Origin of the sequence: Nocardioides sp. GXQ0305, from assembly GCF_050880345.1 — a bacterium.
Classification (GTDB): Bacteria; Actinomycetota; Actinomycetes; order Propionibacteriales; family Nocardioidaceae; genus Nocardioides.
This window is the reverse complement of the sequence record NZ_JBNYXG010000006.1, coordinates 227182-282978: the sequence shown is the minus strand read 5'-3', so window position 1 is coordinate 282978 and position 55797 is coordinate 227182. Positions and strand designations below refer to the sequence as shown.

Here is a 55797-nt window from a genome sequence, read left to right as displayed (position 1 = left end):
CCCTGCGGCGTCCTGTCGGTTGCTGGCCTCGCCCAGCGCCGCGATGACGCCGCGGCGGACGTGGTCCAGCGTCGGGTGGGAGAGGGCGTCGAGGTCGAGCGGGGCGCCCCGTCGGGGAGCGGACTTGCCCTCGCTCGGAGGCAGCAGGATCAGCACGGGCGCAACGTTAGGGTGCACCCCATGGCGAGCAGTCGCGTGGTCAGGGTCCGGTCCCGGTCCGAGGCGGATGACGGCGTCGCCGCCGAGCTGCGTCGCGGGGTCGGGCGGATCCAGGCGGAGATGGAGGTCACGCCCGACTTCCCCGACGAGGTCGAGCAGGCGGCCCGAGCCGCCGCCGCGGCGCCCCGGTTGCCCGGCCTCGACCGCACCGACCTCGAGCTGGTCACCATCGACCCGCCGTCGGCCCGCGACCTCGACCAGGCGCTCCACCTGGAGCGCGACGGCGACGGATACGTCGTCCACTACGCGATCGCCGACGTCGCCGCGTTCGTGAGCCCCGGCGACCCCGTCGACGTCGAGGCGCACCTGCGGGGGGAGACGCTCTACGGCGCCGACGGGAAGGTGCCGCTGCACCCGACCGTGCTCTCCGAGGAGGCCGCCTCGCTGCTCCCCGACCAGGACCGGCCCGCACTGCTGTGGACGATCACCTGCGACGAGACCGGCGAGGGCATCGACGTCACCGTGGAGCGGGCACTGGTGCGCTCGCGCGCCCAGCTCGACTACGAGGGTGCCCAGCGGCAGATCGACGAGGGCTCGGCGCCCGAGACGCTCCAGCTCCTCCGGGAGCTCGGCGAGCTGCGCCTGCACCGCGAGGCGGCCCGGGGCGGGCTCTCGCTGCCGCTGCCCGAGCAGCGGGTCGAGGTCGACGGCGACAGGGTCGACCTCGAGTTCCGCTCCATGCTGCCGGTGGAGGAGTGGAACGCGCAGATCTCGCTGCTGACGGGCTTCGCGGCGGCGTCGCTGATGGTCTACGCGCGGGTGGGGCTGCTCCGGACCTTGCCACCGCCCGACCCCCGTGACGTGAAGCGGCTCCACCGCACGGCGCGGGCCCTCGGGATCGAGTGGCCGGCCGAGCAGCTGTATCCCGACTTCATCCGGGCCCTGGACACCGAGAAGCCGCAGCAGGCCGCGATGGTCGTGGCGTGCACCCGGCTGCTGCGGGGCAGCGGCTACGTGGCCTTCGACGGCGAGGTGCCGGGCGACCCCCAGCACGCCGCCCTGGCCTCGGAGTACGCCCACGTCACCGCTCCGCTCCGGCGGCTGGGCGACCGGTACGCCGGGGAGGTGTGCCTCGCCCTGTGCTCCGGTGACGACGTACCGGAGTGGGTGACCGGGCAGCTCCACGACCTGCCGAAGCTGCTCCAGCAGTCCGGCCAGCGGTCCCGGCGCTACGAGCGCGAGGTGCTCGACCTGGTCGAGGCGGCGCTGCTCCGGGGCAGGGTGGGAGACCGCTTCCCGGGCGTGGTCGTCGATGCCGACGACGACGACCCGAGGCGCGGCACCGTCACGATCGCCGACCCGGCGATCGAGGCCCCGGTCAGGAGCTCGGGGGACCTCCCGGTCGGCGAGGACGTCACCGTGGAGCTGGTGGCCGCGGACGTCGCGGAGCGGCGGATCGCGTTCCAGCTGGTCTGAGGGGCGGCCGAGGGTGGATCTCGCGAACCGCGGACACCGGCGAGTGGGGTGACCTACGCTGCCCGCGTCCCCCCGACGACGGACGGAACGCCCCATGCCGCAGCCCCGCGCCCTCGCTGCCCTGCTCCTGTCCGCGGGCCTTCTGATCCCCGTGCTCGGGGCCCCGGTGGCCTCGACGGCCGCCGACCCCGGACACCGGGAGGTTGCCCGCGCCACCGGCGAACGTCGGGCCGCCTCACTGGACTACGCGCCGAAGAGCTTCGTCGGCGGGCAGCAGCTCACCTTCACCGGCCACATCGGGGCGACGGGCCGCCGGGTGATCCGGCTGCAGATGCACCTCGACCGCCCCGGCGACGAGTGGATCACCATCGACGGCTTCCGACGCCGTACCCAGCGCGACGGCAGCTTCCGCTTCGACTACGTCGCTCCCTCGATGCGCGACAAGAAGATGCGGGTGCGTGGCGCCGGCGGCCTGGTCACGCCGGCGCTGACCTTCAACGCGAAGTCGCAGGACCTGGTGCTGCTGGAGGCCGGGACGCGTGAGCCGCTCACGACGGCCGTGGCCGGCACGCCGTTCGACATCTCGGTCGACACGACGCCGGACGACGACGTCGTGGAGGGACGCGACGACCTTCCGGGGCCCACCTTCGAGGGCCGCGCGCTCACCCTGCAGCAGCGGGTGCTCGACCCCACGCAGCCATCCGGCTACCGCAGCCCCTGGATCACCCTCTCGAAGGGTGAGGTCGTGACCGACCCCCGAGGCCTCGGCACGTTCCGCGACGTGCCCGCCCCGGGCGCCACCGGGGCGGTGGTCTACCGGGTCCGGCAGGAGAACTGGACGGCCGACGGCGACAGGGTGGGCTGGTTCCCCTCCTTCCCCACGTGTGTCGACGTGCTCGCTCAGCAGGGGGACTACCCGGGGCACTGCCCCCGCGCGGTGCGGACCGACCCTCTCACCACGCCGGACTCCAGCGACCGTTCCCTGCTCCGCGGCGGCGGCTCCACGACGGCCGGCGTGAAGTACGGCTGGGCGCCTGCGCTCTGGGACTTCGGCTGGTCCGCGGGCGAGTCGCTCTCGACCCCGCCCCACCGCGGCAGCGACCCGGAGGGCTGGTGGCTCGACTGGTCCGAGGGGACCGGCCGGGCGGTCCCGCACAACGGGCAGCTCAAGCTCGACAGCCAGCGCGAGCTGAAGCGGTTCGCCGCCAGCAGCGGCACCACGATGGTCACGATGAAGGGCAACCCGATGCGGCTCGGGCGCTGGGAGGTCCGACTGCGGGCCGAGGCCGACGTCCAGGGCCAGGCGCGCAGCCGCACCCGGATCGAGCTGGTGCCCGCCGACCCGGCCGACTACGCCTGCGGGGCCCGCAACCTCACCCTCGCCGACCTCTCCCCGGAGACCGACCACGTCCGCTTCGGCGTCCGCGCACCCGGGGGCACCGAGTGGACCCGGAACGTCGGGGGACTGGACCTCGACGGCCAGAACCACGCCTGGGGCGTCGAGGTGGCGCGCGACCACATCACGTGGTTCCGCGAGGGCCACCCGATCGGCACCCTGAAGAGCAAGGCGGCCATCCCCGACGTCCCGATGACGCTGCGGCTGAGCATCGTCGGCGAGGGCGACCGGCTGTTCAACCGCACCCAGACCTACTACGACTGGATGCGCGGCTACCCACTGACCCGCGGACGCGAGGTGAGGTCCGGCGGCGGCCTCCAGCGCGGGACCTTCACCGACGACTGCTGACCGGAGGGCCCGGCTCCCGGAGTAACGTCCGGGGCATGTCGGACGCCGATGACCAGCAGGTGGCTGCCACCGTCCAGGACGCCCTCGACGCGGCCGGCCGGCGGCACGACGCCGAGCCGGAGGCCGACATGGTCGGCCTGCTGCGCGAGGAGCTCGCCCGGCGCGGCGTCGACGTCGACGACGAGGCGTGGCTCGCCGAGGCCGCCGGGCACCTCGCCCAGGGGCGCCCGGTCGTCGTCGACCCGGATGCCGACACCACGGCGTGACCACGTAACCGGTTCCGGGGCCCGGACTACGCCACTTGGCGGATGCGCGCCGACCACCGCGCTCCTACGCTCGTGCGTGGGGAGGGACCAGGGGAGCTGCGGCGTTGTCGTTTCCCCCGTTCGAGGCGCTGCGTGTCTGGACCCGTCTCCGCCCTCGCCGTTCGCCCTTCGGAGCGGCGGCGAGGGCCCGGGGGAGCTCGGGTGGGCGAACGGGCCGGCCTGTAGGCCGGGTCCTGTCCCGCCTGACGGCGGGGGCGACCATCCATCTAGGACGACCGTTGCCGGCCGCCTCCAGCGGTCCACCCGCGTGCTCGGGCGGGCAGCCCTCGAGCGCACGCGCGCCCGGTGCTTCCCAGAACTTCGGGAGGCGCCGGACTTCTCGACCTTGCTCCAGGTGGGGTTTGCCGAGCCGGTCCGGTCACCCGGACCGCTGGTGGTCTCTTGCACCACCGTTTCACCCTTACCGTCCCGTCTGACCAGCCTTCGACCAGCACGGTGCGGCGGTCTGTTCTCTGTGGCACTGTCCCGCGGGTTGCCCCGGGTGGCTGTTGGCCACCACCTCGCCCTGTGGAGCCCGGACCTTCCTCGGCACCCTCCCGGAGGAGGGCGACGCGGTCGCCCGGCCGGCCCGTTCGCGGGTCCAGCCTAGTGGCTGTGCGGGCGGACGGTCCGGTCAGGCCAGGGTGAGGACCTCGGCACCGGTCGGCGTGACGAGCAGCGTGTGCTCGAACTGCGCACTCCGCCGCCGGTCGCGGGTCACGACGGTCCAGTCGTCGTCCCACATGTCCCACTCGTGGGTGCCGAGGTTGAGCATCGGCTCGATGGTGAAGGTCATGCCGACCTCGATCATGTCGTCGAAGCGGGGCTCGTCGTAGTGGGGGATGATCAGCCCGGAGTGGAAGGCGGTGCCGATCCCGTGCCCGGTGAACTCGCGGACGACGCCGTAGCCGAACCGACGGGCGTAGCTCTCGATGACTCGGCCGATGACGTTGACCTGGCGTCCGGGGCGAACCGTCTTGATGCCGCGCTCGAGGGCCTCGCGGGTCCGCTCCACCAGCAGCCGGGACTCCTCGTCGACGTCGCCGGCCAGGAACGTGGCGTTGGTGTCACCGTGGACGCCGTCGAGGTAGGCCGTGATGTCGATGTTGACGATGTCGCCGTCCTCGACGACGCGGTCGTCGGGGATGCCGTGGCAGATCACCTCGTTGACGCTCGAGCACAGGCTCTTGGGGAAGCCCTTGTATCCCAGCGTGGAGGGGTAGGCGCCGTGGTCGCAGAGGAACTCGTGGCCGATCCGGTCCAGCTCGTCGGTCGTGACGCCCGGCGCGACGTGGGACCCGACCAGCTCGCGGGCCTGCGCCGCCAGCCGTCCGGCCACCCGCATCTTCGCGATGGTCTCGGCGTCCTTGACCTCGCTGCCGGAGAACCGCTCGGGTGCGGCCCGGTCGACGTACTCGGGGCGCGCGATGCGGTCCGGCACGGCTCGGCGGGGAGACACGGTTCCGGGGGCCACGGGGGCTGCGACAGGCATGGAGCGAGTGTAGTTTCCGGAGCATGAGTGATTCGGCGTCGGAGTACTGGTTCTGCGTCAAGCACCACGCCGTCGAGGCCCCGCCGGACATGTGTCCGCCGATCGACCGGCTGGGGCCCTACCCGACGCACGCCGAGGCGGAGCGGGCGCTCGAGCGGGTCGAGGAGCGCAACGAGGAGTGGGACAACGACCCCAGGTGGAACGACGACCTCGAGGACTGAGGGCCCGACCACGTGAGCGAGATCCCCTCGCGGCCCGAGCGACCGCGGGCCTCCCCCTGGCCGTTCGCGGGGATGGTCGGGATGGCGTGCGTGTTCTTCCTGATCGCGGCCAGCGTGCTGACGACCCCCTGGTGGGTGGTCGGCGGCCTGCTCGTGGTGTGGGGGCTGGGCCTCTTCGTCGCCACCGCGTGGTGGTCGCTGCACCCCACGTGGGTGCCGTGGGTGCCGGTGGCCGTGGCCGTCCTCTGGTTCGCGCTCGTCGCGGGAGGCGCGGCCGCGTTCGGCTGGGGGGCCTGACCCGGCGCCTCAGCCCCGGCGGCGGGGGGTGATCCTCAGCACCCGGTCGTTGCCGCCGCCGTCACTCGTGGTCACCAGCAGCGCGTTCTGCGGCGTCAGGGTGACCGAGCGCAGCCGCTCGCCGCGCAGGGCCTGCGGCGCCCGGCTCCAGCGGTGCTTGCCCTTCGGGGAGAACTTCATGAAGATCATCCGCTGCGACCCGAGCGCCGCCACGGCGAGCGTGCCGTTGAGACGGCCCCAGCGCTTGCCCCTGACCCACGCGGCCCCGGAGGTCGCCAGCGTCGGGTTCCCCGAGCGCCACTTCGCTCCTCGCTGCGGTCCGGGCAGCGAGCGGTCGGTCATGGGGACCGACTCGTTGTAGCCGGGGACGGGGTGCCAGCCGTAGTCGCCTCCGCCGCGCAGCAGGTTGACCTCGTCGTCGCGGTAGGAGCCGTGCTCGACCGACCAGAGGGTGCCGTTCCGGCGCTGAGCGAGCCCCTGCACGTTGCGGTGGCCGTAGGTGAACACGTAGCGCTTGCGACGGTTGTCGGCGTTGCGGAACGGGTTGCCCCGCCACGGACGACCCGTGAACCGGTTGAGCCGCAGCGTCTTCCCGCCGAGGGACTTCAGGTTGCGCGGGTTGCGGCCCTGCGCGGCGTCACCGGTGCCGACCACCAGCGCGCCGTTCCTCGCGATCAGGAGCCGGCAGCCGCCGTGCCGTCCCGACGAGGTCGGGAACCCCTTCACGAGCGTCTCCTGGAACGTCGCGTCGTCCTCGTCGGCGCTGAGCCTCCAGGCGTTGACCCGGACGTCGTGCCCACCACCGCTCTTCACCCACCCCGTGCAGGTGTAGAAGCGGCGGTTGTTGCGGAAGCCCGGGTCGACGGCCAGCGACATCAGGCCGGTCTCGCCCGCCGCCCAGACCCGGTTCTCGGGGAAGTCCACCGTCGAGCGGGTGCCGTCGTGGGTCGACAACCGTCCGCCGCGCTCGGTGAGCAGCTTGGTGCCGCCCGGGAGCACCTGGACGTCCCACGGGATGTCGAGGTCGCCGACCACGGTCCTCACCCGCAAGCGGGGGAGGCGTGCCTGGGCCCGTTCGGTGCCCGCAGCGGCCGCCGCAGCCGGAGCCGAAGGGGGGGACGCCTGGGTCGCGGGGAGCGCCGCGAGGAGGGCGACCGGCAGGGTCAGCGCGAGCGGACGGACCAGCGCACGGCGAAGGGCTGCGTGGGGGAGGCGCATGCCTCACGTTAACCCGAGGCGCGGGTCAGAAGGTGTGCTCAGGGCCGGGGAAGCCGCCCGACCGGACGTCGTCGGCGTAGGCCCGGGCGGCGTCCAGCAGGACGCCGTGGACGTCGGCGTACTGCTTGACGAAGCGGGCCATCCGGCCGGTCCGGAGGCCGAAGGCGTCCTGCCAGACCAGCACCTGCCCGTCGCAGTCGGGTCCCGCGCCGATGCCGATCGTCGGGATCACCAGCTCGCGGGTGACCTCCCCGGCGAGGTCGCCGGGGACCATCTCCATCACCACGGCGAAGGCACCGGCGGCCTGCACGGCCCGGGCGTCGTGGAGGAGCCGGTCGGCGGCGTCGCCTCGTCCCTGGACCCGGTAGCCGCCGAGCGCGTGCTCGCTCTGCGGCGTGAACCCGATGTGGGCCATCACGGGGATCCCGCCCCGGACCATGTGCTCGATCTGGGGAACCAGGTCGGCGCCACCCTCGAGCTTGACGCAGTGGGCCCCGCCCTCCTTCAGGAACCGGACGGCGGTGAGGTAGGCCTGCTCGGGGGAGGCCTGGTAGGAGCCGAACGGCAGGTCGCCGACCACCAGGGCCCGCCGCACCGAGCGTGCCACGGCCCGGGTGAGGGGGAGCAGCTCGTCGACGGTCACCGGCACCGTGGTCTCGTTGGCGTAGACGTTGTTGCTCGCGCTGTCGCCGACCAGCAGCACCTCGATGCCGGCCTCGTCGAAGACCGACGCGGCGTACTGCTCGTAGGCGGTGAGCATCGTGAACTTCTCGCCGCGTTCCTTGAGCTCGCGCAGGTGGTGGGTGCGGACCCGTCGCACGGCGGGTTGCTGGGGGCCGGAGCCGTACGTCGCCGGCTGCTCCTCGCTCATCCGCTCAGGCTAGCGGCGCCGGGGACCGTTCAGGTGCGGCAGCGGTGGTCGCGTGGCTCACGCGTCAGCTCGTGGGTGAGGCCGGCCAGGGCGATCTCGTCGCTGTCGCCGCCGGTGTGCTCGGCCTCGAACCAGGTCGCGTACTGCGAGATCTCGTCGAGCCGCCACTCGAGGTCGAACATCTCCAGCAGCGTGGTGTCCGCCTGGACCAGGTGGCCCCAGCCGTGCTCCACGAGGGTGGCCAGGTCGCGTTCCCGGGGCGCGAGCCTGGCGGACTCCCAGTCGACGAGGTAGGTCCCCGTCTGCGTGGCCAGCTGGTTGCGCGTGTGCGGCTCGCCGTGGGTCGGCACCCAGGTGGTGTCGTCGGTGTCCGCGCCGAGCGCGAGGTAGCGCGAGGTCCACTCCCGGACCAGGGGGAGCCGCTCGCGGATCGCGCGGCGGGCCCGCTCTCCGAACGGGCCGCTCTCCCAGGGTCGGGCGGTCCGGGTCTCGAGGCGGAACGCGAACGCCGGGTGGACCAGCGGTCGCCAGCGGGGGAGCGACGGCGGTGCCGGCTCCGCGTGCAGCTCCGCCAGCATCGCGAGCGTCGCCTCGGCCTGCGCCTGGTCGACGAACGGACCGTCTCCGCTGCGGCCCTCCACCCACGGCGTCACGCTGAGCCGGTGGTCGCCGAGCGGGACGGTGCAGCTGCCGAGCAGGGTCCTCCGGCTGGGCAGCACGAAGGGGAGCCCGCGGGCGGCCAGCGTCGCGGCGGCGACGTACGCGCCCTCGAGGGACTTCCCGGTGTGCCGGTCGCCGAGCCGGTCGAGGGTGACGAACAGGACGGGCCGCTCGCCGACGAAGGCCTGCCAGTGCCACGCGCCGAACCCGACCGGCAGGTGCGAGACGCGCTCGACCTCCGGGAGCCAATGGGCCCAGAGGAGGCGGTGCACGTCGTCGTCGGAGACGTGCAGGGGTCGCTCGCGCACGGGAACTGCCTTCCGAGACGGTGGATGGTTTGGAGGGGGGTCACCGTCGCACCCCCAGATGTATCAGGTCGTGGCTCCCGGCGTCGGCGTTCGGCCCGTCCCTGCACCGTGGCGCCACCAACCGTGGCCGGACGCCGGACCTGCCCCACCCACCTGGGCCATGCCCACGCACCCGACTGGTCACGGTCAGCCGGCGACCACCGCGTCGGCCGCCGCCTCGAGGTCGGCGACGACCAGCCGGCGCATCGTGAACATCGCCCCCGCCGCGGCGCGGGCACGGCCCGGGTCGGGGTCGGTCAGCAGCTCGTAGAGCCGCACCGGCACCACCTGCCAGCACAGCCCGAACCGGTCCCGCAGCCAGCCGCACATCGACTCCTCGCCGCCGTCGGCCGTCAGCGCCGCCCAGTAGCGGTCGACCTCGGCCTGGTCGGCGCAGTCGACGGCGAACGAGATCGTCTCGCTGAAGCCGGCGTGGTCCGGGCCGCCGTTGACGCCCTTGAACCGGAGCGCGTTGACCGTCCACTCGGCGGCCATCATCGAGCCCGGCTCGCCGGGACCGGAGTCTCCGTAGCGGGTGACGTGGTGCACCTCCCCGTCGGGGAAGACCGAGGTGTAAAAGTCGACTGCCTCGCCCAGGTCGTCGTCGAACCAGAGGCACGGCGTGATCGAGGACATGGCGGCTCCTTCGTCGCGGTCGCGGCGTACGACGGTGTCGACCGGCCCGGGCTCCGAGACTCATCGCCCTAGACTCGCCACGTGGACTTCTACTCGGCCTACGACCAGGGGTTCGCGCGCGTGGCGGCGTGCACCGTCCCGGTGGCGGTCGCCGACCCGGCGACCAACGCGCGGACCGTCCTGGAGCAGGTCCGTGCCTGCCACGACGACGGGGTGGCGGTCGCGGTGTTCCCCGAGCTCGCGCTGTGCGGGTACGCCGTCGACGACCTGCTGCTCCAGGACACGCTGCTCGACGCCGTGCTGGCCGCGCTCGACGAGCTCGTCGCGGCGACGGCCGAGCTGACGCCGGTCGTCGTGGTCGGCGCGCCGCTGGTGCACGGCAACCGGCTGCTCAACTGCGCGGTGGTGATCCACCGCGGGCAGGTCCTCGGGGTCGCGCCCAAGTCCTACCTGCCGACCTACCGCGAGTTCTACGAGCGGCGCTGGTTCGCTCCGGGCGACGACCGGCGCGGCGCCACGATCACCCTCGGCGGGCGCGAGGTGCCGCTGGGTCCGGACCTGTTGTTCCGGGCGACCGACGTCCCGGGCCTGGTGCTCCACGTCGAGGTCTGCGAGGACATGTGGGTGCCCGTGCCGCCGAGCGCCGAGGCGGCGCTGGCCGGCGCCACCGTCGTGGCCAACCTCTCCGGCAGCCCGATCACGGTGGCCCGCGCCGAGGACCGCCGGCTGCTGGTCCGGTCCGCCAGCGCCCGTTGCCAGTCGGCGTACGTGTTCGCGGCCGCCGGGCAGGGGGAGTCGACCACCGACCTGTCGTGGGACGGGCAGACGATGGTCTACGAGTGCGGCGACCTGCTGGCGGAGGGGGAGCGGTTCCCGGACGGTGCCCGCCGCACCGTCGTCGACGTCGACCTCGACCGGATCCGGCAGGAGCGGCTGCGTCAGGGGACCTTCGACGACAACCGGCGCACCCACGCCGAGCGCGCCGCCGGCCTCCGCTCCGTCGAGCTGGCCCTCGACCCGCCCACGGGCGACGTCGGGCTGCGGCGCAAGGTCGACCGGTTCCCCTTCGTCCCCGACGACCCCGAGCGGCTCGCCCTCGACTGCTACGAGGCCTACCACATCCAGGTCGCGGGCCTCGAGCAGCGCTTGCACGCCATCGCCCATCCCGATCGGCCGAGTCCGAAGGTGGTGATCGGCGTCAGCGGCGGGCTCGACTCCACCCACGCCCTGCTCGTGGCCGCGCGGGCGATGGACCGGCTCGGCCGCCCGCGGGAGGACGTCCACGCGTTCACGATGCCCGGGTTCGCGACGGGCGAGGAGACCAGGTCGCTGGCCACCCGCCTCGCCAAGAGCCTCGGCGTGACCTTCGAGGAGCTCGACATCACCGCCGCAGCGCGGCAGATGCTGGCCGACATCGACCACCCCTTCGCGGACGGCGAGGAGGTCTACGACGTCACGTTCGAGAACGTCCAGGCCGGGCTGCGCACCGACTACCTGTTCCGGCTGGCCAACCACCGGGGCGGGATCGTCCTCGGCACCGGCGACCTGTCGGAGCTGGCGCTCGGCTGGTGCACCTACGGCGTGGGCGACCAGATGTCCCACTACGGCGTCAACGCCGGCGTCCCGAAGACGCTGGTCCAGCACCTCATCCGCTGGGTCGCCGACTCCGGCGAGGTCGGGCCCGACACCGGTGAGGTGCTGCGCGAGATCCTCGACCAGGAGATCACCCCCGAGCTGGTCCCCGGCGGCAGCCAGGCGACCGAGGAGTCGGTCGGCCCCTACGCCCTCCAGGACTTCACGCTCCACGCGGTGCTGCGCCACGGCCACCGACCGCGCCGGATCGCGTTCCTCGCCCACCACGCGTGGCGAGACGCCGAGGAGGGGGAGTGGCCGCCGGGCTTCCCGGCCGACGCCCGGCCGGCGTACGACCTGGCCACGATCCGCCGCTGGCTCGTGGTGTTCGTGCAGCGGTTCTTCGCCAGCCAGTTCAAGCGCTCGGCGCTGCCCAACGGGCCCAAGGTGAGCCCCGGAGGCACGATGAGCCCGCGCGGCGACTGGCGGATGCCCTCCGACGCGAGCGCCGCGGCCTGGCTGGCCGAGATCGAGCGCGACGTCCCGTGACCCAGGACTGGCAGCAGCGCGCCGACGAGCTCGCCGCCGAGTCGATCGGTGCCGGGCGGCCGACCGCGTGGTTCGACCGCCTGTACGCCGCCGGGGTCGCCGGCGAGGTCGGCATGCCGTGGTCGCGCGACGGCGCCCACCCGGCCCTGGAGGAGTGGGCGAACGGGCTCGACGGCGCCGGACGTCGCGCCGTGGTCGTGGGCAGTGGGCTGGGAGCCGATGCCGCCCACCTCGCGCGGCTCGGCTTCGCCACGACCGGCTTCGACGTGGCGCCGACCGCGGTCGACGAGGCGCGGCGCCGTCACGGCGGCTCGGGTGCCGACTTCGTCGTGGCCGACCTGCTCGCCCTGCCCGCCGAGTGGCGCGAGGCGTTCGACCTGGTCGTCGAGGTGTTCACGCTGCAGGCGTTGCCCGACCCACCCCGCTCCGAGGCTGCCGCGGCGGTCACCGACCTGGTCGCACCGGGCGGCACCCTGCTCGCGGTGCAGTTCCGCGCCGACGGCACCGTGGCCCCGGACGACGGCCCGCCGTTCCCGCTCGACCGCGCCTTCATGACCGGCCTCGCTCACGGCGGGCTCGACCTGGTGCGGCTGGAGGAGCTCGAGGGCCCGCTCTGGCGGGCCGAGTACCGCCGTCTGCCCGCACACTCCGTCGACGACCCGGCTTGACGTCGACTTGAGGGAGTCATCTCCCGTCCTTAGCGGTCCTCCCGGCAGGTTGTGCCCAGACCACTTACCCAGGAGGAACCATGAAGAAGCACCTGCTGCCCCTCGCCGTCTCGGCCGCCACCGTCGCGTCCGCCCTCACCCTGGCCCCCTCGCCCGCCCTCGCGGGCGACGGCGACGTCGAGAAGGCGCGCGGCTGCGGCGGGTTCCGGATCGAGCTCAAGGTCGGCCCCGAGGACGGCGGCTGGGAGGTCGAGTCGGACGTCGACGACGCCAGCGCCGGCAGCGACTGGCGGATCAGGATCCGGCACGACGGCCGCACGGTCTTCAACCGGGTCCGCACCGCCGGTCCGGGGGGAGACGTCGAGGTCGACCTGCGCCGCCCGGACACCCGCGGCGCCGACCGGTTCCGGTTCCGGGCGCACCCGGTCGGGAACCCGGACCGGGCCTGCGCGCTCCGGATCACCCGACGCTGAGCCCCGCGGGCGGGCCCGGGCGTCCTCAGGGGATCCGGATGCCGACTCCGGGGCCGACGTCGAGGCCACCGAAGTAGAACACCGAGAGCACGGCCACCCAGGCCACCCAGAACGGCACCACGAACGGCAGCATCCGGGCGATCACCGTGCCGAGCCCGGCGTCCGGCTCGTAGCGCTTGAGCATCACCAGGAAGATCCAGATGTACGGGTTCATGGGCGTGATGACCTGGGTCGCGGAGTCGCCGATGCGGAAGGCCGCCTGGACGAAGCCGGGCTCGTATCCGAGCAGGGCGAAGAGGGGGACGAAGACCGCCCCCATCAGCGTCCACATCGAGGACCCGCTGACGATGAACAGGTTGAGCAGCGACGCCAGCACGATGAACCCGAGGATCGCGGGATAGCCGGTGAGGCCGATGGACTCCAGGCCGTTGGCCCCGGACACGGCGAGCGCGGAGCCGATGTTGGTCCAGTTGAACAGGGCGATGAACTGGCCGAGCATGAACGCCAGCACGATGAACGCGGCCATGTCCTTGACGCCGAGGGCCATCACCTTCGGTACGTCGGCCGACTCCCTCATCGACCCGCTGACGTAGCCGTAGACCAGCGCCGGCCCGAGGAACAGCACGAACACGATGAACACGGTCGAGTCGAGCAGCGGCGACTCCGGCAGGAAGCCGCCCTCGTCGTTGCGCCAGGGCGACCCGCCGGGGAGGACCGCGACCAGGATCACGGCGGAGAGCAGCAGGAACGCCAGCCCCGCCATCCGCAGGCCACGCCGCTCGGCCGCGTCGAGCTCGGGCGCGAGGTCGTCGGGTCCGCTGCGCAGGGCCGGAGCGACGTCGTCGGCGTCCTGACCTCCCGCGACGGCGGCGGGCTCCACGTCGTCGCTGGTCACCATGTCGCGGGGGGCGTCCTCCCGGACCAGCCGCGGCTCCACGACGCGGTCGATGATCAGCCCGGCCACCAGCGCGAGCACGATCGAGGCGGCGACGTTGTAGTAGTAGTTCGAGATCGGCGTCACCGTGGCCCCGGCGTTCGGGAGGGTCTCGGTGACCGCGTTGGTGATGCCGGCGAACAGCGCGTCCAGGCTGGTGACGACCAGCGAGGTGGAGTAGCCGGCGCCGACCGCGGCGAAGCCGCCGACCAGCCCGGCGATCGGGTGGCGTCCGGCCGCCTTGAAGACCATCGCCGCCAGTGGCGGCACCACGATGAACGAGGCGTCGGCCATCACCGACGCGGTGACGCCGACCAGCCCCACGGCGTACGGGAGCAGCCAGCGCGGCGCCGAGCCGAGGCTGACCCGGATCGCGGCGCCGAGCAGGCCGGTCCGCTCCGCGACGGTCACCGCGAGCAGGATCGTCACGACCGTCACCAGGGGCGGGAAGCCGATGAAGTTGGCCCCGAGGTTGACGGTCAGCCAGGCGAGACCCTCACCGGTGAAGAGCCCGCGGACCGCCGTGGGCTCGTCGGTCCCGGGGATCGTGACGCTGGTGCCGGCGAGCTCGAGGACGGTCGAGATCACGCCCACCAGCAGGAAGAGCCCGAGGAAGAGCAGGAACGGGTCGGGCAGCTTGTTGCCGATGCGCTCCACCCCGGTGAGGAAACGGTCGGTGCGGGTCCGGAACTCGGCTGTCTGGCTCATGGTCGGGTCACCTGCCGTCGAAGTAGGTCGGGACGTCGACGGCACCACCGGCCGCCTCGAAGTCGGCTGCCACGGCGGCGCGCAGGTCGGCGTCGGACAGGTAGTCGGCGGTGACCGCGGCGAGTGCGTACGCCGCGTCGAGCACCACGCGGTCGGCCTCCGGCGCCACCGCCGCCTCCGCGAACTCGCGGGTGTGCAGGGAGGTGTCCTGGTCGGTGATCGCGACCATGGCGTGCACGCCGGGCACCCGGTAGGACAGGTTCCCGAAGTCGGTGGAGCCGGCGAACATGCGGGGCACCACGTCGGGGGCGAGCACGGTCCGCCCCCGTTCGGCGTACCTGCCGGTCCACGCGGTCGCGAGGGGACCGTTGCCCCGGACCGGGAGGTACGGCGGCGCCTCGTCCCACGACAGCTCGACCCCGCACCCGGTCATCAGCGCGGCCCCGTGGGCGATGTCGGCGAGGCGTCCGCTGAGCACGGAGAGGCTCTCGGGGTACTCGCTGCGCAGGTAGAACAGCATCTCGGCGTGCTCGGGGACCACGTTGGGGCGTTCCCCGCCCGACGTCACGATCCCGTGCACCCGGTCGGTCGGTGGCATCTGCTGCCGGTGGAGCCCGACTCCGGTGTACATCAGGTTGACCGCGTCCAGGGCATTGCGCCCCATGAAGGGCTGGGCCGAGGCGTGGGAGGTGATGCCGGTGAACGTCGCGCGCAGCTGGCGGCGGCCGAGGAACACCGGTTCGGCGATGTCGTAGGTGAAGGGGTGGACCATCAGCGCCGCGTCGACGCCCTCGAGGGCTCCCTCCCGGGCCATCAGCTCCTTGCCGCCGCCACCCTCCTCGGCCGGGGTCCCGAGCCAGACCACCCGGCCCGGGAGCCGGTCGCCGACGGCCGCCAGCGCCAGGAACGCACCGAGGCCGGCGGTGGCGATCACGTTGTGGCCGCACCCGTGGCCGATGCCGGGCAGGGCGTCGTACTCGGAGAGCACGGCGACCGTCGGTCCCGTCGGGTCGCCGGTCTCCGCGCGCAGTGCGGTGTCGAGCCCGTGGGCGCCCCGGACCACCTCGACGCCGTGGGACTCGACGAGGTCGGCCAGGGAGGCGGCGGACCGGTGCTCCTCGAACGCGACCTCGGGATGGGCCGCGAGGTCGTGGCTGGCGGCCACCAGCGAGGGCTCGAGGCCGGCGACCGCGTCGCGCAGGGCCTCGAGCAGGTCGCTCCGGGCGCCGGCCGACGTCGACGTCGGTGCCGGGGCGTTCCGGGCCCGTTCGCGGGTCTCGTGGGCGAGGCGGCGCACGAGGAAGTCGTCCGGTGGCTGCGGGTCGGCCACCCCGTACGGGTCGGCCGGACCCTTCGAGGCGCGGTCGTGCATGGTCAGCATCCCTCCCGTGTGAGCGGGCCCGAGGTGGGGCTGGACTGTCCGGGGAACCTAGCACCGGGTCGGGCCGCAGGGGCACCGCCCGTCCACGACCACGGCGACGGCCACGGCGACGGGGGCGGCCTCCCCGCGAGCCCGCAACACCGCCGACACACGTGTGAGACATAGTGGCCCCATGGGCAAGCAGGAAGACTTCGTGCTGCGGGCGCTCGAGGAGCGAGACGTCCGCTTCGTGCGGCTGTGGTTCACCGACGTGCTGGGCTCCCTCAAGTCGGTCGCCGTCGCGCCCGCCGAGCTCGAGGGGGCCTTCGACGAGGGGATCGGCTTCGACGGGTCCGCGATCGAGGGGTTCGCCCGGGTCTACGAGGCCGACATGCTGGCCAAGCCGGACCCCTCGACGTTCCAGATCCTGCCGTGGCGCGGCGAGGGCCCGGCGACCGCGCGGATGTTCTGCGACATCGTGATGCCCGACGGCTCCCCGTCGTACGCCGACCCGCGCTACGTGCTCAAGCGCAACCTCGCGGCCGCGGCCGACAAGGGCTTCACCTACTACACCCACCCCGAGATCGAGTTCTACCTCTTCAAGGACACCCCGGTGCCCGGCGGCGAGCCGGTCCCGGTCGACCGCAGCGGCTTCTTCGACCACACCGCGCAGTCGATGGGCAGCGACTTCCGCCGCGAGGCGATCACGATGCTGGAGTCGATGGGGATCTCGGTCGAGTTCAGCCACCACGAGGGCGGCCCGGGCCAGCAGGAGATCGACCTCCGCTACGCCGACGCACTGTCGACGGCCGACAACATCATGACCTTCCGCACCGTGGTCCGCGAGGTCGCGCTGAGCCAGGGGATCTGGGCCAGCTTCATGCCCAAGCCGTTCACCACCCATCCCGGCTCCGGCATGCACACCCACGTCAGCCTCTTCGAGGGCGACCAGAACGCGTTCTTCGAGGCCGGTGCCGAGTACCAGCTGTCCAAGACCGCCCGGATGTTCATCGCCGGCATCCTGACCCACGCCAGCGAGATCAGCGTGGTGACCAACCAGTGGGTCAACAGCTACAAGCGGCTGCTCGCCGGCGACGAGGCACCGCCCTACATCTGCTGGGGTCACAACAACCGCTCGGCCATGGTGCGGGTCCCGATGTACAAGCCCAACAAGGGCCCGTCCACCCGGATCGAGATCCGGACCCTCGACGCGGCGGCCAACCCCTACCTGGCCTACGCCGTGATCCTGGCGGCCGGCATGAAGGGGATCGAGGAGGGCTACGACCTGCCCCGCGAGGCCGAGGACGACATGTGGTCGCTCACCGACCGCGAGCGGCAGAGCCTCGGCATCGAGCCGCTGCCCAAGACCCTCCAGGAGGCGATCAGCATCGCCGAGGACTCCGAGCTCCTGGCCGAGGCCCTGGGCGAGCACGTCTTCGACTTCTTCCTGCGCAACAAGCGCACCGAGTGGGCGGAGTACCGGGTCCAGGTCTCGCCGTTCGAGCGCGACCGGATGCTGCCGGTCATCTGAGGCGGATCCGATGTCCGTGACCAGGATCCTGGTCGTCGAGCACGAGGCGCAGTGCCCGCCCGCCCACGTCGGCACCTGGTTGAGCGAGGCGGGTGCCGAGCTCGACGTGTGCCGACCCTGGGCGGGTGACGAGCTGCCCGCGCTCGCGTCGTACGCCGGGCTGGTCGTGCTCGGCGGGTCGATGGGCGCCGACGACGACGCCCTGCACCACTGGCTGGCGCCGGTGAAGCAGCTGATGCGCGACGCCGTCGAGCAGGACCTGCCGACGCTCGGGATCTGCCTGGGCCACCAGCTGCTGGCGGTCGCCCTGGGCGGGACCTCGGTGCCCAACCCGCGCGGCCAGCAGGTCGGCCTCTACGACGTCGGGTGGCTCGGGGCCGCGACCGACGACGCGCTGGTGGCCGGCCTCGGCCCGGTGCGTGGCGTGCAGTGGAACAGCGACGTCGTCGTGGACCTGCCCGCCGGGGCCGTGGCGCTGGCGGAGACGGCCGAGGGGGAGCTGCAGGTCGCCCGCTTCGCCCCGCGCGCCTGGGGCATCCAGCTCCACCCGGAGGTCGACGTCCCGATCCTCAGCTCATGGGCGGCCGGCGACCGCGACGACCACCTCGAGCGGGGGATCGACCAGGAGGCGGTGCTGGCCGAGATCGGCCGGGCGCACGAGGAGCTGGCCCAGGCCTGGCAGCCGCTGGCCGTCCGGTTCCTGGCGCTGTGCCGTGGCGAGGTGCCGGACGCCGACTGACCGGGTGGGCGTCAGGGCTCCAGCACGCCGGTGGACAGGAGCACCACCGCGACGGCGGCGGCCAGGCAGAGCACGACGCACGCGACGGCCTCGGCGGGCCGGAACACCCGGTCCGCACCGTGCTCGCGACGGGCGCGCACGAACAGCAGCGTGCCCGGTGCGTAGATGAGGCACCCCAGCAGGAGGTACTCCGGCCCGGCCGCATAGATCAGGTAGAGCGAGTACCCGACCGCGGCGCCCCCGATCCAGAGCTGGCGGCGACGTGAGCGCTCCTCGCCCGGACCGTAGGTCACGCCGGTGGCGGCCAGCTTCACCGCATACGCCGCGGCGAACAGGTACGGCACCAGCGTGAGGGCGGTGTCCAGCTTGAGCATGAAGTCCAGGGCGTCGTCGACGACCAGGACCAGTAGCAGGAACACCTGCACCGAGAGGGTCGTCAGCGCGAGCGCGGCGATCGGGGTGCCGTTGCCGCTCTCGCGGGCGAGGAAGCGGGGCATGACGTCGTGGCGCGCCGGTGTGAACATGACCTCGGCGTTGAGCAGCGTCCACGCGAGGTAGGCCCCGAGCACCGACACGATGACCCCGACGTCGATGAGCGTGGCGCCCCAGTCGCCGACCACGGACTCCAGCACGGCGCCCATGGCCGGCTGGTCGGCCTTGGCGAGGTCCCGTTGCGGCAGCACGCCGTACGAGACCAGCGTGACCGACGCGAACAGCGCGAGCGTGCTGAGGAACCCGAGCACCGTCGCCCGTCCCACGTCCTCCCGGCGGCGGGCCAGCCGGGAGTAGACGCTGGCTCCCTCGATCCCGAGGAACACGAACGTGGTGACCAGCATGGTGTCGGTGACCTGGTCGAACAGCGACCCGAGGTCGCCCGTCTCGCCGCCCCAGAAGTTGTCGGCGAACGTCCCCGCGTCGAACGCGACCAGGGTCAGCACGACGAACACCAGGATCGGCAGCAGCTTGGCCACGGTCACGATCCGGTTGACGACGGCGGCCTGCCGGACCCCACGGGCGATGAGGGCGTGGAAGATCCACACGCCGACGGACGCGAGGACGACCGCGAGCAGCGTGTTGCCCTGGCCGAGTCCGGGGAGGAACTGCCCGAGGCTCGCCATCGCGAAGACCATGAAGAAGACGTTCCCGACGACGTTGCTCGCCCAGTAGCCCCAGGCCGAGCTGAACCCCGCGAAGCTGCCGAAGCCCGCCTGCGCATAGGCGTAGATGCCGTTGTCGAGGTCGGGCCGCCTCACCGCCAGCGACTGGAAGACCAGGGCCAGCATCAGCATGCCCAGCCCGGCCACCGTCCACGCCACCAGCGCGCCGAGCACGCCCGTGGCCTGACCGAAGCTGCTGGGCAGCGTGAAGACGCCGCCACCCACCATCGCCCCGACGACCATCGCGGCCAGGGTGGGCACCGAGACGGCCGGCCGACGACTCCCGCGGACCGGTGCCTCGGTCATGGGCCCGTGACCGGTTTGACGAGCGGGAACAGGATGGTGTCGCGGATGCTGAGCCCGGTGAGGTTCATGACCAGGCGGTCGACGCCCAGCCCCATGCCGCCCGTCGGCGGCATGCCGTACTCGAGGGCCTCGAGGAAGTCCTCGTCGACCTGCATCGCCTCGGCGTCGCCGGCGGCGGCCAGCAGGGACTGGGCGACCAGCCGCTCCCGCTGGTCCACGGGGTCCACCAGCTCGGAGTACGCCGTCCCCTGCTCGGCCCCGAAGATGACCAGGTCCCACTTCTCGGCGAGCCGCGGGTCGTGCCGGTGGGGCCGCGTCAACGGCGCGTTCTCCTTGGGGAAGTCGGTGTAGAAGACCGGTGTCGTGGTGCGGCTCTCGCACAGCTCGCCGTAGATCTCCTCGAGCACGAACCCCCACGACGGGTCGAGGTCGAGCTCCAGCCCGATCCGGTCGGCGTGCCGGAGCAGGTCGGCGAGCGGGGTGTCGGCCGTGACCTCCTCGCCGAGCGCCTCGGAGACCGCCTGGCAGATCGTCTTGACCGGCCACTGCCCGGAGAGGTCGAGCTCCTCCGTCCGGCCCTCCTCGTCGCGTCGGCGGGCGACCGGCTCGCCGTAGATCGCGGTGGCCGCCTCCTGGATGATCTCCTGGGTCAGGACCCGCATCGTGTCGTAGTCGCCGTAGGTCTCGTAGACCTCCAGCGACGTGAACTCCGGGTTGTGCTTGAAGTCGACTCCCTCGTTGCGGAACTGCCGGCCGAGCTCGAAGACCTTCTCCATGCCGCCCACCAGCAGCCGCTTGAGGTGCAGCTCGGTGGCGATCCGCAGGTAGAGGTCGAGGTCGTAGGCGTTGATGTGCGTCTCGAACGGCCGGGCGTTCGCACCCCCGTGGATGGTCTGCAGGACCGGGGTCTCGACCTCGGTGAAGCCGCGCGCCTGCAGCGAGTCCCGGACGCTGCGCACGATGGAGGCGCGCTGGTAGGCGGTGGTCCGGGCCTCGGGACGGACGATCAGGTCGACGTACCGCATCCGCACCCGGGCGTCCGGGTCGGTGAGCCCCTGGTGCTTGTCGGGCAGCGGACGCAGCGCCTTGCTCGTCAGCAGCAGCGTCCGGGCCCGGACCGACAGCTCGCCGGTGTGCGTCGTCACCAGGTCACCGGTGGCCCCGACCTGGTCGCCCAGGTCCACGGAGTGCTTCCACAGGTCCAGCGACGGGGCGTCGAGGTACCGCGCGTCGACCATCACCTGGAGGTCCCCGGTCCCGTCGCGCAGGGTCGCGAACCCCAGCCCGCCCAGGTCGCGCTTCAGCAGCAACCGGCCGACCACCGACACCTCGGTCCCGGTGTCGACGTCGGCCGGCAGGTCACCGACGAGCGCGCGGGCCTGGGCGAGGGTGTGGGTCCGCGGGGCCGAGACCGGGTAGGGGTCGATGCCCTGGGCGCGCAGTCGATCGAGCTTGGCCCGACGGACCCGCATCTGCTCGGGCAGGTGGGCGGTCGAGATCGCCTCCGCCACCACGTCGCGCGCGGGCGGGACGAGCGCGAGCACGGCGTCCGCGTGGTCCTGGCCGGCGGTGTCGAGCGCCTCGGCGTCGCTCGTCCGGTCGCGTCGGAAGGTGGCCACGGCGGGCGCGGTCAGAAAGCCCTCGGCGCTCCCGGCGGCCGCGCCGACGCGGGGCAGGTCGGAGGCGTACTCGTACCCGAGGTAGCGGGGCTGCCACTCCGGCAGGTACTTCGCGTTCGAGCGGTAGAGCGACTCCAGCTGCCAGTTCCGGCTCGCCAGCAGCAGGCCCCGACGCCACAGGCGTGCGAGGGGACCGGCCCCCACCTCGGCGCCGCGCTCGAACGCCTCGCGGAACATCGCGAAGTTGAGCGACACCAGCCCGATGCCGAACGTCGCGGAGTGTTCCGCGAGGCTGGCGACCATCAGCTCCACCAGCCCGTTGTCCGAGGACGGATCGCGCCGCATCAGGTCGAGGGACATCCCGGTGCGTCCCCACGGCACGAAGCTCAGGAAGCCGCGCAAGTGCTCGTCCGCGTCGCGCGCCTCGACCAGCACGCACGAGCCGTCGATCGGGTCGCCCAGGCGGCCGAGCGCCATCGAGAACCCCCGCTCGTCGCCGCCGTCGCCGCGCCACTGCCCGGCGGCCTCGGCCAGGGCGTCGAAGTCGGCGGCGGTCAGCGAGGCGTGGCGCACGACCCGGCAGGTGTAGCCCCGCCGCTGCAGGCGCGACACCGACTGCCGGACCGCGCGCATGCCGGGGCCGTTCAGCGAGAAGCGACCGAGGTCGACGATCGCCTCGTCCCCCAGCTGGAGCATGGTCAGGCCGGCGTCGGCGTACGCGAGCGCGGCGTCGTGGCCGGCCGCCATCACGGCGAGCGACCACCCGTTGCCGCGGGCCTGCTCCTGCCACCGGCGGATGGCGTCGGGCCAGTACTGCGGGTCGCCCAGCGGGTTTCCGCTGGCCAGGCACACCGAGCCGATCACCCGGTAGGAGACGCCGGACCGGGCCGCGGCCGGGTCACCGTCGTCCCAGACGACCGTCTTGTCGCGACGGGTGGCGAAGTAGCCGAGCGAGTCGTGGTCGCCGAAGTCGCGCAGCAGGGTCCGTACGCCGGCCTCGTCGGGGACGGTGAGCGTGCGGGTGCCGCGCGGCGGGCGGAAGAGCACAGTGGCGGCGGTGATCACGACGACCGCGCCCGAGAGGCCGATGACGCCGTGCACCCACCACGGGGCATGGACCGAGGAGTCGGTCGTGAGGCGGCCGACGTCGGTGAGCATCGAGCCGAGGACGAACGTCGCCGAGCTGCCGAAGCCGGAGGAGGTCCCGAAGGCCGAGACGAGGGCGGCGCCACCGAGGAGCACCACGGCCCCGCCCACCAGGAAGATCGCGACCGCCCTGCGCAGGCTGCCGCTGACCCGGTGGACGACGAACTGGTCGCGGGCCAGGACTGCGACCACGGTCACCGCCCCCATCACGACCAGGCCCAGCGAGGCGAGCAGCACGTGCCGGCCCTCGGCGACCAGGAGCGCCCGGCCCACTTCCGGCACCAGGAGCCACCACCCCACCAGCAGCCACCACGCGGCTCGCAGCCGGCGCCGCAGGGCGACGCCCATCACGAGCAGCAGCGCGGCGTACACCAGGCTCGGGACCACCGGGACGACGAGCAGCGACACCGGGTCGTCCGGCCCGAGGAACGCACGGTGCCAGGGCGGCACCACGGCGACGACCGCGACGAACGTCGCCGCGACGAACATGCCGGTCGCGAAGCGGTCCGGCCACCGGTCGTCGACCGGATGGTGGCCGGTCCGGCCGTGCTCCTCGGCTGTCTCGGTCATGGGGCTGGGTCCTGTCTCCCGCGGTGCGTGGAGGCTAGCGACGCCGGGTCGCCCCCGGATGGCCCGATTTCGGGGAGCTGGCGGTGGACGGCGTGCGCGCGGGCGCTGGGGCTGGACAGGGCGAGCAGCACCAGGATGCTCAGGCCCAGGCTGGGCAGGCTCCCCAGGCCGATCGGTCGCCCGTCGCTCCCCACGGTGGCCAGGAAGGCGGTGAAGGCGGTCAGGGAGCACACGGTCATCAGCGTCAGCCGGGCCCAGTTGCGGCCGGCCAGGATGGCCAGGCCCAACCCGCCGTCGACCACCGCGGCCACGGCGAACACGACCGCCAGCACCGGCGCGAGCTCGCGCAGCTCGTGGGGCGAGAAGCCCAGGTCCTCCAGGTGCCGGGCGTGCCGCGGCGCCACCAGGAGCACGCCCACCGTGGCCGAGTACACGGCTGCGCGCAGCAGGGCGATCGTCGCGCCCGTCACCGTCGTGGCCGGGCGCCGGTCCCGGCTGTCGGTCGGCACCGCCACCGGAGTCCGCTCGCCGGTCGACACCCGGCGCAGGTCGACCACCGGCAGGTGCCCGTCGGTGCGGATCCGGTCTCCGCCCCCGTTGCGTGCGTGGTAGCCGGACGAGAAGTGCTCCAGGACCTCGACCCCGACGGCCGGGTCGGCCCCGGTCACGGTGCTCACCACGAAGTCCCGCTCCACGTCGGTGTTCTCGTCGATCTTGTGCGTGACCTGGAGCGTGAACAAGGAGACGCCCACGCTGCGGTCGTACGTCGCCGCCGCGAGCCAGTCGACCGCGAAGCCCCCCGGGAGCCGCCAGCCCTCGGGGCAGCGCCAGAACCGCACGTGGTGGCGCCGGGACGGGCTCCCGGTGACCTCCTGCTCGTAGGCGAAGTCCTGCTGCCGGTCGAAGAGGTGGAGCGGGCTGACCGGCGCAGCGGCATAGCTGCGACGGCGCAGCGTCTGGGTCACGATGTGGCTCCCGGAGCGGAGCCCGAGGTCGTCGGCCCGGGTCCAGCCGGCCGCGGTCATCGCCGCGTGCACCTGGTCCTCGCGACCGTGGAGCGCGAGGTTGACCGGGTCCCCCAGCAGGCCGTCGCTGGTGCGGGTGCGTCCGATGAAGTAGCCGGGCAGGTAGATCCGGGTGAGGATCCGGTGCAGCCGGGGCAGGGCCAGGTAGGTGAAGAAGATCCAGAACACCACGAGCAGCAGCGCCGGCCACCCGGGCCGGACGCCCTCGCGGAGCAGCACGTAGGCGAACCAGACGGCGGCCACGCCGGAGAAGGCGAAGAAGCAGGCGTCGACGGCGTCGGTCATCGAGGGCCGGCGCTGGGGCGGTGGGCCGCTCGCCACGCGGTCAGTATGGAGCACGCCGCGGGGTGGCGGCGATCCGCTAGCGTCGATCCGTGCTGTGGGCCCTGGTGACGGCGTTCGCCGCGGCCCTCTGCTACGGCGCGGGCTCGGTCCTGCAGGCCGTGGCGGCCCGGGGCACCGATGCGGCGGAGGGCCTCGACCCCCGGCTGCTGGTGCGCTTGGCCCGCTCGTGGCGCTACGTCCTCGGCGTCGGCCTGGACGCGCTCGGGTTCGTGCTGACCCTCGTCGCCGTCCGGGCGCTCCCGCTCTTCGTGGTGCAGGCGGTCGTCGCGAGCTTCCTCGCCGTCACCGCGGTGCTGGGGGCCCTGTTCCTCGGCATGTCGCTGACGCGGCGCGACAAGGTCGCGCTCGGTGTGGTGCTGGCCGGCCTGGTCCTGGTCGCCGCCTCCGCCGCCGAGGACCGGGCCGTCGCCGTGAGCCGGGTCGAGCAGTGGGGCGTCTTGGTCGCCACCCTGGCCCTCGTCCTGCTCGCCGTCCCCCTCGCTCGGTGGCCCGGCGCGCGGGGGGCCGTCGCCTTGGGGGCGATCGCCGGGCTCGCGTTCGGGGCCACCTCGGTCGCGACCCGGATGCTCCCGGCGGAGGTCTCCCTCGACCGGCTCGGGCCGTCGGTGACCCTGCTGCTGAGGGACCCGGCCACCTACGCCCTCGTGGTCGCCGGGGTGCTGGCGATGCTCACGTACGCCGTCGCGCTGCAGCGGGGCACCGTCACCCAGGCCACCGCACCGCTGGTGGTGGGCGAGACGGTCGCGCCCGCCCTGGTCGGTCTGCTGCTCCTCGGGGACCAGCCGCGACCGGGCTGGGGTCCGGTGGCGGCCGTCGGGTTCGTGCTGGCGGTCGGTGGGGCGCTGGCCCTGGCCCGGCACGGCGAGCTGTCGGAGTAGCCGGTCGTCCCGGGCCCGGCACGGGCGGCCGCTAGCGTGGCACTCGTGAACCGCGCCGGCGTCCGCTCCCGCCTGGTCCGCGCGGGCTTCACCGACACCGACCGCGCGGAGCCGCTGCTCGACCAGCTGGGCGACCACGCCGACGCCCTGCTGCCCCTGCTCGGGCGCACCGCCGACCCCGACCTGGCGCTGGCCGGGCTGGTCCGCCTGTCCGCGGAGACGCCCGACCCGGACGCGATGCTCGCCGAGACCGCCGACGACGAGGGCTCGGCCATGCGGTTGCTCACGATCCTGGGGACGAGCACCGCGCTCGCCGACCACCTGGTGCGGCACCCCGACCACTGGCGTGAGCTCACCGACCCGACCCTGGGGTCGACCCGCGCGCCCGCGTTCGCCGTACGGTCGCGGCTGCTGGAGGCGGTGGGGGCCGACCCCGGCGCCGACGAACCGGTGGCGTCGGTCGAGCACGGCGCCGCTCTCGACGCGCTGCGGGTGGAGTACCGCCGGATGCTGCTGCGGCTGACCGCCCGCGACCTGGCCCACGGCCAGGGTGTCGACGACACCGCCGCGGAGCTCTCGGACCTCGCAGCCGGTGCGCTCGAGGCGGGGCTGGCGATCGCTCGCGCCCAGGTGGGGGAGGCCGCGTCGACGGCGCGGCTGGCGGTGATCGCCATGGGCAAGTGCGGCGCCCACGAGCTCAACTACGTCTCCGACGTCGACGTGATCTTCTGCTTCGAGCCGGCCGAGGGCGTCGACGAGCACGCGGCCGCGCGGGTCGCGACTCAGCTCGCCGGGCTGCTGATGCAGGCCTGCTCGACGCACACGGCGGAGGGGACGCTCTGGCCCGTCGACGCCGCGCTGCGACCCGAGGGGAAGGCGGGACCGCTGGTGCGCACCCTCGCCAGCCACGCCGGCTACTACGACCGGTGGGCCAAGACGTGGGAGTTCCAGGCGCTGCTGAAGGCGCGGCCGGTCGCCGGCGACCGCGACCTCGGACTCCAGTACGCCGCCATGGTCGGGCCCCTGGTGTGGGGGGCCTCGGAGCGTGACGGCTTCGTCGAGGACGTCCAGGCGATGCGCCGTCGGGTGCTCGACCACATCCCGGCCCACCACGCCGAGCGGCAGCTCAAGCTCGGCTCCGGCGGGCTGCGCGACGTGGAGTTCGCCGTGCAGCTGATGCAGCTCGTCCACGGCCGGACCGACGAGCGGCTGCGGGAGCCCACCACGCTGAGCGCGCTCGACGCGTTGACCAGGGGCGGCTACGTCGGCCGTCCCGACGGTGAGGCGCTGCACGAGGCGTACGCGTTCCTCCGCACCCTCGAGCACCGGATCCAGCTGCACCAGCTGCGGCGTACCCACGTGGTGCCCGACGACGACGCGGCCCTGCGCCGGCTCGGCCGCAGCATGGGGTTCCTGACCGACTCCGGGAAGGCGCTCGACGAGGCCTGGCAGCACCACCGCCGCGAGGTGCGCCGGCTGCACGAGAAGCTGTTCTTCCGGCCGCTGCTCGCTGCGGTGGCCCGGATCCCGGGCGAGGGCGCCCGGCTCTCGCCGGAGGCGGCGACCGAGCGGATGGCGGCGCTCGGGTACGCCGACCCGAAGGCGGCCCTGCGCCACCTCGAGGCCCTCACGGCCGGGGTGTCCCGCCGGGCGGCCATCCAGCGGACGCTGCTGCCGGTGATGCTGGAGTGGTTCGCCGACTGCCCGGACCCCGACTCCGGGCTCTCCGGCTTCCGCAGGATCAGCGACCGCCTCGGCAGCACGCCGTGGTTCCTCTCGACGCTGCGTGACGAGGGCGAGGTGGCCCAGCGGCTGGCGACGGCGCTCGCGACGTCCCGCTACGTCACCGACCTGCTGGAGCGCGAGCCGCAGGGCGTGAAGATGCTGGGGGAGGACCTCGCGCCGGCGTCCGCGGACGCGCTGGTGAGCGAGATGGCTGCCACCGGCGGCCGGCACACCGTCGCCGACGACGCCGTCCGCGGCATCCGGGCGATCCGGCGGCGCGAGCTGCTGCGGATCGCTGCCGGCGACCTGCTCGGCCAGACCGACGAGGCCGACGTCGGCAAGGGCCTGTCGCGGCTGACCGACGCCACCCTCGAGGCCACGCTCCAGGTGGCCGAGCGCGCCGTCCGTCGGGACCGTGGCCTCGACGAGCCCCCGACCGCCCTGGCGGTGGTCGCGATGGGCAGGTACGGCGGGTTCGAGCTCTCCTACGGCTCCGACGCCGACGTGCTCTTCGTCCACGACCCCCGTCCCGGTGCCGAGGAGCAGGAGGCCAGCCGCTACGCGGTGGCGGTGGCCAACGAGCTGCGCCGGCTGCTGGCCGCGTCGGGGCCCGACCCCGCGCTCGAGGTCGACGCCGGCCTGCGGCCCGAGGGCAAGCAGGGACCGCTGGTGCGCAGCCTGGAGTCGTACGCCGCCTACTACGCCAAGTGGTCGCGGGTCTGGGAGTCGCAGGCCCTGCTCCGCGCCGACGCGGTCGTCGGCGACGAGGAGCTGCGCCGGCGGTTCACCGACATGATCGACCCGCTGCGCTACCCCGAGGGCGGGCTCAGCCACGACGACGTCGTGGAGATCCGCCGGATCAAGGCCCGGGTCGACCACGAGCGGCTCCCGCGGGGGGCCGACCGCAACACCCACCTCAAGCTCGGCCGGGGTGGGCTGGCCGACATCGAGTGGACGGTGCAGCTGCTCCAGCTCCAGCACGGTGCCGCGGTGCCGGGCCTGCGGACCACCCGCACCCTCGAGGCATTGGAGGCCGCCCGGGACGCGGGCCTGGTCGAGGCCGACGACGCGAAGATCCTCGCCGAGGGCTGGCGCACCGTCAGCCGGGTCAGGAACGCGATCACGCTGGTGCGCGGCCGGCCGGCCGACCAGCTGCCCCGCGACACCCGCGAGAAGGCCGCGGTGGCCCTCACCGTCGGCTACTCCGTCGGCGGGTCCGACGAGATGGTCAACGACTACCTGCGGCGGACCCGTCGTACGCACGCGGTGGTCGAGCGGGTCTTCTGGGGGTGACCGGGTCGCGGCCCGGTGGTCGCCGTCGTCCCCACCCCTACGATGCAGGAATGACCACCTCCTCCCGCGCCACCGACCTGCTGCAGCTCCACCGCGACCCGACCCTGCTGACCGTCGTCAACGTCTGGGACGCGATCAGCGCGTCCGCGGTCGCCGCGGTCCCCGGGACCCGCGCCCTCGCGACCGCGAGCCACTCGATCGCGGCCACCCTCGGCTACCCGGACGGCGAGCAGATCCCGGTCGCGGAGATGCTCGACATGTGCCGTCGGGTCGTGGAGGCGGTCGACCTGCCGGTGAGCGCCGACCTCGAGGGCGGCTACGGCGACGCTCCCGACACCATCCGCCGGGCGATCGGGATCGGCGTGGTCGGGGCCAACATCGAGGACCAGATGAAGCCGCTGGCCGAGGCGGCCGCGCAGGTGGAGGCGATCATGGCGGCCGCTGCCGACGAGGGCGTCCCCGACTTCGTCCTCAACGCCCGCACCGACGCGTTCGTCAAGGCCGGTGACCGCGACCCCGCCGACGTGCTGGCCGACGCCGTGGAGCGGTCCCGGGCCTTCCTCGACGCCGGCGCGCCGGTCGTGTTCGTCCCGGGCCGACTCGACGAGCACCAGGTCACCACGCTTGTCGATGCCACGGGCCCGCAACGGCTGACCCTCATCGGCGTCCCCGGGTCGCTGCCGAACGCCCGGCTGGAGGAGCTCGGCGTCGCCCGGGTCTCCTACGGCCCCAACTCCCAGCGGGTCGCCCTGACCGCGCTGCAGGAGCTGGTCGAGGACGTGCACGCGGGCGGCGGGCTGCCGGAGTCGATGCGCGTGCTGAACTGACCGCGATCTGCGGCCGGCGATTCCTCCCATTCCCGAGTCGCGGGGCCGGCTCGCGTTCTAGAGTCGGACGTCGCCTCAGCACGGGAGTGGTCCATGATCAGGTCTCAGCGCGCGAGTGACGTCGTACCGGTGGACCTGTCCCACCCCGGCGTCGCCCGGCCCCCCGCCGCGTCCCCCTGCACCCGGAGCGCCTCGTGACGGCCGTGGAGCAGTCCGAGGTCGTGGCTCCCGAGTCCGTCGCGGTCGACGCCGTCGTCCTGGAGGGCGGCAGCGCGGTGGTCGTCGGTGTCAGCGACTCGCTGCTCGCGTGGAGCGGCTACGAGGAGCACGAGCTGCTCGGCCGCCCGGTCTGGGACACCCTGGCGACCGGTGACCTCGGCGCGGCCCTGCGCGAGGTCCACCAGGACCTCGACGCCGTCGGCGGCATCGTGGCCGGTGCCGTGACGGCCAAGGACGGCACCACCCGTCACGGCCGTTGGGCGCAGGTCACCGTGGCCAGCGGCGACGAGACGTCGCGCGTGGTGATGACCGACCTCGGGCCGGCCGTCGCGGCCGGTGACGAGCCCGCCGTGGGGATCGACCTCGACGACGACGAGCCGTCGGCGCTCGACCGGGTCTCCCGGGGGTTGCTCGACACGCTCAGCCACGAGCTCCGTACGCCGGTCGCGAGCGTCACCGGCTACACCGAGCTGCTGCGCGAGGGCGAGGGCGGCCAGCTGACGATGATGCAGCGCAAGTTCGTGGCTGCCATCGCCCGCAACAGCGAGCGGCTGAGCGCCCTGGCCGACCAGCTGCTGCTCATCGGCGGCCTGGAGTCCCGGTCCACCCAGCTGCAGCTGACCGAGCTCGACCTGCGTGAGGTCGTGTCGGCGGCCCGGGTCTCGCTGGCCGCGAGCGGCCTGGAGCGGGTCACGGTGACGCTGGAGCCGGGGGAGGTCCCGCTGCCGGTGGTCGCCGACCGGAACCGTCTGGTGCAGGTGGTCGAGGAGCTCGTGGTGAACGCCGCGAAGTTCACCCTCGGCAGCGGCGAGGTGACCTGCTCGGCCCGGGCCGAGGGGTCGAGCGCCGTCATCGAGGTGGTCGACGACGGCGTCGGCCTGGGGGACGACGACGAGCCGTCGTCCCTGTTCCTCCCCTTCTACCGCTCGCGCGCCGTCCGGGTGCGCGGGGTGCCGGGAGCGGGGCTCGGACTCAGCTTCGCCTCGGCCGTGGTCCGTGGCCACGGGGGCGAGATCACCGCTGCGGCCGGCGAGAGGGCGGGCAGCGTGTTCACCGTCCGGCTGCCGCTGGCGGAGCCGGTGCCCGCCGACGAGAGTGAGGTGGGGGCTTCCTCCTGACCTGTTGAAGATATGATCTTCACATGGTCGAAGTGAAGCTTCCTGCTGTCGTCGTCATCGGTGACGTCGTCGGCTCCCGCCGCGCCGCCGACCGGGCAGACCTGCATGCGCGGGTCGCCCGCGCGCTCGACGAGGTGAACGCCGACCACGCCGGTGACCTCCGGCTGACCGTCGGCGACGAGTACCAGGGCGCGTTCCCGACCGTGGGTCACGCCCTGCGTGCCACGCTCGCGCTGCGGCTCGCGCTGCTGCCCGGGGCCGACGTCCGGCACGGCATCGGCCACGGGCCGGTCGAGACGCTGGACGCCGGAAGCCGCATCGAGGACGGGCCGGGCTGGTGGGCCGCCCGCGCCGCCATCGACGCGGCCGCCACGGCCCAGGCACGCCCGGCCACCCGGGCGGCACGCACCTCCTTCCGCGGCGCGGAGGGGACTCCCGGGCCCGACCCCGCAGCGGTCGACGCCGCCCTGCTCGGACGCGACGCGCTGGTCGGCCGCCTGTCGTCGCGCGGGCTGTCGGTCCTGCGTGGTCTGATGGCCGGACGCACCCAGCGGGAGATCGCCGAGGCCGAGGGAGTGTCGACCTCTGCGGTCTCCCAACGGGTGCGCAACGACGGCCTCGGCATCGTGCTGGCCATGGACGAGCTGATGGGAGCGATCAGGTGAGCTGGCTCGGGCTGCTCCTCGTGGGCATCGCCGTCACCGACCTCGCCTTCTCGGTGCGCCCGGTGCGCCCGCTGCGCCACGGACCCGCCGTGGCCGGTGCCGCGGCCGCCGTCCTGGTGGCCCTCGGCGCGGGACTCACCAGCGGACGTGACCTGCTGGCGCTCGCCGGCATCGTCGTGGTCGTCCTGGGCTGGGCCTACACGGTGCCCCGTGGGTTCCGCACCGGGCAGGCCTGGTGGCCCCTGCTGGTCCTCGCGGGGGGCGTCGCCCTGGCGGTCCTGGTGTCCGGCGCCGCACCCCCGGCCGACGGCCTCCTCGGCGCGTGGCTGGACGGGGTCGGCCTGCCGCTGCTGGCCGGCCTCAGCCCCGATCGCGCACTCCTGCTGCTCGGTGTGGTGCTGCTCCAGATGAGCACCGGCAACGTCGTGGTCCGGCTGGTGCTGGCCGCCACCCACACCGTCAACCCGGCCCGAGAGGGCACCCCCAGCGACCCGGCCACCCGGCTCAAGGGCGGTCGGCTCCTCGGGCCGATGGAGCGGCTGCTGATCCTCGCGCTGGCCCTCGCCGGTGAGGCGACCGCGGCGACGGTGGTCGTCGCCGCCAAGGGGCTGCTGCGGTTTCCCGAGCTCTCCGCGCGGCGCGAGCAGGAACGCATCCACCGGCTGACCGAGTACTTCCTCGTCGGCAGCTTCGCGAGCTGGCTGGTGGCGCTGGCCGGCGTGCTGCTCCTGGCGTGACGTCGTTCTCCGGGGCACCCGAACGGGGGTGACGGGGAGGTCCCGTCCGTTCCTAGGGTGCTGTGATGACACGCATCGGCTACACCCTGATGACCGAGCAGTCCGGTCCGCGGTCGCTGGTCGACCAGGCGGCCCACGCGGAGCGTGCCGGCTTCGACTTCGAGGTGATGAGTGACCACTACTTCCCGTGGCTGAGCGCCCAGGGACACGCGTCGTACGCCTGGAGCGTGCTGGGCGCGGTGGCCCAGGTGACCGAGCACGTCGACCTGATGACCTACGTGACCTGCCCGATCCTGCGCTACCACCCCGCCGTGGTCGCCCAGAAGGCCGCGACCCTCGGGGTGCTCTCGGAGGGGCGGTTCACGCTGGGCCTCGGTGCGGGGGAGAACCTCAACGAGCACGTCGTCGGCCTCGGCTGGCCGAGCATCGACGCCCGCCAGGACATGCTGGGGGAGGCCATCGAGATCATCCGCGCGCTGTTCGAGGGTGAGCTGGTCACCTACGACGGCGAGCACTACCGCGTCGACTCCGCGCGGCTGTGGGACCTGCCGGACCGGCCGGTCCCTCTCGCGACCGCGGTCAGCGGTGAGAAGTCGGTACGGCGCTTCGCGCCGTTGTCGGACCACCTCGTCGGCGTCCAGCCCGAGCCCGACCTCGTGGCGACCTGGAACGGCGTCGACGGCGCCCCCAGGATCGGCGACGGCGCCCGGGCGATCGGCCAGCTCCCGATCTGCTGGGACCCAGACCGCGACGCCGCCGTCGCCCGCGCTCACGACCAGTTCCGGTGGTTCGCGGGTGGCTGGGCCGTCAACAGCGACCTCCCGACGACGGCGGGATTCGCCGGGGCGACCCAGTTCGTCCGTCCCGAGGACGTGGCCGACAACATCCCGTGCGGCCCGGACCTCGACGCCGTCGTCAAGGCCGTCTCGGCGTTCTGGGAAGCCGGGTTCACCGATGTCGCGCTGGTCCAGGTCGGCGACGAGATGACCGGTCGGTTCCTGGACGAGGCGGCCGGCCCGCTGCTGGCCGCCCTGCGCGACGCAGCGCCCAGCGCGCCGTGAGTCGGACGCTCGCCATCGTCCAGGCCGGCGGCGCCGGCAGCCGGATGGACGTGCTCACCCGGGAGCGCGCGAAGCCCGCGCTCCCGGTGGCCGGGGTCTACCAGCTGATCGACTTCTCCCTGTCCAACCTCTCCCACAGCGGAGTCACCGACGTGTGGCTCTCGGTCCAGTACCACGGAGCCTCGCTCGAGGAGCAGGTCGCCAACGGCCGGCCCTGGGACCTCGACCGGACGCGGGGCGGGCTGCGCCTGCTGATGCCCGAGGAGGGAACCGGGAGCGCCGACGAGGACGGGTTCGCCCGCGGGAACGCCGACGAGCTCTTCCGGATCCGGGACCAGATCCGGCGCGCGGGTCACGAGGTGGTGCTCGTGATGAGCGCCGATCACCTGTACCGCCTCGACTTCTCCGCGCTGGTGGACGCCCACCTCGCGAGCGGCGACGACTGCACGGTCGTGACGACCGAGGTCGATCCCGCCGATGCCTCCGACCACGCCGTCCTCACGGTCGAGGACGGCCGCGTCGTCGAGGTGTCCTACAAGCCCGAGCACCCGGACGGCGGGCTGGTCGCAGCCGAGGTGTTCGCCTACCGACCCGACGTCCTCATCGAGGTCCTCGAGGAGCTGCACCGAGAGCTGGGACCCGAAGCCGCGGCGGGGGACACGGGCCTCGGCGACTTCGGCGAGCATCTCCTGCCGCGGCTGGTGTCCCGCGGCCGGACCGGCGCGTTCCCGCTCGACGGGTACTGGCGCGACCTCGGCCAGCCCCACTACTACCTGCGGGCCCACCGCGAGCTGCTCCGCGACGACCTGGGCCTCCTCAACGACCCCGACTGGCCGATCCTCACCCGGCACACCCAGCGCAGCCCCGCCCGGCTCCTCGACGGCGCCGAGGCCGTGGACAGCATGCTGAGCTCGGCGTGCGTGGTCGCCGGCCGGGTGGTGCGCAGCGTGCTCGGCCCAGGAGCCCGGGTCGAGGCCGGCGCCACGGTCAGCGACTCGGTGATCTTCGCCGACGTCGTGGTCGGCTCCGGAGCAGTGGTGGCGGGAGCCATCGTCGACCGGCACTGCAGGATCGGCGATGGCGCCCGGGTGGGTTCCTTCGACGTCGACCTCGACGACGACGACGCGCTGGTGCTCCTCGGTCGTGACAGCACCGTTGCCGAGGGTGCGGTGGTCGCGCCGGGTGCCCGCCTGGAGCCGGGCGGCTCGGCCTAGAGTCGGAAGCGGCGCCGTCGCTCGGGCGGCGCCGGAGGATCGAGAGGAACCGATCACGTGGCGACGTACGACGCTGACCTGCAGGCCGCGGTCGACGCGACCTCCGTGGCCCACGACGCGGGCACCGACCAGGACCTGGTGCAGTACCTCCGTGACCAGCTGGCCGAGCGGGAGATCGAGACCGCCGACGACGGGTGGCTGAGGCGCATGGTCGAGGGCATCAGGGGCGACCGCAACTTCATGATCGACAGCGAGCCGGACGACTTCGAGCCCCGGCACGAACACTGAGGCTCGACCGGCTCGAACCGCTCGTCGAGCGTCAGCCGGCGGGCTCGTCCGGCTCGCCCGGTGGCGGTCCGGGGAGCCCCTCCATCTCGTCCGCGTCGGGCGACTCGGTCACGTCGTCGCCCCGTACCTGCTCCTCGTCGGCGTCGTCGTCGCTCCCGGCCAGCCGGTCCTCCAGCGCCTCCACGGTCTCGATCGGCTTGTCCGCCGGGTGCTCCGGCAGCTCGGTCTCCTCCTCGCTCCCGTCCTGGGGCTGGTCCTGCTCGTGGTCGCGCTCGTGGGTGCTCACGTCGAGCTCCTTCCCGGATGTCGCTGACGGCCCCGTAGGCCCATGGTGCCGGGCCGCGCAAGGTCAGGTCGACCCGGTTCCCTCGCCCGGCTCCCGCCCCGGCGGCCCCGTCCTCTAGATTGCGACGACGTGAGTGCACAGGCCCCTTCCGCAGTCATCCTCGTCCGCGCCACGAAGTTCCTGCCGAACCCGGCGACAGCGGCCGACAACGCGTTCCAGTCCGACGCCCCCGAGGGGCAGTCCGACGACGTCCTGGCCGCCCGCGCGCTGGCCGAGATGGACGCGGTGGCGAAGGCGCTGCGCGCGGCGGGTGTCCGGGTGCACGTCTTCGACGACGAGGACCACACCCGCCCGGACAGCGTCTTCCCCAACAACTGGATCTCCACGCACGCGGGCGGGAAGGTCGCGGTCTTCCCGATGTACGCGTCCAACCGCCGCCACGAGCGGCGGGCCGACGTCCTCGAGCTGCTGAAGTCGCAGTACCGGGTGCAGGTGATCGTCGACTACTCGGGCCTCGAGCCGGACGGCATCTTCCTCGAGGGGACCGGCGCCATGGTCCTGGACCACATCTCCCGGGTCGCCTACCTGGCGCGGAGCCACCGCGGTGACACCCACGTGCTCGAGCACTTCTGCACCGACTTCAACTACGAGCCGATGGCCTTCGACGCCGTCGACTCCGACGGCGTGCCGGTCTACCACACCAACGTCATGGCCTGCGTCGGCACCGACGTCGCCCTGATCGCCCTCGGCATGATCCCCGACGAGGAGCGCCGCCGGCAGGTGCGCGAGCGGCTCACCGTCAACGGCCGGCAGGTCGTCGAGCTGACCGAGGAGCAGGTGCGCGAGTTCGCGGGGAACGCCGTCGAGCTCTGCGGGCGTACGCCGGAGGGGCGGCGCCGCTACATCATGGCGATGTCGGCGCGGGCCCGCCGGAGCCTGCGGCCCGACCAGGTGGCGGTGATCGAGGAGTCGTGCGAGATCGTCGCGGTCGACATCCCCACCATCGAGCTCGCGGGCGGCTCGGTCCGCTGCATGATCGCGGGGGTCCACCTCGACCGTCGTCCGCTGGACGTCGAGCCGGACCTCACCGACGCCGTGCTGGCCATCAACGAGGACAACCCGGTCACCGCCGACGGCCGGCTCGTCGACGCCGACGCCTGACGGACCGCCCGGCCGGATCTCGTCTGATGCAGGTGATCCGGCCGGCGTCCAGGGACGCTTGCATGGGGCCATGGCCCCGCGGGGGCCGGGACGAGGGAGCAGGCGGATGACGCAGCAACAGTCGGGCACGCGAGCGGAGCGGATGGCGACGGGCTTCATCGTCTTCGGCGCGATGATGATGATCCTGGTGGGCTCGTTCCAGGTGCTGATGGGGATCGCCGGGATCTTCCGGGACGAGTTCTACCTCTCGACGCCGAACTACGTCTTCGCGTTCGACGCCACCGCCTGGGGCTGGATCCACCTGGTGCTCGGGCTCGTGGTGATCGCGGTCGGGTTCGGCATCCTCGCCGGACAGACCTGGGGCCGGGTGGGCGGCGTGGTGCTGGCGGTGTGCAGCGCCCTCTCCAACTTCGTGTTCATCCCGTTCTACCCGTTCTGGTCGATCCTCATCATCGTGCTCAACGTGTTCGTCATCTGGGCGCTGACGGCGCACGGACGCGACTTCGAGCTGGAGGCGAAGCCCTGACCCGTTCCCCCTCGGCCGGTCCGCGCGACCTGTCCTGAGCCGACGCCTCGTCCGGGGGCCTTTGGTCCCAGCCGGAGGGGCACAGGGGCCGTACCCGCGTCCCCGCTGCGGAGTGATGCTGCGGGTAGCCGGGCGCGCGCAGACAGAGGGTCGCAGGCGCCGGAGGAGGAGAAGGCCATGAGCAGGGTGCTGGTGCTCGGATCGAACTTCGCGGGTCTCACGGCGGCGCTGACCGTGAAGCGCCTGCTGGGTGACGACGTGGACGTCACCGTGGCCTCGGCGTCCGACCGCTTCCTGTTCACGCCCAGCCTGATCTGGCTGCCGTTCGGCAGGCGCGACCGCGCCGACATCACGTTCCCGGTCGAGCCCACCCTCGACGCGCACGGGATCGAGTTCATCCACACCGCTGCCGAGCGGCTGGACCCGGTGGCGCACCGGGTGACGCTCGCGGACGCCACGGTCCTGCCCTACGACTACGTGGTGGTCGCCACGGGCTACCGGAACCAGGACGACGTGGTGCCCGGGTTCACCGAGAACGCCGCCACGATCACCACCCTGGCCACGGCCGAGGACGCCGGTGCCCGGTGGCGCAGGTTCCTCGACGACCCGGGCGACGTGGTCGTCGCCGCCACCCAGGGCGCGGGCTGCTTCGGAGCGGCGTACGAGTTCCTGTTCAACATGAGCTACCAGCTCCGCAGGAACGACCTGCACCAGCGGGTCGGTCTCACCTACGTCACGGCCGAGCCGTTCCTCGGGCACTTCGGCATCGGCGGGCTGCCGCACGGGGAGCAGCTGCTGGGGATGTTCCTGCGCAAGGAGGGCATCACGGCCCGGACCGGGGTCGGCATCGACCACATCGACCAGGGACGCCTCGTCCTCGCCGACGACAGCACGCTCGACTTCCGCTACGCGATGGTGGTGCCGCCGTTCCTCGGCCAGGAGTTCCTCCAGCAGGCCGACGGCCTGGTCGACGAGAAGGGGTACGTCCCGGTGCGCCCCACCTACCAGAGCGAGAAGTACGACGACGTCTACGCGGTCGGTGTCGCGGCGGCCGTCGAGGTCCCCTGGCATACCCCGACCCCGGTGGGCATCCCGAAGACGGGCTACCCGACCGAGGTGATGGCCCACATCGCGGGCGAGAACATCGCGGCCCAGATCCGGGGGGAGGAGCCCGCCGCCGGGCGCGAGTTCGGGGACATCAAGGCCGTGTGCGTGATGGACGCCGGCAACAACGGCGTGATCATCCTGGCCGACAAGATGCTGCCGCCCCGCAAGCACGGGGTGCTCATCCCCGGCCCGCAGGCCCACCTGATGAAGCTCGGGTTCGAGAAGTACTTCCTCTGGAAGATGCGGCACGGCTACGTGCAGCTGCCCTGAGCGGCCTGGCCTCCGGCGAGCAGCAGAACCATGCGCACCACCCGGGCCCTGCTGGCGTGCGGGCTGGTCTACGCGCTGCTCTACCCGGTCGCCAACGACGTCGTCGCGGCGTCGATCCACGACGGGTACAGCCCGGTGTCGCAGGCGGTCAGCGAGCTCTCGGCCACGGGCGCCCCGTCCCGGCCGTTCCTGGTCTGGGTCCTCCCCGTCTTCAGCCTGCTGCAGATCGGGTTCGGGCTGGGCATGTGGCGGGCGGCGCGCGGCCGGCTCCCTGTCCGGGTCGCCGGCGTGCTGATGGTCGTGCACGGTGCGGTGAGCTTCCTGTGGCTCGCCGCGCCCATGTCCCGGCGCGAGGTGCTCGCAGCCGGGGGAGCGACCCCTGCCGACTCCGCCCACCTGGTCCTGGCGGGCGCCACCGGGCTGTTCGTCGCGGCGTACGTCGTGGTGCTCGCGTTCGCGTTCGGGTGGGTGTTCCGCGTGTACTCCGCGCTCACGGTGGCCACCGCCCTGGTCTTCGGGATGCTCAGCGCGCAGGTCGAGCGCATCGAGGCCGGCGAGCCCACCCCCTCCATGGGACTGCTGGAGCGCATCGGGATCGGGGCCTGGCTCCTCTGGCTGGCCGTGGCCGCGATCGTCCTCCTGCGCGAGCAGCGGGCGCCAGGCTGCCACGCGGGCCGGCCGGGCGCGAGTAGGCCCCGCCTCATGTGATGTGGGGGAGGCGCCGGGCGGGACGATGCCCTGCAATGGAGCGATGACCGCCACCCAGAACCGCGCCCGACCGGCTGCCAGCAGTCCCGGCGAGCCTCGCACCCTGTCGGAGCGGAGCGCCCTCGGACGGGGCGTGCGGGCAGGGGTGCCGCGGTCGGTGCACGGCGAGTGGACGCCCGCGACGGACCGGCCGGACCCGGTCTCGCTGCTCGAGGAGCAGGCGGCGAGCCGGGTCCCAGAGCTGGTCCCGCTGCGCTACGCCCGGATGCTGGTCTCGCCGTTCACCTTCTTCCGGGGGGCCGCGTACCTGATGGCCTCGGACCTGGCGGCCGCGCCCCGGACCGGCCTGACCGTCCAGCTGTGCGGAGACGCCCACCTGTCCAACTTCGGCTCCTACCTGGCGCCGGACCGTCGGCTCGTCTTCGGGCTGAACGACTTCGACGAGTCGCTGCCGGGCCCGTTCGAGTGGGACCTGAAGCGGCTGGCGGCCAGCTTCGCCGTGGCCGGCCGGGACCGCGGCTTCGACGACGCGGAGCGGGACTGGATCGTCCGGGCGGTCGGTGAGTCCTACCGCACCTCGATGACCGAGCTCGCCGGCATGGGCCGGCTCGACATCTGGTACCAGCGCCTCGACGTCGACCAGCTCGAGACGGTCGTGGCCGACAGCCTGGAGCCGGACGAGGTGAAGCGGTTCCGGAAGAACGTGGCCAGGGCGAAGTCCAAGAACAGCCGGAAGGCGTTCGGCAAGCTGGTGCGGACGGTCGACGGGCGTCCGTCGCTCGTCGGGGACCCACCGCTGGTCGTGCCGGTGTCCGACCTCGTGCCCGACCTCGAGCTACACCAGATCGAGGAGGCCCTGCGCGCGCTGCTGGGCTCGTACCGCCGGAGCCTGCGCGGGGACCACCGCCACCTGATCGAGGGGTTCCGCTTCGCGAGCGCCGCCCGCAAGGTGGTCGGGGTCGGCAGCGTCGGCACCCGCGCCTGGATCGTGCTGATGCTCGGCACCGAGGACGGCGACCCCCTCCTCCTCCAGGCGAAGGAGGCGCAGACGTCCGTGCTCGAGCCCTTCCTCGGGAAGAGCCGGTTCCGGAACCACGGGCAACGGGTGGTCGAGGGCCAGCGCCTGATGCAGTCGGCGAGCGACGTGCTGCTCGGCTGGATCAGGACCAGTGGCGTCGACGGCGTCTCCCGCGACTTCTACGTCCGGCAGCTGTGGGACGGCAAGGGCTCGGCCGACATCGACTCGATGAGGCCCTCGGTCATGGGGAGCTACGCGCGGCTGTGCGGCTGGACCCTCGCCCGGGCGCACGCGCGCTCCGGCGACCCGGTGGCGATCGCCGGCTACCTCGGCCGAGGTGACCGGTTCGACCGCGCCCTGGCCCGCTTCGCCGAGACCTACGCCGACCAGAACGAGCGGAACCACGCAGCGCTCGCCGCCGCCGTCGGGTCCGGACGCGTGGAGGCGGCGGCCGACGCCCTCCGGTGACAGCTCAGTCCGGCTGGGGCACCAGCGTGCCCTCCCCGCGGATGCGGGCGCCGAGCCGGCCCTGGTCGGTGGCGATCACCTGACCCAGGACGGCGGTCGCCATGAAGCAGAACGACGCGACGTACAACCAGGTCAGGTAGGTGAACGCGACGCCGATCGAGCCGTACCGGTCGGCGCTCGCCTCGAGCGCCCGGGGGAGCCACAGCGCGGTGGCGGGGCGGACGGTGGCCATCAGTGTCGCGAACAGGAACGCGCCGGGCAGCAGCATCCGGAACCGGATGGCTCCTGCCAGCAGGGCCCAGGGGACGAAGCTCGCGACGAGGAGGTCGGACGAGTACGTCAGCGCGACCGGCCACAGGTCCCGCGGTGGCAGTCCCGCGAGCCCATCGCTCAGGGTCCGCACGACGACCAGCGAGAGGGCCATGACCAGCACCACGGAGAACCAGCGCCAGGCGGACCGCAGCCGGGTGCGCGGGCGGGGCAACAGCCAGACCGCCGCGAACGCGCGGGTCAGGGCGCGGGACAGGCTGGTGGCCGACACCAGCACGAACAGGGTGCCGACGATGCCGAACGCCGCGTCCTGGCCCTCGACGGCCCCCTCGATGATCGACCTCGACTGCTCGGGCAGGTCGATCACGTCGGCGAAGGTGTCGGTGCTGGCCTCCCAGGCCGCGAGGATGATCAGGATCGGGAGGACCGAGGAGAAGAACTGGGCCGCGATCGTCATCGACCGGTCGAACACCTCGATCCGGATCATCCCGGCCGTCCACTGGAGCCCGATCCGCCCCGGCCAGCGGTCCAGCATCCACGACACCCGTCGCTGCAGTCCGGCCGGCAGGTGCGTGAGCACGGCCTCGACGCGCTCCCGGGCGTCGGCCTCCGGCGCGTTCGGTGCGGGCATGGTCACCATGGTGGGCCCTGGGAGGACCTGGAACGTCACACGTTGCGGGCGATCGGCGCGTCCTCCTCACCGGCCGCGGGCCTGGACGACCCGCCGCTGCGGCAGGTCCAGCAGCGGGTCCCAGCCCTCCCCGAGCTTGCGCCCGGTGAGCTCGTCCCAGCGGATGCGCAGGGTGGTCTCGCGCGGCCCGCTCGCCCACGGGCGGGGCTCCCACTCGTGCCGGATGCGGTCCAGCTCCTTCGGGTCGTGCACGAGAGCGGCGCGGCCGCGGGCCACGACACTCCAGCCGCGGTGGGAGGTGAAGTCGACGTGGTCGGTCTCGAAGGCGACGACCGCGTCGACGCCGTACGTCGCGAGCGCGCTGTCCGCCGAGGTGCGGAGGACGACGGTGGTGTCGACCACCGAGTAGTTCACCGGCGCCACCTCAGGACCTGCGGGGGAGGTGAACCCCACGCGGCCGACGACGCCGGCGCGCAGCAGCGCCTCGCACACGCTGTATCCGAGCTCGTGGCTCTCCGGCACGGCACACCTCCGACACCTCGGGACCTTCCTGGGTCGATCGTCGCCACAGGGACTCGTCCGCGGCAGGGTCCTTGGTCCCGAGGTCGGCCCTGCCCGCGGGACGTTCGGCCCTGTCGGGCCGCTCCGCGAGGCGATGGACTGACCGGATCGGTCCTGAGTGGGTGATGAGTGATGGCACGAGAGGCGACGGCGGCGGCAGGTGGCGGAGCCATCTACGGCCTGGGCATGTTCGGTGCGTGGGTCTTCTGGTGGCAGCAGGCCGACGGCTTCTGGGAGCACCTGTACGCCGTCTTCCAAGGGGTGTTCTGGCCGGCGTACATGGTGTTCGAGGCCTTCGACGCGCTGCGGTCGTGACCCGTCGACGCCGGACCGCGCAGGTCAGGCTCCGACGACCACGACCGCCACCGCGAGGTAGATGACCAGCGACAACAGGTCCTGGACGACGGTCGCCAGCGGGCCGCTCCCGAAGGCCGGGTCACGGCCGGTGCGGGACATGAGCACCGGCAGGCCGGCGGCCACCACGGTCGCCACGCTGCACGCGGCCAGGAGCGCGACCGAGACCGCGACCGCCACCGCGAGGTCACCGAGGGCCCACCAGATCGCGGGGAGGCTGACGCCGGCGAGCAGCGCGCCGAGGGCGGGTCCGGTCACGGCCTCCAGTCGCAGCGTCGTGCGGATCGGTGCTCCCACGGACAGGCCACGCACCACCAGGGCCTCGGTCTGGGTGCCCACGGCGTCCGCGAGGTAGACCACGCCCGGGATGAAGAACGCGAGTCGGACGTCGGCCTCGATGCGCCCGCTGAAGAGTCCGACCAGCCACGCGGAGATCGCGGCTCCGACGAGGCCGAGCACGAGCCACGGGATCCGGTGCCACAGTCGTCGGGCCAGTGGCTCCTCGGCCGCCAGCCGCGCCGACGCCGTGCTCGCGAGGTAGCCGCCGAGGCGGGCGAAGTCCTCGTCGTGCTCGCGGAGCAGCACCGCGAGCAGCCGAGCGGGCGGCACCTGGCCCCGGAACCGACCCTGCTCGTCCACGACCGCCAGGCTGGTCTCGCCGTGCTGGACGGCCTTCCAGGCGGCCTGCTCGCGGTCGTGCCCGGCGACCACGACCGGCGGGTCGGGGTCCATCAGCTGCGCCATCGTGCGGTCGTCGTCGGCAGCGAGGATGCTCCGGAGGGGCACGACCCCGACCAGACGGTCGGACCCCGCGCACACGGCGACCTCGTCGGCGCCGTGGAACCGCGCGCCGACGAGGGAATCCCGGACCTCGGCCGCGGTGTCGTCGGGCGAGAGCGCGGGGTCACCCGGACTCAGGTACTGGTCGATCGCGCCGGGAAGCAGGGGCTGCTCCGTGGTGCCCTCCGGGGCCTCGGTCCCCGTCACGCCCCCGCCCTCACTCGTGCGCGGCTGCGGCTGCCGACGGGGGCCTGCGCCGGTGCCAGCGCGCGGGATGGGGATCGGCGAGCAGCACCGGGCAGTGGGACTCGCGGAGCACGGCCCGCGCCACCGGTCCTAGGTGGGAGCCGACCGGCACGAGCGGGTCGTGGCGCCCGACGACGAGGAGGTCGCTGTGGGCGCTGGCCTCGAGCAGCACGTCCGCGGCGCGTGCCCGCCCGGCATCGATCTGCACCGGGACGCCGTCCAGGTGCTCGGAGAGCGGCTCGAGCGCGCGCGTGATCTCCGACACCGCGCGCGAGGTCCAGTCGTCGCTGTCCACGTCGACCGGCAGGACGTCGTCGTACGTGGCGGGGTAGTCCCACGTGTGCACGATCCGCAGCGTCGCCGCCCGCGACGCCGCGGCGTCGGCGGCGGTGCGCAGGACCTCTGCGGAGCGGTCGGCGACGTCCACCCCGACGGTGACCGTGCGGGTCGTGCCTCCGTCCGGCGACCACGTGGACGAGACGGCGACGACGGGGACCCGGGCATGGGCAGCCACGCCGCTGGCGACCGAGCGGGTGATCGCACGTCGGGTGCGCGACAGGTGGCGGTGCTGCACCACCACCATCCGGGCGTCACCCCGGGTGGCCTCCACCAGGGCCGGCACGACCGCACCCATCGCGAGATCGGCGGTCACCGGAACCCCCTCGGCCACGAGGGCGCGCGCCTGGCGGAGGGCGGCGTCGAGGAGCTTCCTCCCCACCTGCTGCAGGTGCACCTCGTCCCCCAGTGAGAGCTCCGGCCCCCGTGCAAGCAGGTGCACGACGTGGAGCAGGTGCAGCCCGCACGAGAGCCGTTCCACCTCCGCGGCGGCCCAGGCGAGTGCGGGCTCCATCGGGTCGTGCCCGACGGCGACGAGGATCGGGTTCGGGTTCTGCTCGGTCATCTCTGGCTCCGGCGGTCAGCGGCAGGGGTGGACTCCCACCCCTGATGCTCGTCGGCCGGCCCGGTGCCGGACAGGGCTGAACGTCCCGGAAGGGATGACCGGACGGCCCCTCACCTCACAGCCGCTCGAGCAGACCCTCCAGCTCCCGCGCGGCCACCCGTACCGAGGCCCCCACCCACACCGAGAGCTCCCGCGTCCCGTCGGGCACGTCGCCCATCCACTCCTCGCCCCACGCGTCGACGGCGACGCTCAACCGCTCGCCGGTCGCGTCGCCGGGACGGCGGACGATCGCGGTGACGCCGACGCGCGCGGGGCGAGCCGGCAGCTCGGGGAGGTCGTGCCCCTCGTCGACCTCCAGGTAGAGCTGGCCGTAGGCGGTGACGGGGAGCAGGGACAGGAGCGCCCGGACCGAGTCGAGCTCGGCGACGTCGCCCGCGATCAGGACGTGGGGGAGCGGGCCGGAGCGTCGGGTCCTCATGCCGGAAGTCTAAGGTGAGGCTTACCTCTCTTCCAGCCGGGCTCCGGTGACCGGTCAGCCGGCCACGTGCGCCTGCAGCAGCCACCGGTCCTTGACCAGGCCGCGCTCGATCTCGATCGCGACGTCCTGGCTGCTGAGGTCGACGTCGTCGAGGCCCGCGACCGCAGCGCGCACGGTGACCAGGGCGGCGTCGATCTGGGCGACGACGGCGTCCACCGTGTCCGGCCACTGGTGGAATCCGTCGGCGAGCTCGGGGAGGGTGGCCTTCTCGGCCACCGTCTTCAGGCGCGAGTCCACCGGCAGCCCGAGCGCCACGACGCGCTCGGCGGCGGTGTCGGCGTACTCCTGGGCGTGAGAGACCACGTCGTCGAGCAGCTCGTGCACTCCGACGAAGCTGCCGCCGCGGACGTGCCAGTGGGCCTGCTTGCCGTTGACGACCAGCGCCTCGAGGTCGAGCACGACCGGGGAGAGGAACTGGGCGGCGCCCGCCGCGACCTCGGGGGTCGTGGCCAGGTCGGGGGAGGTGTGCGTGGAGGTGGTCATCGGTGCTCCTGTGGTCTCGTCCGAAGTGAGGTCAGGCTTACTTGAATCATTCAAGTCAGGTGCCCAGTCTTGCCGTCCGTCCGACTCCGCGCAACGAAGCCGAGCCTTGCCTCAGCGCGACGTGCTCAGAACTCGAAGACCAGCCGAGCCGTGGTCCGGCCGGCGAGGACGTCGTCGATGGCCGCGTTCACGTCGTCGAGCTTGCGGGTCTCCGCGACGACCCGTGTCCGCCCGCGCGCGTGGAGCTCGAAGACCTCGCCGAGGTCTTGCCGGGTACCGACGATGGACCCGATCACGCTGATGCCCTTGAGCACGGTGGGGAAGATCGGCAGGGCCATCGGCCCTTCCGACTCCGGCGGCAGGCCGACGCAGACGAGCCGGCCACCTCGACGCAGGGACGCGAAGGCCTGCTCGAACACCGACGGGATCACCGCGAGGACGACGGCGACGTCGGCACCGCCCAGCGCCTCGATCGCGGCCACGGGGTCACCGGTCCGCGCGTTGACCACGTGATCGGCACCCAGCTCGCTGGCCAGCCGCAGCTTCTCGTCCTCGACGTCGACGGCGATCACGGTGGCTCCGACCAGCCTGGCGTACTGGACGGCGAGGTGCCCGAGGCCACCGATCCCGAAGACCGCGACCCGCTCGGTGGGCCGGATCCGGGCCACCTTGATCGCCTTGTACGTCGTCACCCCGGCGCACGTGAGCGGCGCGGCGTCGTGGGGGCTGACCCCCTCGGGCACGGGCACGACGTAGGTCGCGTCGGCCACCGCGTACTCGGCGAATCCGCCGTCGACGGAGTACCCGGTGTTCTGCTGGTGCTCGCAGAGCGTCTCCCAGCCCCGCACGCAGTGGTCGCAGTGGCCGCAGGCGTGCCCGAGCCAGGGGAGTGCCACCCGTTCACCCTCGGTCCGCGACGTGACGCCCGGCCCCACGGCCTCCACGATCCCGACGCCCTCGTGTCCCGGGACGAACGGCGGGGTCGGCTTGACCGGCCACTCGCCGCGCGCTGCGTGGATGTCGGTGTGGCAGAGTCCGCTCGCCTCGATCCGCACGAGCACCTGTCCGGCCCCCGGCGTCGGGACGGCTCGGTCCTGGAGCTGGAGCGGCTCGGTGAAGGCGGTGACGACTGCGGCTTTCATGGAAGTCTCCTCGGGTTGGTGTATGGCGAGCCTTCCGGGCCCACCCGCCACGGCGGCAGGGTCGCCAGGCCCCGGTCGACAGGGCCAGACGTCCCGTCGCGTCGGTCCCTCCGGGTCGCGCGGCCCGTCCGGTGCCGTCCCACTCGTAGACATCCCGGTAGACCCCGTGCGCGTCGTGCGCGATCCACGCGGCCCTGCCGCCGGTTGCCGCCATCGCGCGGTCCTCTCGCTCGTGGGTCGGTCCGTCCCGGGACGCGGGTCCACGCTGCCCGGGGTGCGGCCGTCCGGTGAGAGGCGATCGGCCCTTGCCGCCCGTGCGTTTGCTCCCCCACCCTGAGCCCATGGACCTGATCGCGGTCTCCCCGAGGCCGGCCGTGCCGTGAGCACCTCGCGGACCATGCGCGCGTGGCTCACCGACGGGGGCGGACACGCTGCGCTGCGGCTGGAGGAGGTGCCGGCGCCCAGGCCGGGACCCGGCGATGTGCTCCTGGAGGTCGCCGCCTGCGGCGTCTGCCGGACCGACCTGCACGTCGCCGACGGCGATCTCCCGTTGCACCGGGTGCCCGTCGTCCCCGGGCACGAGATCGTGGGACGCGTCGTGGCGACGGGTGAGGGCGTGTCGCGGGTGGCCGAGGGCGAGCGGGTCGGGGTGGCCTGGCTGCGCTCGACCTGCGGCCGGTGTCGGTGGTGCCGGCGCGGCGCCGAGAACCTGTGTGGGGAGTCCCGCTACACGGGCTGGGACGAAGACGGCGGGTACGCCGAGCTCGCGATCGCGCCGGAGGCGTACGTCTACCGACCGCCCGACGGCATCGACGACCTGCACCTGGCCCCGCTGCTGTGCGCGGGCATCATCGGGTACCGGGCCCTGACCCGGGCCGCGGTCCCGCCGGGCGGCCGGCTGGGGCTCTACGGCTTCGGTGGGAGCGCCCACCTGACCGCGCAGGTGGCCATCGCCCAGGGGGTCGAGGTGCACGTGCTCACCAGGGACGAGGCGGCCAGGTCACTGGCCCTGGATCTCGGTGCCGCGTCGGCCAGGGGCGCGACGGATCCGCCGCCGGTGCCGCTGGACTCCGCCATCGTCTTCGCTCCCGCCGGGGAGGTGGTACCCGCGGCGCTCGCGGCGCTCGACCAGCAGGGAACCCTGGCGGTGGCGGGCATCCACCTGACCGACATCCCCGCGCTGGACTACCAGCGTCACCTCTTCCGGGAGCGCACGCTGACGAGCGTCACCTCCAACACCAGGGCGGACGGCGAGGACTTCCTGGCCCTCGCGGCGCGTCTCGGCATCCGGCCGACCATCTCCCCGTACCCGTTCGACCGGGCCCGCGAGGCCCTGTCGGACCTCGCGGGCGACCGGGTGCGCGGCGCCGCGGTCCTCCGGCGGTGATCCCGGGCCCTCCGGCCGCCCGGGTCGGGCCCTCCGCCCCTGCAGCTTCGGCCGTGGGACGGACAGTCTGGAGGACGGGAGGCCTGCGCGAGGAGGGAGCAGGACGTGCGCACGAGTCGGGCACCGGCGAGGTCGGACGGGGGTCACCGCCACGCGGTGTGGGGGAGCGCGGTGGGTGTCGTGGTGCTCGTCGCCGTCGCCGGCACGCTGGTGGCCGTGCCCCTCGGGGGAGCCGTGGGGATCGGCCTGTTCCTGGGGGTCTTCGGGGGTGCCATGGGCCTCGCGTTCCGGTCCGACCTGCCCCGGGTGCGTCACCCGGTCCTCGCCGGCGCCGCCGTGTGCGCGGCGCCCGCGTTGTATCCCGGCCTGTCCGAGGCGGTGGGGCACGGGGCCGCGCTGGCCGTGGTGGCGGCGTTGGTCCTCACCTGCCCGTGGCTCCACCGGCGGGCCGCACGCGGGCTGCGCCGGCTCGTCCCCCCGAGGTCGGTCGGGTCGGGTGCGACGGCTCCGCCCGACCGGGCGCTGCGCCTGCAGTGGGACGAGTCGACGCGGCAGCTGGAGCGCGCGTCCACGGTGGGTGAGCGGCTGCTCCTGGTCCGGGTGCGCGAACAGATCCTGGACGACCTGGTGGCGGCGTCCGGCGGTGTCCTGCCGGGGGACGTGTGGGCGGGGGCCGGTCGCCACGAGCGGTGACGCGACCGAGGCCGGTCAGGAGCCCGGTGCCAGGTCCAGGACGTCGGTGAGCGGGCGTCGGGGGGTGGCCGGCAGGGGGTGTCGGTGGAGCTCCAGCCACCCCACGCGTGCGAGCAGCTGGGGTTCGGCCATGTCGAGGAACACGTCGTGCCGCAGCGCCCGGCGCGTCGGCTCGACCTCGATGACCTGGCTCAGCGGCACCAGCGACAGGCCGATCTGCTGGGCCCGCAGCCAGACCGAGCTCAGGGTCTCGCCCACGTCGAGCCGGGCGGCGGTGTCGTCGCGGGCGGTGCAGAAGGCGAGGACCTGGTCCGAGGCGACGACCCGGGCGTCGGCCATCGCGCGGGGCGTACGGCGTTCGAAGCGGTCCCGGCGCTCCTCAGGGTGGTCCTGGGGCGGGAGGGAGCTCGCGGGGATGCCGCCGGTGGGGCTGGCGGTGGTCCAGGCCCGCTGCTCCTCGGCGAGAGCAGGCTCGGCCACCTGGGCCGCGACGGCGCGGTCGATCAGCCGCTCGACTGTCCTGCGCGCGGTGACGCCCGTGAGCGGAAGCACCCGGGCACCGCGTCTCGAGGCATGCTCCGCCAGCGTCACCAGCTGCTCCTCGGGCACCGGCCACGAGGTGAAGCGCCTGCGGTCGGTCCGTCGGTCCCGGAGGGCCTCCAGGAGGGACGTGTCCGCCGGTGTCGGGCGTCGGTCCGGCCGCAGCTCGACGCGGGCGAGCAGGTCCGGGTCGCCGGGATCGGGGAGACGGGCGACGGACGCGGTGAACCCGAGTCCGGCCGCGGCCACGAGGGCGTGGTGGAGGGCGGCGCCGCAGCTGATGACCAGGTTGCGGCCGGCGGGATCGCTCACCCGCAGCTGCCGCGCGTGGTCCGCGCGGAGCTCCACCGCACGCCCGTCGAACCGCCAGCGCCACGGCTGGGTGTTGTGCACGCTCGGAGCACGGCACGCCAGCTCCACCACCTGGGTGACGTCGACGGCCACGGTGCTCATGCGGACCACCCTCACGCGGGCGCCGCCCTTCGCTCAGAGCACTCCGGCCGGAGGCCCAGGGTCCTTCGTCCCTAGCCGGTCAGCGGGTCCCGGGGCACGGTGGGGGTGGCGACCGGGGGAGGCCCCATGGCTCAGGAGACCGACCGTCCCGTGGTCGTGGCCGTCGGCCACGACCCCGTCGACGCTGCGCTGGAGTACGCCGTGGCGGAGGCCCGTCGACGCGGCCTCGGGGTGCGTCTCGTCCACGCCGTCCCCCAGGCCCACGACGGGCCCGAGTTCGTCCTCGTCTCGGCCGTGGACCGGGAGCGGCTCGGACGCCAGGCGCTGGCCGCGGCCAAGGAGCACGCGCTCGACGCCGCCGGGGACTCCGTCCCGGTGACCAGCCTCCTGGTCCACGGCAGGGTCGTGCCGGCCGTGGTCTCCGTGGCTGCCGACGCGGCGATGATCGTGGCGCAGGGCCGCCCGCTGAGCGGGGTGCGCCGTGCCGTGACCCGTTCGGTCACCTCGGGGCTGGCCTCCCGCGCAGCGGTCCCCGTGGTCGCGGTCCCCTCGGAGGTCTCCCGCGACGTCCTGGCGCGCGACGGTGGCACGGTGACGGTGGGGGTCGACGTGCCGGAACGGTCCGCGGCGCTCCTCCGGGCCGCGGCCGGGGCGGCGGCAGCGCGCTCGGCCACCCTGCACGTCGTGCACACCTGGCACCTGGGGAGCGCGGAGACCGCGATCGACGTGACGCCCGCGGACGTCGAGGACTGGGCCGCGCAGACGGGCGCCGGCATCCGCGCGGTGGTCGACCGGCTGGACGAGGTCGAGGGCGTCCCGGTCCGGATCGACGTACGGCACGCACGTCCCGCGGACGCACTCGTCGACGCCAGTCGTGACTCCGTGCTCCTGGTCGTCGGCCGCCACGACCCGCTGGTGCCGGCGGGAACACACCTCGGACCCGTGGCGCGAGCCGTGCTCCAGGGGGCGGAGTGCCCCGTGATGGTCGCCGACCCCGGCCCGCCACGACGCTGGCGCGACCTGTTGCCCGGCTGACCTCGCCACTATGATCCTGAGACGTGCGGGGGGAAGGCGACGGTCCACGCCCCGGGCCGGTGGCAGCGCCGGATCTCGAGCTCGACGAGCTCCTGACCCAGCTGATCGCCCGCGCGGAGGACGTGCGCGCGGCCCAGAACCGTCTGCGCGGTCTGCTGCGGGCCAACCGCAGCGTCATCGGCGACCTCGCGCTCGACGCGCTCCTCCGCAGGATCGTGGAGGCCGCCTGTGAGCTCGTCGACGCCCCGTTCGGTGCCCTCGGGGTGATCGCGCCCGACGGCACGGGGCTCGAGGAGTTCGTGCACGTCGGCGTCGACGCGGACACCGCGGCCCGGATCGGGCACCTTCCGGAGGGGAAGGGCCTGCTGGGTGCGTTGATCGACGACCCGCGACCGATCCGTCTCCGCGACATGCGCGCCGACGTGCGATCGGTCGGCTTCCCCGAGGGCCATCCGCCGATGCGGGGCTTCCTCGGCGTCCCGATCAGGGTGCGCGACGAGGTCTTCGGGAACCTCTACCTCGCGTCCCTGTCGGAGGGCGACTTCACGCCCGACGACGAGGAGCTGGTCGCCGCGCTCGCCGCCACCGCGGGCGTGGCGATCGAGAACGCCCGGCTCTACGGAGAGGCGCGGCAACGGCAGGCCTGGTTGAAGGCCTCCACCGACATCACGCTCCAGCTGCTGTCCTCGGAGGGCGACCACGCGCTCGAGGCGATCGCGGCCCGGGTGGCCGACCTCGCCGGCGCCGACATGGTCGCTGTGCTGCTCCCCGAACGAGGTGGTGCCGAGCTGACGGTCGCCGTGGCCGTGGGACAGGCGGCCGACCGGCTCAGTGGCCTGACCTACCCGGCCGAGGGCACGCTGAGCCAGGGCATCCTCCGCACGGGGGAGGCCGCGGTGGTCGACGACGCGACGGATCCTGAGGCCTCCGACCAGCGGGTGATCTACCTGAGCAGGTTCCTGCCCATCGGACCGGTGATGGGGATCCCCCTGACCGGGTCGGAGGGCGTCCGCGGGGTGCTCCTCGTGACGCGGACGGCGGGCCGGCGGGTGTTCTCCGCAGCCGACGTGGACATGGCACGCACCTTCGCCCAGCAGGCCTCCCTCGCGCTCGAACTGGCCGACGGCCGCCGGGAGGCCCAGCGCATGTCGACGCTGGAGGACCGGGCGCGGATCGCGCGAGACCTCCACGACCACGTCATCCAGCAGCTGTTCGCGTCAGGCATGTCGCTGCAGGGGGCGATCGCCGCCCTGGGGGAGTCACCGGTCGCGGAGTCCCTCGAGCAGGTGGTCGACACCATCGACGACGCCATCCGGCAGATCCGGACCTCGATCTTCCAGCTGAAGCCCCACCCCCGCCTCGACGGTGGCGTGCGCGCGAGCGTGCTCGACGTCGTCGCCCGGGTGGGCTCCTCGCTCGAGCACGACCCGGAGGTCCGCTTCTCGGGACCGCTGGACACGATCAGCGACCAGGCGCTCGCCGACGACGTCTCGGCCGTGGTGAGGGAGGCGGTCAGCAACGTCGTCAGGCACGCCCACGCGAACCGGGTCGAGGTCGACGTGCGTGCGTCCACGTCGGCGCTGACCGTGACGGTGCAGGACGACGGCGTGGGCATCGGCGAGTCCGACCGCTGCAGCGGCCTGGCGAACCTGCGACAGCGGGCCGAGGCGCGAGGGGGCACGCTCTCGCTCGAGGTGGCGGACGGGGGACGCGGCACCCGGCTCTGCTGGGAGGTCCCCGCTCCCTGACTCCGGGGTCGTGGGACCAACGTCACCGCCTCCCGGCCCCAAGGCCCCTGCCCGGCCCGGTCCCCGCGGGGGAGGGTGGACCAGGACGACCCACCCGGGAGGTGCCATGCCACGCCGCGACTCGCCGCTGCCGATCGTCGCGATCTCGGTGGCGCTGGGCGCCGCGTCGCTGGGCGCGGCCGCCGGCACCCTGCTCCTGCCCGGTCTCCTGACGGGGACGCCGGCGATGAACGGCTCGGCACGCGGCACCGCCGCGGTGGTGCTGCTGGTCGCGGTCCCGTTGCTGGCCTGGGCCGTCACCCGGGCGCGACGCGGGTCCGACCGGGCGTACGCCGTCTGGCTCGGTGTGACGGCGTACCTGCTCTACAACGCCGTGCTGTTCTGCTTCGCGACGCCGTTCAACGATCTCTTCCTGGTCTACGTGGCGATGCTGTCGCTGTCGCTCGCCTGCCTGGTCGGGCTGCTGCCCGGCGCGCTGGAACCGCCCGGCCCCGATCCGGGGGCCACCGGTCGCTGGGTCGCTGTCTTCATCGCTGCCGCCACCGGCCTGAACACCCTCGCGTGGCTGCGCGTCGTCGTCCCTGCGCTGCTGGACGACGAACCAGCCGCCTTCCTGCGGGAGACGGGTCTCACGACCAACCCGGTGTACGTGCAGGACCTCGCCCTCTGGCTGCCGGCGATGCTCCTGCTCGCGATCGGGCTGTTCAGGAACGGCCCCCGCCACCTCCTGCTCGCCGCCGGTGGCCTGGTCTTCTGGGTGGTCGAGGCGGTCGGCGTGGGCGTCGACCAGTGGATGGGCGGGCGCGCCGACCCGGGCTCCTCCGTGGCGTCGGCGGACCTCGCGCCGGCCTTCCTCCTTCTGGCGGTGATCTGCTCGGTCGCTGCGGCGGCCCTGCTCCGACGGCTGCCGTCAGGACCTTCGGCCACGGCCACGGGACCATCGGCCGCCCGCACCAGCGGTGCTGAGGTGTAGAACATCCGCATGACGTCCGACGCCCCGATCCGGGTCTACCTGCTCGACGACCACGAGGTCGTGCGGCAGGGGCTGCGCGCCCTGCTCTCCTCGGCGGAGGGCATCGAGGTCGTCGGGGAGTCCGGCTCCGCCGAGGAGGCGATCGCCCGGATCCCGGCACTGCGCCCCGACGTGGCGGTCCTCGACGGTCGGCTGCCCGACGGGACCGGCATCGAGGTCTGCCGGGCCGTCCGCTCGGTGGACCCGAGCATCAACGCGCTGGTGCTCACCTCCTACGACGACGACGAGGCGCTCTTCGGCGCGATCATGGCCGGGGCCTCGGGCTACGTGCTCAAGGACGTCCGGGGCAACGACCTGGTGAAGGCCGTGCGCCACGTGGCGGCCGGCAAGTCGCTGATCGACCCCGAGCTCACCGCCAGGCTCCTCGAGCGGGTGCGCAACGGTCCGGCGACCGCGCCCGAGCTCTCCTCGCTCACCGAGCAGGAGCTCAAGCTGCTGACCTTCATCGCCGAGGGGTTGACCAACCGCCAGATCGGCGAGCGGATGTACCTCTCGGAGAAGACGGTCAAGAACTACGTCTCCAGCATCCTCGGCAAGCTGGGCCTCGAGCGCCGTACCCAGGCGGCCGTGCTCGCGTCCAGGCTGCTCGACCGGTCGGGCGAGGCCTGACGACCTGTCACGCCGGCCCCCGTAACCGGCGCGGCACGCCCTCGTCGGTGTCTGCGGTGTCGCCGAGACCCACCTTGGCGTCGACCACGATCGTGCCGTCCGGGCGGCACATCACGGGGTTGAGGTCCAGCTCGGCGAGCTGGGGTACGTCGCCGGACAGCTCGCCGAGCCCGAGCAGCAGGTCCTCGAGGCTGGCGAGGTCGACGCGGGGAGCACCGCGGTAGCCGTCCAGCAGTGGCCAGCTGCGCAGGCTGCGGATCGCGCGGGCGGCGTCCTGGCGCGAGAACGGCGGCATCAGGAAGACCCGGTCGTCGAGGACGCCCGTGGCGACCCCGCCGGCCGCGACCATGACCAGCGGGCCGAAGGTGGGGTCCCGCGCGACGCCGAGGGCGATCTCGACCCCGGAGACCACGGGCTGGACCAGCACCGGCACCTCCTCGCTCCCGAGCTCGACCGCGAACTCCCGGGCGGCGCGGGCCACGTCGTCCGCGGTCCTCAGCCCGACCCGCACCAGGCCTCGGTCGGTCTTGTGGAGGACGGCCGGGTCGGCCACCTTGACCACGACGGGGAACCCCAGGCCAGCGGCGACCTCGCCGGCCGTGCGCGCGTCGGCGGCGAGCGTGCCCACCGGTCCGAGTCCGTACGGGGTGAGCAGGTCGTCGACGTCGGCCGGGTGGAGCCAGTGGACCGGGTCCTCGCTCGCGGCCACGAGCCTCGCCGCCGTGGCGCGGGCGCGCTCGGCCCGGTCGAGGTCGGGGGCCGGCGGCTCGCTGGCCGGCGTACGCCGCCACTCGGCGTAGCGAGCCGCGTGGTCGAGCGCCTCGAGGGCGTGGTCGACCGCGTGGTAGACGGTGACGTCCCCGGCCCCCTCGCCGAGCCCACCCAGGCCGACCAGGACGACCGGTGTGGCCGGGCACCGGGTGCGCACCGCGGCCAGGGCCTCGACGAGGGGCCGGGCCGGGGCCACCGTGGTGGGCACGAGCACGGCGAGCAGCGCGTCGACCTCCCCCGAGGCCAGGAGCACGTCGACCACTCCGGTGAGGTGGTCGGCGCCGGCCCCCGCGCCGAGGTCGACCGGGTTGCTGGTGCCGGTCGTGACGTTGACGTGGTGCGCGAGCTCGTGGCGGACCGCCTCGGACAGCTCGGGGACGAGCAGCCCCGTGCTGTCGGCGGAGTCGGCCGCCAGCACCCCGAGGCCACCCGCGTTGGTGACGATGCCGAGGCGTCGGCCGGCCGGCAGCGGCTGCTGGTCGAGCAACAGCGCAGCCCGGCTGATCGCCTCGGCGCTCTGGCACGCGATGACCCCGGCCTGGGAGAACAGGGCGTCGACACCCACGGCCGGCGAGGCGGCGGCCGCGGTGTGGGACGCGCCGGCCCGTCGGCCGCTCGTCGACCGGCCGCCGACCACCGCCATCAGCGGCTTCCGGGCCGAGAACCTCCGGGCCAGGCGTGCGAACTTGCGCGCGTTGCCGAAGGACTCCAGGTAGAGGGCAGCGGCCGTCACGTCGGGATCCTCCAGCCACGCACACAGCAGGTCGTTGCCGGAGACGTCGGCCTTGTTGCCGAGGGACACGAAGGTGCGCACGCCGACGCCGCGCTCCCGCGCGACGTCGAGCAGCGCGATGCCCACCCCTCCCGACTGCGAGGCGACCGCCAGCCCTCCCGGCGACGGGACGCTGTCGGTGAAGGTGGCGTTGAGACGGATCGCGGGGTCGTTGCACATGAGCCCGAGGCAGTTGGGTCCCACCAGCCGCATGTCGTGCGCCCGGGCGACCCGGAGGGCCTGTCGCTGGACCTCGGCTCCCTCGGGGCCCAGCTCCGCGAGTCCGGAGGAGATCACGACCGCCGCCGACGTCCCGGCCGCCGCTGCGTCCTCGATGGCAGCGAGCACCCGGGCAGCGGGCACGGCCACGACCGCGAGGTCGACGTGCCCGGGGACGTCGCCCAGCGTGCGGTAGGCGCGGACGCCATCGATCTCCTCTAGATGGGGGTGCACGACGGACAGCTCGCCCGTGAAACCGCCCTCGACGATCGACCTGAGGACCGCGTGCCCGAGGCCGGTCCCGTCGCGGCGGACGCCGACGACCGCCACGCTCGCCGGGAGCAGGAGCGGCGCGAGCGAGCGCGCCTCCGAGGCGCACTCGCGGCCGTCGGCGGCCTCGATGGCGCGGGCCGTGGCCTGCGTGCTCATCTCGACGGTGACCACGCCGTGCTCGGTCGAACGGGTCAGGTCGAAGCCCGCATCGAGGAACACCCGGACCATGCCCGCGTTCTGGGTGAGGACCTCGGCCACGAAGCGCCGGACGCCCCGGTCGCGACAGGCCGCAGCCAGGTGCTCCAGCAACAGGCTGCCCAGGCCGTGACCCTGTTCCCGGTCCGCGACGAGGAACGCGACCTCGGCGGTGCGGGCGTCCAGGTGCTCGGCCGTGGCGACGCCCACGATGTGATCCGCGACGGTCGCGACCAGGGTCGTGACGACGCCGCTGGGGGCAGTGAACAGGTGGTCGACGTACCGGTGCGCGCTGGTGCGGTCGACCGCGAAGAACCGCAGCCAGATCGTGTCGTCGCTGGCGTCGTCGTGGATCCGACCGAGCTCGGCCCGGTCCGAGGCGGCCAGGGGACGGATCGAGGCGATCCTGCCGTCCGACATCAGCACGTCGGCCGGGCGCGGCCGGGTCGCGGGGTCCATGCTCCAC

The 55797-nt window shown here is 73.5% G+C and carries 52 protein-coding genes and 1 other RNA gene (1 of these 53 only partly in view); 31 read left to right on the top strand and 22 right to left on the bottom strand.

Annotation, left to right across the window (positions count from 1 at the left end; genetic code table 11):
* Positions 1–156 carry the start of a YaaA family protein gene (locus tag ACQ1X7_RS16605; RefSeq protein ID WP_432479337.1) on the bottom strand. 618 nt of this gene lie to the left of the window's left edge, so the window shows 156 of its 774 coding nt (coding positions 1–156); the start codon lies at positions 154–156; the stop codon falls past the left edge of the window.
* 24 nt (positions 157–180) lie between these two features.
* Here ACQ1X7_RS16605 and ACQ1X7_RS16600 point away from each other — a divergent pair, with 24 nt between their 5' ends.
* From ACQ1X7_RS16600 to ACQ1X7_RS16590, 3 genes are all read left to right on the top strand, one after another.
* Positions 181–1635, top strand: coding sequence for an RNB domain-containing ribonuclease (locus ACQ1X7_RS16600; RefSeq protein WP_432479336.1), 1455 nt, complete (start codon positions 181–183; stop codon positions 1633–1635).
* Positions 1636–1729: 94 nt separating this feature from the next.
* Complete coding sequence (locus ACQ1X7_RS16595; protein ID WP_432479335.1) at positions 1730–3379, top strand: hypothetical protein; 1650 nt, start codon at positions 1730–1732, stop codon at positions 3377–3379.
* A gap of 35 nt (positions 3380–3414) precedes the next feature.
* Positions 3415–3645 (top strand): hypothetical protein, encoded by a 231-nt coding sequence (locus tag ACQ1X7_RS16590; protein ID WP_432479334.1) that lies wholly within the window; start codon positions 3415–3417, stop codon positions 3643–3645.
* A 206-nt stretch (positions 3646–3851) separates the two neighbouring features.
* On the opposite strand, the gene rnpB is transcribed toward ACQ1X7_RS16590, so the two are convergent.
* Together rnpB and map are read right to left on the bottom strand one after the other, a co-directional pair.
* Positions 3852–4276: RNase P RNA component class A (gene rnpB / locus ACQ1X7_RS16585), an RNA gene on the bottom strand.
* Positions 4277–4318: 42 nt separating this feature from the next.
* A complete protein-coding gene (gene map / locus ACQ1X7_RS16580; RefSeq protein WP_432479333.1) occupies positions 4319–5176 on the bottom strand; it encodes a type I methionyl aminopeptidase in 858 nt (285 codons plus the stop codon).
* Between the two features lie 23 nt (positions 5177–5199).
* On the opposite strand from map, the gene ACQ1X7_RS16575 reads away from it, so the two are divergent.
* Both ACQ1X7_RS16575 and ACQ1X7_RS16570 read left to right on the top strand, forming a co-directional pair.
* Positions 5200–5397, top strand: coding sequence for a hypothetical protein (locus ACQ1X7_RS16575; RefSeq protein ID WP_432479332.1), 198 nt, complete (start codon positions 5200–5202; stop codon positions 5395–5397).
* 12 nt (positions 5398–5409) lie between these two features.
* On the top strand, positions 5410–5694 hold the full coding sequence (locus ACQ1X7_RS16570; protein ID WP_432479331.1) for a hypothetical protein: 285 nt from the start codon (positions 5410–5412) through the stop codon (positions 5692–5694).
* A gap of 9 nt (positions 5695–5703) precedes the next feature.
* Here the strand turns inward: ACQ1X7_RS16570 and ACQ1X7_RS16565 are convergent, their stop codons facing one another.
* From ACQ1X7_RS16565 to ACQ1X7_RS16550, 4 genes are all read right to left on the bottom strand, one after another.
* Complete coding sequence (locus ACQ1X7_RS16565) at positions 5704–6912, bottom strand: PQQ-dependent sugar dehydrogenase (RefSeq protein ID WP_432479330.1); 1209 nt, start codon at positions 6910–6912, stop codon at positions 5704–5706.
* Positions 6913–6937: 25 nt separating this feature from the next.
* A complete protein-coding gene (panB, locus tag ACQ1X7_RS16560) occupies positions 6938–7783 on the bottom strand; it encodes a 3-methyl-2-oxobutanoate hydroxymethyltransferase (protein WP_432479329.1) in 846 nt (281 codons plus the stop codon).
* 29 nt (positions 7784–7812) lie between these two features.
* Positions 7813–8751, bottom strand: a complete 939-nt coding sequence (locus ACQ1X7_RS16555) for a phosphotransferase family protein (protein ID WP_432479328.1) — start codon at positions 8749–8751, stop codon at positions 7813–7815.
* Positions 8752–8937: 186 nt separating this feature from the next.
* Complete coding sequence (locus ACQ1X7_RS16550) at positions 8938–9426, bottom strand: VOC family protein (RefSeq protein ID WP_432479327.1); 489 nt, start codon at positions 9424–9426, stop codon at positions 8938–8940.
* Positions 9427–9507: 81 nt separating this feature from the next.
* On the opposite strand from ACQ1X7_RS16550, the gene ACQ1X7_RS16545 reads away from it, so the two are divergent.
* The 3 genes from ACQ1X7_RS16545 to ACQ1X7_RS16535 all read left to right on the top strand — a co-directional run bounded on the left by ACQ1X7_RS16545 (position 9508) and on the right by ACQ1X7_RS16535 (position 12688).
* Positions 9508–11547: an NAD(+) synthase gene (locus tag ACQ1X7_RS16545; RefSeq protein WP_432479326.1), complete on the top strand. Its 2040-nt coding sequence runs from the start codon at positions 9508–9510 to the stop codon at positions 11545–11547.
* Positions 11544–12215 carry a class I SAM-dependent methyltransferase gene (locus tag ACQ1X7_RS16540; RefSeq protein WP_432479325.1) on the top strand — a complete coding sequence of 224 codons (672 nt, stop codon included), beginning with the start codon at positions 11544–11546 and terminating at the stop codon, positions 12213–12215. The genes ACQ1X7_RS16545 and ACQ1X7_RS16540 overlap by 4 nt, the downstream gene beginning before the upstream one ends.
* Before the next feature lie 80 nt (positions 12216–12295).
* The gene (locus ACQ1X7_RS16535) at positions 12296–12688 is read left to right on the top strand and encodes a hypothetical protein (protein WP_432479324.1); all 393 of its coding nucleotides are present in this window, start codon (positions 12296–12298) and stop codon (positions 12686–12688) included.
* A 25-nt stretch (positions 12689–12713) separates the two neighbouring features.
* Here ACQ1X7_RS16535 and ACQ1X7_RS16530 read toward each other — a convergent pair whose 3' ends face one another.
* Together ACQ1X7_RS16530 and ACQ1X7_RS16525 are read right to left on the bottom strand one after the other, a co-directional pair.
* Positions 12714–14330, bottom strand: coding sequence for an AbgT family transporter (locus ACQ1X7_RS16530; RefSeq protein ID WP_432479323.1), 1617 nt, complete (start codon positions 14328–14330; stop codon positions 12714–12716).
* 7 nt (positions 14331–14337) lie between these two features.
* Positions 14338–15711: a M20 family metallopeptidase gene (locus tag ACQ1X7_RS16525; RefSeq protein ID WP_432479322.1), complete on the bottom strand. Its 1374-nt coding sequence runs from the start codon at positions 15709–15711 to the stop codon at positions 14338–14340.
* Between the two features lie 172 nt (positions 15712–15883).
* Between ACQ1X7_RS16525 and ACQ1X7_RS16520 the strand changes: the two genes are divergently transcribed.
* Both ACQ1X7_RS16520 and ACQ1X7_RS16515 read left to right on the top strand, forming a co-directional pair.
* Complete coding sequence (locus ACQ1X7_RS16520; protein ID WP_432479321.1) at positions 15884–17221, top strand: glutamine synthetase family protein; 1338 nt, start codon at positions 15884–15886, stop codon at positions 17219–17221.
* A gap of 10 nt (positions 17222–17231) precedes the next feature.
* Positions 17232–17960, top strand: a complete 729-nt coding sequence (locus tag ACQ1X7_RS16515) for a type 1 glutamine amidotransferase (protein ID WP_432479320.1) — start codon at positions 17232–17234, stop codon at positions 17958–17960.
* Between the two features lie 11 nt (positions 17961–17971).
* Here the strand turns inward: ACQ1X7_RS16515 and ACQ1X7_RS16510 are convergent, their stop codons facing one another.
* From ACQ1X7_RS16510 to ACQ1X7_RS16500, 3 genes are read right to left on the bottom strand one after another with little or no spacing between them, the layout of a single operon-like run.
* Positions 17972–19423 (bottom strand): basic amino acid/polyamine antiporter, encoded by a 1452-nt coding sequence (locus ACQ1X7_RS16510; protein ID WP_432479319.1) that lies wholly within the window; start codon positions 19421–19423, stop codon positions 17972–17974.
* On the bottom strand, positions 19420–22758 hold the full coding sequence (gene lysX / locus ACQ1X7_RS16505; protein WP_432479318.1) for a bifunctional lysylphosphatidylglycerol synthetase/lysine--tRNA ligase LysX: 3339 nt from the start codon (positions 22756–22758) through the stop codon (positions 19420–19422). The genes ACQ1X7_RS16510 and lysX overlap by 4 nt, the downstream gene beginning before the upstream one ends.
* A complete protein-coding gene (locus ACQ1X7_RS16500; RefSeq protein ID WP_432479317.1) occupies positions 22755–24104 on the bottom strand; it encodes an LssY C-terminal domain-containing protein in 1350 nt (449 codons plus the stop codon). The genes lysX and ACQ1X7_RS16500 overlap by 4 nt, the downstream gene beginning before the upstream one ends.
* 53 nt (positions 24105–24157) lie before the next feature.
* Between ACQ1X7_RS16500 and ACQ1X7_RS16495 the strand changes: the two genes are divergently transcribed.
* The 9 genes from ACQ1X7_RS16495 (at position 24158) to ACQ1X7_RS16455 (ending at position 34153) form a co-directional block, all read left to right on the top strand.
* Complete coding sequence (locus ACQ1X7_RS16495; protein WP_432479316.1) at positions 24158–25006, top strand: hypothetical protein; 849 nt, start codon at positions 24158–24160, stop codon at positions 25004–25006.
* 45 nt (positions 25007–25051) lie between these two features.
* The gene (locus tag ACQ1X7_RS16490) at positions 25052–28024 is read left to right on the top strand and encodes a bifunctional [glutamine synthetase] adenylyltransferase/[glutamine synthetase]-adenylyl-L-tyrosine phosphorylase (protein ID WP_432479315.1); all 2973 of its coding nucleotides are present in this window, start codon (positions 25052–25054) and stop codon (positions 28022–28024) included.
* A gap of 50 nt (positions 28025–28074) precedes the next feature.
* Positions 28075–28851, top strand: coding sequence for an isocitrate lyase/PEP mutase family protein (locus ACQ1X7_RS16485; protein WP_432479314.1), 777 nt, complete (start codon positions 28075–28077; stop codon positions 28849–28851).
* A gap of 203 nt (positions 28852–29054) precedes the next feature.
* Positions 29055–30188, top strand: a complete 1134-nt coding sequence (locus ACQ1X7_RS16480) for a sensor histidine kinase (RefSeq protein WP_432479313.1) — start codon at positions 29055–29057, stop codon at positions 30186–30188.
* Between the two features lie 23 nt (positions 30189–30211).
* Positions 30212–30853, top strand: a complete 642-nt coding sequence (locus tag ACQ1X7_RS16475; protein WP_432479312.1) for a SatD family protein — start codon at positions 30212–30214, stop codon at positions 30851–30853.
* Entirely contained in the window at positions 30850–31590 is a 741-nt protein-coding gene (locus ACQ1X7_RS16470) for a hypothetical protein (RefSeq protein ID WP_432479311.1), read from the top strand. Before ACQ1X7_RS16475 ends, ACQ1X7_RS16470 begins: the two co-directional genes overlap by 4 nt.
* A 65-nt stretch (positions 31591–31655) precedes the next feature.
* Positions 31656–32651 carry a TIGR03557 family F420-dependent LLM class oxidoreductase gene (locus ACQ1X7_RS16465; protein ID WP_432479310.1) on the top strand — a complete coding sequence of 332 codons (996 nt, stop codon included), beginning with the start codon at positions 31656–31658 and terminating at the stop codon, positions 32649–32651.
* Entirely contained in the window at positions 32648–33865 is a 1218-nt protein-coding gene (locus tag ACQ1X7_RS16460) for a glucose-1-phosphate adenylyltransferase family protein (protein ID WP_432479309.1), read from the top strand. Before ACQ1X7_RS16465 ends, ACQ1X7_RS16460 begins: the two co-directional genes overlap by 4 nt.
* A gap of 57 nt (positions 33866–33922) precedes the next feature.
* Positions 33923–34153, top strand: a complete 231-nt coding sequence (locus tag ACQ1X7_RS16455) for a hypothetical protein (protein ID WP_432479308.1) — start codon at positions 33923–33925, stop codon at positions 34151–34153.
* Between the two features lie 31 nt (positions 34154–34184).
* Here ACQ1X7_RS16455 and ACQ1X7_RS16450 read toward each other — a convergent pair whose 3' ends face one another.
* The gene (locus ACQ1X7_RS16450) at positions 34185–34439 is read right to left on the bottom strand and encodes a hypothetical protein (protein ID WP_432479307.1); all 255 of its coding nucleotides are present in this window, start codon (positions 34437–34439) and stop codon (positions 34185–34187) included.
* Positions 34440–34568: 129 nt separating this feature from the next.
* Here ACQ1X7_RS16450 and ctlX point away from each other — a divergent pair, with 129 nt between their 5' ends.
* The 5 genes from ctlX to ACQ1X7_RS16425 all read left to right on the top strand — a co-directional run bounded on the left by ctlX (position 34569) and on the right by ACQ1X7_RS16425 (position 39697).
* A complete protein-coding gene (gene ctlX, locus ACQ1X7_RS16445) occupies positions 34569–35600 on the top strand; it encodes a citrulline utilization hydrolase CtlX (RefSeq protein ID WP_432479306.1) in 1032 nt (343 codons plus the stop codon).
* Between the two features lie 106 nt (positions 35601–35706).
* Positions 35707–36126, top strand: coding sequence for a DUF7144 family membrane protein (locus ACQ1X7_RS16440; protein ID WP_432479305.1), 420 nt, complete (start codon positions 35707–35709; stop codon positions 36124–36126).
* Positions 36127–36303: 177 nt separating this feature from the next.
* Entirely contained in the window at positions 36304–37503 is a 1200-nt protein-coding gene (locus ACQ1X7_RS16435) for an NAD(P)/FAD-dependent oxidoreductase (protein ID WP_432479304.1), read from the top strand.
* A gap of 30 nt (positions 37504–37533) precedes the next feature.
* Entirely contained in the window at positions 37534–38211 is a 678-nt protein-coding gene (locus ACQ1X7_RS16430; protein WP_432479303.1) for a DUF998 domain-containing protein, read from the top strand.
* Positions 38212–38254: 43 nt separating this feature from the next.
* Positions 38255–39697, top strand: a complete 1443-nt coding sequence (locus ACQ1X7_RS16425) for a DUF2252 domain-containing protein (protein ID WP_432479302.1) — start codon at positions 38255–38257, stop codon at positions 39695–39697.
* Between the two features lie 4 nt (positions 39698–39701).
* Here the strand turns inward: ACQ1X7_RS16425 and ACQ1X7_RS16420 are convergent, their stop codons facing one another.
* Together ACQ1X7_RS16420 and ACQ1X7_RS16415 are read right to left on the bottom strand one after the other, a co-directional pair.
* Positions 39702–40598 (bottom strand): YhjD/YihY/BrkB family envelope integrity protein, encoded by an 897-nt coding sequence (locus ACQ1X7_RS16420; protein WP_432479301.1) that lies wholly within the window; start codon positions 40596–40598, stop codon positions 39702–39704.
* 66 nt (positions 40599–40664) lie between these two features.
* On the bottom strand, positions 40665–41120 hold the full coding sequence (locus tag ACQ1X7_RS16415; protein ID WP_432479300.1) for a pyridoxamine 5'-phosphate oxidase family protein: 456 nt from the start codon (positions 41118–41120) through the stop codon (positions 40665–40667).
* Positions 41121–41291: 171 nt separating this feature from the next.
* Here ACQ1X7_RS16415 and ACQ1X7_RS16410 point away from each other — a divergent pair, with 171 nt between their 5' ends.
* Positions 41292–41474: a hypothetical protein gene (locus ACQ1X7_RS16410; protein ID WP_432479299.1), complete on the top strand. Its 183-nt coding sequence runs from the start codon at positions 41292–41294 to the stop codon at positions 41472–41474.
* A 24-nt stretch (positions 41475–41498) separates the two neighbouring features.
* On the opposite strand, the gene ACQ1X7_RS16405 is transcribed toward ACQ1X7_RS16410, so the two are convergent.
* The 5 genes from ACQ1X7_RS16405 to adhP all read right to left on the bottom strand — a co-directional run bounded on the left by ACQ1X7_RS16405 (position 41499) and on the right by adhP (position 45603).
* Positions 41499–42500: a magnesium transporter gene (locus ACQ1X7_RS16405; protein ID WP_432479298.1), complete on the bottom strand. Its 1002-nt coding sequence runs from the start codon at positions 42498–42500 to the stop codon at positions 41499–41501.
* A 10-nt stretch (positions 42501–42510) separates the two neighbouring features.
* Complete coding sequence (locus ACQ1X7_RS16400; RefSeq protein WP_432479297.1) at positions 42511–43440, bottom strand: universal stress protein; 930 nt, start codon at positions 43438–43440, stop codon at positions 42511–42513.
* Between the two features lie 115 nt (positions 43441–43555).
* Entirely contained in the window at positions 43556–43918 is a 363-nt protein-coding gene (locus ACQ1X7_RS16395; RefSeq protein WP_432479296.1) for an SIP domain-containing protein, read from the bottom strand.
* A 54-nt stretch (positions 43919–43972) separates the two neighbouring features.
* Complete coding sequence (locus ACQ1X7_RS16390) at positions 43973–44461, bottom strand: Dps family protein (RefSeq protein WP_432479295.1); 489 nt, start codon at positions 44459–44461, stop codon at positions 43973–43975.
* A 125-nt stretch (positions 44462–44586) separates the two neighbouring features.
* Positions 44587–45603, bottom strand: coding sequence for an alcohol dehydrogenase AdhP (gene adhP / locus ACQ1X7_RS16385; RefSeq protein ID WP_432479294.1), 1017 nt, complete (start codon positions 45601–45603; stop codon positions 44587–44589).
* A 379-nt stretch (positions 45604–45982) separates the two neighbouring features.
* Between adhP and ACQ1X7_RS16380 the strand changes: the two genes are divergently transcribed.
* Complete coding sequence (locus tag ACQ1X7_RS16380) at positions 45983–46990, top strand: zinc-dependent alcohol dehydrogenase family protein (RefSeq protein WP_432479293.1); 1008 nt, start codon at positions 45983–45985, stop codon at positions 46988–46990.
* 171 nt (positions 46991–47161) lie between these two features.
* Positions 47162–47683 carry a hypothetical protein gene (locus tag ACQ1X7_RS16375; protein ID WP_432479292.1) on the top strand — a complete coding sequence of 174 codons (522 nt, stop codon included), beginning with the start codon at positions 47162–47164 and terminating at the stop codon, positions 47681–47683.
* A gap of 15 nt (positions 47684–47698) precedes the next feature.
* On the opposite strand, the gene ACQ1X7_RS16370 is transcribed toward ACQ1X7_RS16375, so the two are convergent.
* The gene (locus ACQ1X7_RS16370) at positions 47699–48676 is read right to left on the bottom strand and encodes an Acg family FMN-binding oxidoreductase (protein ID WP_432479291.1); all 978 of its coding nucleotides are present in this window, start codon (positions 48674–48676) and stop codon (positions 47699–47701) included.
* Between the two features lie 126 nt (positions 48677–48802).
* On the opposite strand from ACQ1X7_RS16370, the gene ACQ1X7_RS16365 reads away from it, so the two are divergent.
* From ACQ1X7_RS16365 to ACQ1X7_RS16350, 4 genes are all read left to right on the top strand, one after another.
* Positions 48803–49711, top strand: a complete 909-nt coding sequence (locus tag ACQ1X7_RS16365) for a universal stress protein (RefSeq protein ID WP_432479290.1) — start codon at positions 48803–48805, stop codon at positions 49709–49711.
* A 59-nt stretch (positions 49712–49770) separates the two neighbouring features.
* A complete protein-coding gene (locus ACQ1X7_RS16360; protein WP_432479289.1) occupies positions 49771–51459 on the top strand; it encodes a GAF domain-containing protein in 1689 nt (562 codons plus the stop codon).
* Between the two features lie 106 nt (positions 51460–51565).
* Positions 51566–52432, top strand: coding sequence for a hypothetical protein (locus tag ACQ1X7_RS16355; protein WP_432479288.1), 867 nt, complete (start codon positions 51566–51568; stop codon positions 52430–52432).
* A 9-nt stretch (positions 52433–52441) separates the two neighbouring features.
* A complete protein-coding gene (locus tag ACQ1X7_RS16350; protein ID WP_432479287.1) occupies positions 52442–53101 on the top strand; it encodes a response regulator in 660 nt (219 codons plus the stop codon).
* Between the two features lie 7 nt (positions 53102–53108).
* Here ACQ1X7_RS16350 and ACQ1X7_RS16345 read toward each other — a convergent pair whose 3' ends face one another.
* Complete coding sequence (locus ACQ1X7_RS16345; RefSeq protein WP_432479286.1) at positions 53109–55790, bottom strand: GNAT family N-acetyltransferase; 2682 nt, start codon at positions 55788–55790, stop codon at positions 53109–53111.
* Positions 55791–55797: the final 7 nt, after the last annotated feature.

Excerpts from the sequence above, each read along its gene's own strand:
- ACQ1X7_RS16530 (WP_432479323.1), bottom strand. The coding sequence starts at position 14,330 with ATGAGCCAGACAGCCGAGTTCCGGACCCGCACCGACCGTTTCCTCACC.
- ACQ1X7_RS16410 (WP_432479299.1), top strand. The coding sequence starts at position 41,292 with ATGGCACGAGAGGCGACGGCGGCGGCAGGTGGCGGAGCCATCTACGGC.
- ACQ1X7_RS16440 (WP_432479305.1), top strand. The coding sequence starts at position 35,707 with ATGACGCAGCAACAGTCGGGCACGCGAGCGGAGCGGATGGCGACGGGC.
- ACQ1X7_RS16435 (WP_432479304.1), top strand. The coding sequence starts at position 36,304 with ATGAGCAGGGTGCTGGTGCTCGGATCGAACTTCGCGGGTCTCACGGCG.
- ACQ1X7_RS16565 (WP_432479330.1), bottom strand. The coding sequence starts at position 6,912 with ATGCGCCTCCCCCACGCAGCCCTTCGCCGTGCGCTGGTCCGTCCGCTC.
- ACQ1X7_RS16350 (WP_432479287.1), top strand. The coding sequence starts at position 52,442 with ATGACGTCCGACGCCCCGATCCGGGTCTACCTGCTCGACGACCACGAG.
- ACQ1X7_RS16400 (WP_432479297.1), bottom strand. The coding sequence starts at position 43,440 with ATGACCGAGCAGAACCCGAACCCGATCCTCGTCGCCGTCGGGCACGAC.
- ACQ1X7_RS16525 (WP_432479322.1), bottom strand. The coding sequence starts at position 15,711 with ATGCTGACCATGCACGACCGCGCCTCGAAGGGTCCGGCCGACCCGTAC.
- ACQ1X7_RS16510 (WP_432479319.1), bottom strand. The coding sequence starts at position 19,423 with ATGACCGAGGCACCGGTCCGCGGGAGTCGTCGGCCGGCCGTCTCGGTG.
- ACQ1X7_RS16390 (WP_432479295.1), bottom strand. The coding sequence starts at position 44,461 with ATGACCACCTCCACGCACACCTCCCCCGACCTGGCCACGACCCCCGAG.
- ACQ1X7_RS16515 (WP_432479320.1), top strand. The coding sequence starts at position 17,232 with ATGTCCGTGACCAGGATCCTGGTCGTCGAGCACGAGGCGCAGTGCCCG.
- ACQ1X7_RS16590 (WP_432479334.1), top strand. The coding sequence starts at position 3,415 with ATGTCGGACGCCGATGACCAGCAGGTGGCTGCCACCGTCCAGGACGCC.
- ACQ1X7_RS16345 (WP_432479286.1), bottom strand. The coding sequence starts at position 55,790 with ATGGACCCCGCGACCCGGCCGCGCCCGGCCGACGTGCTGATGTCGGAC.
- ACQ1X7_RS16520 (WP_432479321.1), top strand. The coding sequence starts at position 15,884 with ATGGGCAAGCAGGAAGACTTCGTGCTGCGGGCGCTCGAGGAGCGAGAC.
- ACQ1X7_RS16535 (WP_432479324.1), top strand. The coding sequence starts at position 12,296 with ATGAAGAAGCACCTGCTGCCCCTCGCCGTCTCGGCCGCCACCGTCGCG.
- ACQ1X7_RS16370 (WP_432479291.1), bottom strand. The coding sequence starts at position 48,676 with ATGAGCACCGTGGCCGTCGACGTCACCCAGGTGGTGGAGCTGGCGTGC.
- panB (WP_432479329.1), bottom strand. The coding sequence starts at position 7,783 with ATGAGCGAGGAGCAGCCGGCGACGTACGGCTCCGGCCCCCAGCAACCC.
- ACQ1X7_RS16465 (WP_432479310.1), top strand. The coding sequence starts at position 31,656 with ATGACACGCATCGGCTACACCCTGATGACCGAGCAGTCCGGTCCGCGG.
- ACQ1X7_RS16550 (WP_432479327.1), bottom strand. The coding sequence starts at position 9,426 with ATGTCCTCGATCACGCCGTGCCTCTGGTTCGACGACGACCTGGGCGAG.
- ACQ1X7_RS16430 (WP_432479303.1), top strand. The coding sequence starts at position 37,534 with ATGCGCACCACCCGGGCCCTGCTGGCGTGCGGGCTGGTCTACGCGCTG.
- ACQ1X7_RS16575 (WP_432479332.1), top strand. The coding sequence starts at position 5,200 with ATGAGTGATTCGGCGTCGGAGTACTGGTTCTGCGTCAAGCACCACGCC.
- ACQ1X7_RS16600 (WP_432479336.1), top strand. The coding sequence starts at position 181 with ATGGCGAGCAGTCGCGTGGTCAGGGTCCGGTCCCGGTCCGAGGCGGAT.
- ACQ1X7_RS16365 (WP_432479290.1), top strand. The coding sequence starts at position 48,803 with ATGGCTCAGGAGACCGACCGTCCCGTGGTCGTGGCCGTCGGCCACGAC.
- lysX (WP_432479318.1), bottom strand. The coding sequence starts at position 22,758 with ATGACCGAGACAGCCGAGGAGCACGGCCGGACCGGCCACCATCCGGTC.
- ACQ1X7_RS16425 (WP_432479302.1), top strand. The coding sequence starts at position 38,255 with ATGACCGCCACCCAGAACCGCGCCCGACCGGCTGCCAGCAGTCCCGGC.
- ACQ1X7_RS16475 (WP_432479312.1), top strand. The coding sequence starts at position 30,212 with ATGGTCGAAGTGAAGCTTCCTGCTGTCGTCGTCATCGGTGACGTCGTC.
- ACQ1X7_RS16595 (WP_432479335.1), top strand. The coding sequence starts at position 1,730 with ATGCCGCAGCCCCGCGCCCTCGCTGCCCTGCTCCTGTCCGCGGGCCTT.
- ACQ1X7_RS16420 (WP_432479301.1), bottom strand. The coding sequence starts at position 40,598 with ATGCCCGCACCGAACGCGCCGGAGGCCGACGCCCGGGAGCGCGTCGAG.
- ACQ1X7_RS16355 (WP_432479288.1), top strand. The coding sequence starts at position 51,566 with ATGCCACGCCGCGACTCGCCGCTGCCGATCGTCGCGATCTCGGTGGCG.
- map (WP_432479333.1), bottom strand. The coding sequence starts at position 5,176 with ATGCCTGTCGCAGCCCCCGTGGCCCCCGGAACCGTGTCTCCCCGCCGA.
- ACQ1X7_RS16485 (WP_432479314.1), top strand. The coding sequence starts at position 28,075 with ATGACCACCTCCTCCCGCGCCACCGACCTGCTGCAGCTCCACCGCGAC.
- ACQ1X7_RS16395 (WP_432479296.1), bottom strand. The coding sequence starts at position 43,918 with ATGAGGACCCGACGCTCCGGCCCGCTCCCCCACGTCCTGATCGCGGGC.
- adhP (WP_432479294.1), bottom strand. The coding sequence starts at position 45,603 with ATGAAAGCCGCAGTCGTCACCGCCTTCACCGAGCCGCTCCAGCTCCAG.